The organism is Ciceribacter sp. RN22, assembly GCF_024054295.1.
GTDB classification, from domain to species: domain Bacteria; phylum Pseudomonadota; class Alphaproteobacteria; order Rhizobiales; family Rhizobiaceae; genus Allorhizobium; species Allorhizobium lividum.
Genome location: NZ_JAMXLD010000001.1, coordinates 234056 through 290368 on the forward strand (window position 1 = coordinate 234056; position 56313 = coordinate 290368).

At 62.4% G+C, this 56313-nt stretch carries 58 protein-coding genes (2 of these 58 only partly in view); 23 read left to right on the forward strand and 35 right to left on the reverse strand.

Annotation, left to right across the window (positions count from 1 at the left end; all coding sequences use genetic code 11):
* Positions 1-130, reverse strand: the 5' end (the start) of a protein-coding gene (locus tag NHF53_RS01140; protein WP_374590979.1) for an EamA family transporter. 809 nt of this gene lie to the left of the window's left edge; the window shows 130 of its 939 coding nt (coding positions 1-130); its start codon is at positions 128-130; the stop codon falls past the left edge of the window.
* A gap of 79 nt (positions 131-209) precedes the next feature.
* On the opposite strand from NHF53_RS01140, the gene NHF53_RS01145 reads away from it, so the two are divergent.
* Positions 210-932: a pyrimidine 5'-nucleotidase gene (locus NHF53_RS01145; RefSeq protein ID WP_114362377.1), complete on the forward strand. Its 723-nt coding sequence runs from the start codon at positions 210-212 to the stop codon at positions 930-932.
* 110 nt (positions 933-1042) lie between these two features.
* Positions 1043-1624, forward strand: coding sequence for an EF-hand domain-containing protein (locus NHF53_RS01150; protein ID WP_114362688.1), 582 nt, complete (start codon positions 1043-1045; stop codon positions 1622-1624).
* Between the two features lie 62 nt (positions 1625-1686).
* On the opposite strand, the gene NHF53_RS01155 is transcribed toward NHF53_RS01150, so the two are convergent.
* Positions 1687-2547 (reverse strand): LOG family protein, encoded by an 861-nt coding sequence (locus tag NHF53_RS01155; RefSeq protein ID WP_114362376.1) that lies wholly within the window; start codon positions 2545-2547, stop codon positions 1687-1689.
* A 153-nt stretch (positions 2548-2700) separates the two neighbouring features.
* On the opposite strand from NHF53_RS01155, the gene dapD reads away from it, so the two are divergent.
* The 4 genes from dapD to NHF53_RS01175 all read left to right on the forward strand — a co-directional run bounded on the left by dapD (position 2701) and on the right by NHF53_RS01175 (position 5828).
* Entirely contained in the window at positions 2701-3558 is an 858-nt protein-coding gene (dapD, locus tag NHF53_RS01160; protein ID WP_252832772.1) for a 2,3,4,5-tetrahydropyridine-2,6-dicarboxylate N-succinyltransferase, read from the forward strand.
* 1 nt (position 3559) lies between these two features.
* Positions 3560-3943, forward strand: a complete 384-nt coding sequence (locus NHF53_RS01165; protein WP_114362374.1) for a DUF805 domain-containing protein — start codon at positions 3560-3562, stop codon at positions 3941-3943.
* A gap of 108 nt (positions 3944-4051) precedes the next feature.
* A complete protein-coding gene (dapE, locus tag NHF53_RS01170; protein WP_252832773.1) occupies positions 4052-5245 on the forward strand; it encodes a succinyl-diaminopimelate desuccinylase in 1194 nt (397 codons plus the stop codon).
* Complete coding sequence (locus tag NHF53_RS01175) at positions 5232-5828, forward strand: hypothetical protein (protein WP_252832774.1); 597 nt, start codon at positions 5232-5234, stop codon at positions 5826-5828. Before dapE ends, NHF53_RS01175 begins: the two co-directional genes overlap by 14 nt.
* A 24-nt stretch (positions 5829-5852) precedes the next feature.
* Here the strand turns inward: NHF53_RS01175 and truA are convergent, their stop codons facing one another.
* The 4 genes from truA to NHF53_RS01195 form a co-directional block, all read right to left on the reverse strand.
* A complete protein-coding gene (gene truA / locus NHF53_RS01180) occupies positions 5853-6608 on the reverse strand; it encodes a tRNA pseudouridine(38-40) synthase TruA (RefSeq protein WP_252832775.1) in 756 nt (251 codons plus the stop codon).
* Complete coding sequence (gene fmt / locus NHF53_RS01185) at positions 6608-7543, reverse strand: methionyl-tRNA formyltransferase (RefSeq protein WP_252832776.1); 936 nt, start codon at positions 7541-7543, stop codon at positions 6608-6610. The genes truA and fmt overlap by 1 nt, the downstream gene beginning before the upstream one ends.
* A 67-nt stretch (positions 7544-7610) precedes the next feature.
* Positions 7611-8126, reverse strand: a complete 516-nt coding sequence (def, locus tag NHF53_RS01190) for a peptide deformylase (protein ID WP_252832777.1) — start codon at positions 8124-8126, stop codon at positions 7611-7613.
* A gap of 92 nt (positions 8127-8218) precedes the next feature.
* Positions 8219-9733 (reverse strand): globin-coupled sensor protein, encoded by a 1515-nt coding sequence (locus tag NHF53_RS01195; protein ID WP_252832778.1) that lies wholly within the window; start codon positions 9731-9733, stop codon positions 8219-8221.
* 258 nt (positions 9734-9991) lie between these two features.
* Between NHF53_RS01195 and rmuC the strand changes: the two genes are divergently transcribed.
* The 3 genes from rmuC to NHF53_RS01210 all read left to right on the forward strand — a co-directional run bounded on the left by rmuC (position 9992) and on the right by NHF53_RS01210 (position 14717).
* The gene (rmuC, locus tag NHF53_RS01200; RefSeq protein WP_252832779.1) at positions 9992-11218 is read left to right on the forward strand and encodes a DNA recombination protein RmuC; all 1227 of its coding nucleotides are present in this window, start codon (positions 9992-9994) and stop codon (positions 11216-11218) included.
* Positions 11219-11267: 49 nt separating this feature from the next.
* Positions 11268-12167, forward strand: a complete 900-nt coding sequence (locus NHF53_RS01205; protein ID WP_252832780.1) for a ribokinase — start codon at positions 11268-11270, stop codon at positions 12165-12167.
* A 237-nt stretch (positions 12168-12404) separates the two neighbouring features.
* Positions 12405-14717 (forward strand): methyl-accepting chemotaxis protein, encoded by a 2313-nt coding sequence (locus tag NHF53_RS01210; protein ID WP_252832781.1) that lies wholly within the window; start codon positions 12405-12407, stop codon positions 14715-14717.
* A 62-nt stretch (positions 14718-14779) separates the two neighbouring features.
* Here NHF53_RS01210 and NHF53_RS01215 read toward each other — a convergent pair whose 3' ends face one another.
* The gene (locus tag NHF53_RS01215; RefSeq protein ID WP_252832782.1) at positions 14780-15724 is read right to left on the reverse strand and encodes a nucleoside hydrolase; all 945 of its coding nucleotides are present in this window, start codon (positions 15722-15724) and stop codon (positions 14780-14782) included.
* Between the two features lie 160 nt (positions 15725-15884).
* Between NHF53_RS01215 and NHF53_RS01220 the strand changes: the two genes are divergently transcribed.
* Positions 15885-16310: an Hsp20 family protein gene (locus NHF53_RS01220; RefSeq protein WP_252832783.1), complete on the forward strand. Its 426-nt coding sequence runs from the start codon at positions 15885-15887 to the stop codon at positions 16308-16310.
* A gap of 48 nt (positions 16311-16358) precedes the next feature.
* A complete protein-coding gene (locus NHF53_RS01225) occupies positions 16359-16616 on the forward strand; it encodes a DUF1150 family protein (protein WP_112685651.1) in 258 nt (85 codons plus the stop codon).
* A gap of 3 nt (positions 16617-16619) precedes the next feature.
* On the opposite strand, the gene NHF53_RS01230 is transcribed toward NHF53_RS01225, so the two are convergent.
* From NHF53_RS01230 to mutS, 19 genes are all read right to left on the reverse strand, one after another.
* On the reverse strand, positions 16620-17321 hold the full coding sequence (locus tag NHF53_RS01230; RefSeq protein ID WP_252832784.1) for a tRNA (guanosine(46)-N(7))-methyltransferase TrmB: 702 nt from the start codon (positions 17319-17321) through the stop codon (positions 16620-16622).
* A gap of 8 nt (positions 17322-17329) precedes the next feature.
* Positions 17330-18568 (reverse strand): methionine adenosyltransferase, encoded by a 1239-nt coding sequence (gene metK / locus NHF53_RS01235; protein WP_252832785.1) that lies wholly within the window; start codon positions 18566-18568, stop codon positions 17330-17332.
* Positions 18569-18739: 171 nt separating this feature from the next.
* Positions 18740-19159: a helix-turn-helix domain-containing protein gene (locus NHF53_RS01240; RefSeq protein ID WP_112685657.1), complete on the reverse strand. Its 420-nt coding sequence runs from the start codon at positions 19157-19159 to the stop codon at positions 18740-18742.
* A gap of 150 nt (positions 19160-19309) precedes the next feature.
* Entirely contained in the window at positions 19310-20899 is a 1590-nt protein-coding gene (gene lnt / locus NHF53_RS01245; RefSeq protein ID WP_252832786.1) for an apolipoprotein N-acyltransferase, read from the reverse strand.
* A gap of 88 nt (positions 20900-20987) precedes the next feature.
* Positions 20988-22082, reverse strand: a complete 1095-nt coding sequence (locus tag NHF53_RS01250; protein WP_252832787.1) for a hemolysin family protein — start codon at positions 22080-22082, stop codon at positions 20988-20990.
* A 12-nt stretch (positions 22083-22094) separates the two neighbouring features.
* Positions 22095-22601, reverse strand: a complete 507-nt coding sequence (gene ybeY / locus NHF53_RS01255; protein ID WP_252834875.1) for an rRNA maturation RNase YbeY — start codon at positions 22599-22601, stop codon at positions 22095-22097.
* 88 nt (positions 22602-22689) lie between these two features.
* Positions 22690-23745, reverse strand: a complete 1056-nt coding sequence (locus NHF53_RS01260; RefSeq protein WP_114362358.1) for a PhoH family protein — start codon at positions 23743-23745, stop codon at positions 22690-22692.
* Between the two features lie 47 nt (positions 23746-23792).
* Positions 23793-25184: a tRNA (N6-isopentenyl adenosine(37)-C2)-methylthiotransferase MiaB gene (gene miaB, locus NHF53_RS01265; RefSeq protein WP_252832788.1), complete on the reverse strand. Its 1392-nt coding sequence runs from the start codon at positions 25182-25184 to the stop codon at positions 23793-23795.
* Between the two features lie 48 nt (positions 25185-25232).
* Positions 25233-26030 carry a 1-acyl-sn-glycerol-3-phosphate acyltransferase gene (locus tag NHF53_RS01270; protein ID WP_114362356.1) on the reverse strand — a complete coding sequence of 266 codons (798 nt, stop codon included), beginning with the start codon at positions 26028-26030 and terminating at the stop codon, positions 25233-25235.
* Between the two features lie 30 nt (positions 26031-26060).
* Positions 26061-26489 carry a Fur family transcriptional regulator gene (locus tag NHF53_RS01275; RefSeq protein ID WP_112685669.1) on the reverse strand — a complete coding sequence of 143 codons (429 nt, stop codon included), beginning with the start codon at positions 26487-26489 and terminating at the stop codon, positions 26061-26063.
* Positions 26490-26530: 41 nt separating this feature from the next.
* On the reverse strand, positions 26531-27028 hold the full coding sequence (locus tag NHF53_RS01280; RefSeq protein ID WP_252832789.1) for a GNAT family N-acetyltransferase: 498 nt from the start codon (positions 27026-27028) through the stop codon (positions 26531-26533).
* Positions 27029-27035: 7 nt separating this feature from the next.
* Positions 27036-27680, reverse strand: coding sequence for a tRNA (adenosine(37)-N6)-threonylcarbamoyltransferase complex dimerization subunit type 1 TsaB (gene tsaB, locus NHF53_RS01285; protein WP_252832790.1), 645 nt, complete (start codon positions 27678-27680; stop codon positions 27036-27038).
* Positions 27681-27706: 26 nt separating this feature from the next.
* Positions 27707-28270, reverse strand: coding sequence for a NifU family protein (locus tag NHF53_RS01290; protein WP_252832791.1), 564 nt, complete (start codon positions 28268-28270; stop codon positions 27707-27709).
* 115 nt (positions 28271-28385) lie between these two features.
* Positions 28386-28877 carry a universal stress protein gene (locus tag NHF53_RS01295; protein WP_114362686.1) on the reverse strand — a complete coding sequence of 164 codons (492 nt, stop codon included), beginning with the start codon at positions 28875-28877 and terminating at the stop codon, positions 28386-28388.
* A 77-nt stretch (positions 28878-28954) separates the two neighbouring features.
* Entirely contained in the window at positions 28955-30019 is a 1065-nt protein-coding gene (gene trpS / locus NHF53_RS01300; protein ID WP_252832792.1) for a tryptophan--tRNA ligase, read from the reverse strand.
* An 80-nt stretch (positions 30020-30099) separates the two neighbouring features.
* Entirely contained in the window at positions 30100-30507 is a 408-nt protein-coding gene (locus tag NHF53_RS01305) for a VOC family protein (protein ID WP_114362351.1), read from the reverse strand.
* Positions 30504-32114, reverse strand: coding sequence for a murein biosynthesis integral membrane protein MurJ (gene murJ / locus NHF53_RS01310; protein ID WP_252832793.1), 1611 nt, complete (start codon positions 32112-32114; stop codon positions 30504-30506). Before murJ ends, NHF53_RS01305 begins: the two co-directional genes overlap by 4 nt.
* A gap of 2 nt (positions 32115-32116) precedes the next feature.
* Positions 32117-34942: a [protein-PII] uridylyltransferase gene (locus NHF53_RS01315; protein ID WP_252832794.1), complete on the reverse strand. Its 2826-nt coding sequence runs from the start codon at positions 34940-34942 to the stop codon at positions 32117-32119.
* A 119-nt stretch (positions 34943-35061) separates the two neighbouring features.
* Positions 35062-37713: a DNA mismatch repair protein MutS gene (gene mutS, locus NHF53_RS01320; RefSeq protein WP_252834876.1), complete on the reverse strand. Its 2652-nt coding sequence runs from the start codon at positions 37711-37713 to the stop codon at positions 35062-35064.
* Positions 37714-37912: 199 nt separating this feature from the next.
* Here mutS and NHF53_RS01325 point away from each other — a divergent pair, with 199 nt between their 5' ends.
* Entirely contained in the window at positions 37913-40198 is a 2286-nt protein-coding gene (locus tag NHF53_RS01325) for an NADP-dependent malic enzyme (RefSeq protein ID WP_252832795.1), read from the forward strand.
* Here NHF53_RS01325 and NHF53_RS01330 read toward each other — a convergent pair.
* The 7 genes from NHF53_RS01330 to NHF53_RS01360 all read right to left on the reverse strand — a co-directional run bounded on the left by NHF53_RS01330 (position 40180) and on the right by NHF53_RS01360 (position 45830).
* Positions 40180-41139, reverse strand: coding sequence for a LysR substrate-binding domain-containing protein (locus NHF53_RS01330; protein ID WP_252832796.1), 960 nt, complete (start codon positions 41137-41139; stop codon positions 40180-40182). The two genes, NHF53_RS01325 and NHF53_RS01330, sit on opposite strands and share 19 nt — an antisense overlap.
* A 352-nt stretch (positions 41140-41491) precedes the next feature.
* Positions 41492-42367 (reverse strand): GNAT family N-acetyltransferase, encoded by an 876-nt coding sequence (locus NHF53_RS01335; protein ID WP_252832797.1) that lies wholly within the window; start codon positions 42365-42367, stop codon positions 41492-41494.
* A 152-nt stretch (positions 42368-42519) separates the two neighbouring features.
* A complete protein-coding gene (gene lspA, locus NHF53_RS01340) occupies positions 42520-43011 on the reverse strand; it encodes a signal peptidase II (RefSeq protein WP_114362344.1) in 492 nt (163 codons plus the stop codon).
* Positions 43008-43868 (reverse strand): RNA methyltransferase, encoded by an 861-nt coding sequence (locus NHF53_RS01345; RefSeq protein ID WP_252832798.1) that lies wholly within the window; start codon positions 43866-43868, stop codon positions 43008-43010. Before NHF53_RS01345 ends, lspA begins: the two co-directional genes overlap by 4 nt.
* Positions 43865-44908 carry a class I SAM-dependent methyltransferase gene (locus NHF53_RS01350; RefSeq protein ID WP_374590982.1) on the reverse strand — a complete coding sequence of 348 codons (1044 nt, stop codon included), beginning with the start codon at positions 44906-44908 and terminating at the stop codon, positions 43865-43867. Before NHF53_RS01350 ends, NHF53_RS01345 begins: the two co-directional genes overlap by 4 nt.
* Positions 44909-45098: 190 nt before the next feature.
* Positions 45099-45443, reverse strand: coding sequence for a DUF1049 domain-containing protein (locus NHF53_RS01355; RefSeq protein ID WP_252832800.1), 345 nt, complete (start codon positions 45441-45443; stop codon positions 45099-45101).
* Between the two features lie 84 nt (positions 45444-45527).
* Positions 45528-45830, reverse strand: coding sequence for an integration host factor subunit beta (locus tag NHF53_RS01360; RefSeq protein ID WP_112685701.1), 303 nt, complete (start codon positions 45828-45830; stop codon positions 45528-45530).
* Positions 45831-46095: 265 nt separating this feature from the next.
* Here NHF53_RS01360 and lptC point away from each other — a divergent pair, with 265 nt between their 5' ends.
* The 6 genes from lptC to ptsN all read left to right on the forward strand — a co-directional run bounded on the left by lptC (position 46096) and on the right by ptsN (position 51197).
* Positions 46096-46761 (forward strand): LPS export ABC transporter periplasmic protein LptC, encoded by a 666-nt coding sequence (gene lptC / locus NHF53_RS01365; protein ID WP_252832801.1) that lies wholly within the window; start codon positions 46096-46098, stop codon positions 46759-46761.
* Between the two features lie 14 nt (positions 46762-46775).
* On the forward strand, positions 46776-47330 hold the full coding sequence (locus NHF53_RS01370) for an LptA/OstA family protein (protein ID WP_114362340.1): 555 nt from the start codon (positions 46776-46778) through the stop codon (positions 47328-47330).
* A 16-nt stretch (positions 47331-47346) separates the two neighbouring features.
* Complete coding sequence (gene lptB / locus NHF53_RS01375) at positions 47347-48159, forward strand: LPS export ABC transporter ATP-binding protein (protein WP_374590985.1); 813 nt, start codon at positions 47347-47349, stop codon at positions 48157-48159.
* A gap of 151 nt (positions 48160-48310) precedes the next feature.
* Positions 48311-49858 (forward strand): RNA polymerase factor sigma-54, encoded by a 1548-nt coding sequence (rpoN, locus tag NHF53_RS01380; protein WP_252832802.1) that lies wholly within the window; start codon positions 48311-48313, stop codon positions 49856-49858.
* Between the two features lie 224 nt (positions 49859-50082).
* Positions 50083-50667 (forward strand): ribosome hibernation-promoting factor, HPF/YfiA family, encoded by a 585-nt coding sequence (hpf, locus tag NHF53_RS01385; RefSeq protein WP_252832803.1) that lies wholly within the window; start codon positions 50083-50085, stop codon positions 50665-50667.
* 68 nt (positions 50668-50735) lie between these two features.
* The gene (ptsN, locus tag NHF53_RS01390; RefSeq protein ID WP_114362337.1) at positions 50736-51197 is read left to right on the forward strand and encodes a PTS IIA-like nitrogen regulatory protein PtsN; all 462 of its coding nucleotides are present in this window, start codon (positions 50736-50738) and stop codon (positions 51195-51197) included.
* 70 nt (positions 51198-51267) lie between these two features.
* Here the strand turns inward: ptsN and grpE are convergent, their stop codons facing one another.
* Both grpE and hrcA read right to left on the reverse strand, forming a co-directional pair.
* On the reverse strand, positions 51268-51897 hold the full coding sequence (gene grpE, locus NHF53_RS01395) for a nucleotide exchange factor GrpE (protein WP_252832804.1): 630 nt from the start codon (positions 51895-51897) through the stop codon (positions 51268-51270).
* A gap of 117 nt (positions 51898-52014) precedes the next feature.
* Positions 52015-53097 carry a heat-inducible transcriptional repressor HrcA gene (gene hrcA / locus NHF53_RS01400; protein WP_112685715.1) on the reverse strand — a complete coding sequence of 361 codons (1083 nt, stop codon included), beginning with the start codon at positions 53095-53097 and terminating at the stop codon, positions 52015-52017.
* Positions 53098-53268: 171 nt separating this feature from the next.
* Here hrcA and rph point away from each other — a divergent pair, with 171 nt between their 5' ends.
* The 5 genes in view from rph to NHF53_RS01425 are tightly spaced (at most 28 nt apart) and all read left to right on the forward strand, a layout consistent with a single transcriptional unit that may run on beyond the window.
* Positions 53269-53985: a ribonuclease PH gene (gene rph / locus NHF53_RS01405; RefSeq protein WP_112685717.1), complete on the forward strand. Its 717-nt coding sequence runs from the start codon at positions 53269-53271 to the stop codon at positions 53983-53985.
* A gap of 28 nt (positions 53986-54013) precedes the next feature.
* On the forward strand, positions 54014-54430 hold the full coding sequence (locus NHF53_RS01410) for a VOC family protein (RefSeq protein WP_252832805.1): 417 nt from the start codon (positions 54014-54016) through the stop codon (positions 54428-54430).
* Between the two features lie 10 nt (positions 54431-54440).
* Positions 54441-55085, forward strand: coding sequence for an RdgB/HAM1 family non-canonical purine NTP pyrophosphatase (gene rdgB, locus NHF53_RS01415; protein ID WP_252832806.1), 645 nt, complete (start codon positions 54441-54443; stop codon positions 55083-55085).
* 7 nt (positions 55086-55092) lie between these two features.
* A complete protein-coding gene (gene hemW / locus NHF53_RS01420; protein ID WP_252832807.1) occupies positions 55093-56274 on the forward strand; it encodes a radical SAM family heme chaperone HemW in 1182 nt (393 codons plus the stop codon).
* A gap of 17 nt (positions 56275-56291) precedes the next feature.
* A protein-coding gene (locus NHF53_RS01425; RefSeq protein WP_252832808.1) for a bifunctional 2-polyprenyl-6-hydroxyphenol methylase/3-demethylubiquinol 3-O-methyltransferase UbiG crosses the window boundary here: on the forward strand, positions 56292-56313 show its 5' end (the start). 716 nt of this gene lie beyond the right edge of the window; 22 of the gene's 738 nt are visible here — the first part of the coding sequence; its start codon is at positions 56292-56294; the stop codon falls past the right edge of the window.

The following is a 56313-nucleotide window of genomic DNA, read 5'->3' on the forward strand; positions in this document are numbered from 1 at the left end:
AGGTTGCCCCGGTCGTACCCATTCGCCCCTTGAGGTGTTTCTGTAATGCGGAACGCACATTCTGAAGGAATGCGCTGGTGATTGTGACGGCGGCCCAGAATTCCATGGCGACCGCGTTAGCACGGGGCATGCAAGGTCGCCATATGCCCGGAAGGAAAAGCGGTACGCCGGCGTTTATTTTTGCGGCGATCCATGTCACAGCTAAACCCATGACCACACCCCCCACACATCCCGACATGGCCGATTTCGCGCATGTGCGCGACTGGGTCTTCGACCTCGACAACACCCTCTATCCGCACCATGTCAACCTGTTCGCGCAGATCGACCGCAACATGACGGCCTATGTGGCGGAACTACTGCAACTCGAACCGGACGCCGCAAGAGTGCTGCAGAAGCAGTACTATCGCGATCACGGCACGACGCTTGCGGGCCTGATGCTCCACCATGGGGTCGACCCGAATGACTTCCTCGAAAGAGCCCATGCGATCGACTATTCGGCGATCCTGCCAGACCCTGCGCTAGGGACCGCGATCAGGGCCCTTCCCGGCCGCAAGTTCATATTCACCAACGGAACGGTGAAACACGCGGAGGCAGCCGCTCGGGCGCTTGGAATTCTCGAAAATTTTGATGATATCTTCGATATCGTCGCTGCCGATTACGTCCCGAAGCCCGCCGGCAGCACCTACGACAAGTTCGCGACCCTCAACCGGGTCGATACCGGACGCGCAGCGATGTTCGAGGACCTGCCCCGCAATCTTGCGATTCCCCGCTCGCTCGGAATGAAGACCGTTCTCCTCGTTCCACGCAATCTCGGTACGACCGTGCTGGAAACGTGGGAGCTGGCGGAGAATGCCGACGAGCCGGACTGCATAGACTACGTGACTGACGATCTTGCCGGCTTCCTTCAGACGATAGTCGGCACAAGCGACTGATCTTCTACGCATATTACCAAAAGTTCATGCAGCCTTACCGAAGTTTAAGTGGGATGGCGCCGCAGGAAGCCGTAGCTTTCCTTCATCAGAAGACGCTGAAAGGAATGCTCATGAACAGGAAAACACTCACGCTCACCGCCCTCGCTGCCACGCTTGTCGTCGGCACATCGGCGGCGGCTTTCGCCCACGAGGAGATGGGCGGAGCACGCGGTCCGGAAGCCCGCTTCGTCCACATGCTGCAGCAGTTCGACGAAAACAAGGACGGCAAGATCTCCAAGGACGAAGCCAAGGCGGGCCAGGAGAGGCTGTTCGGAGAAATCGACACTGACAAGGACGGCGTCTTGACCCCCGGCGAACTTCGCGCCCACCGCGAAGCCATGCGCGCAAGCGCGCCTGCCGATGGGAAGGGTGCGGGCGCCGGCATGGGACCGCAGGACGGAACCGGTCGTCAGATGGGCATGATGGGCTGGAAAAAGCACCATGGCGACCGCGCCATGAACGAGGATGGGCAGCGGCAGGGCATGGGGCCTGGCGGACGTTTCGGCGGAATGCGCATGGCCGACGCCGACGAGAACGGCCAGATCAGCCGTGAAGAGGCGTCCGTGGCGGGCGACAAGCTCTTCACCCGGATGGACCGCAATGGCGACGGCGTACTCTCCGCCGACGACATGCCGAAGCGCGGCTCCTTCTGATCCAAAAGGCATCCGCCCGTTGGAAGAGCAAAGGCCCGCGGCATTGCCGCGGGCCTTTCGCGTCAATGTTCGTAGTGATCGGCAATGACCTTCCAGGCCTGCTCCGCCGTTTCCACGAAATTCAGCAATTCGACGTCCTCGGGGGCGATCGTGCCGAATTCCGCGAGCGCGTCGAAATCGATGATCCTTCGCCAGAAAGCCTCGCCGAACAGGATGAGGGGAATCGGCGCCATGCGTTTGGTCTGGATCAGGGTTACCGCCTCGAAGAACTCGTCCATCGTCCCGAAACCGCCCGGGAAGATGGCGATCGCCTTGGCGCGCATCAGGAAGTGCATCTTCCGGATCGCGAAATAGTGAAAGTTGAAGCTGAGTTCCGGCGTGACGAAGGCGTTCGGTGCCTGCTCGTGCGGCAGGACGATGTTGAGGCCGATCGAGGGAGCACCGGCCTCTGCCGCTCCGCGATTGCCCGCCTCCATGACGCCGGGGCCTCCGCCCGTCATCACGACATATTCCTGATGGCCGTGTTGTGCCGAGTATTCCGCGCAGAGGCCGGCGAACTTGCGCGCCTCCTCGTAGAACACGGAAGCCGCCTCGAGATTGGCACGCTGTGTCTCGTTGCGCGCAGCCCACGCACTGGCCCCGGGGGCCGGGATGCGAGCTCCGCCGAACATGACGATCGTCGACTTGATCCCGCGCTCAGCCAATATCATCTCGACCTTCAACAGCTCGAGTTGCAGGCGAACGGGCCGGAGTTCGTCACGGCAGAGGAAATCGTCGTCGATATAGGCGAGACGGTAGGATGGGGATTCCGACTGCGGCGTCCGCGGTACGCCGGCGGCCACCTTGCGGTCGGTCGTGCTGTCTTTCAGAGGATCCCAGATTCCACCGCTACGCTGTCTCGGACCATTCTCTAGCTTCGCCATTTTCACTGCCTTTCTCTGCCGGAAACGACCGCGGAGGTCGCGGGCGGCTGTTTTCAACCCCCGGCGAATGCGCTACAGCAGAACGCCAGTTTCCGATCGCGAATCCGGAAATTTCCGGGGTAAACGATAGACAACGAAGTTTAAGGAATTCAGATGACCGCCATGGATATCAGCCAGCTCGAGAGCATCGTTGAAGCCGCCTTCGAAAACCGTGACACTGTAAACACGTCGACGCGCGGCGAAGTTCGCGACGCAGTGGAGACCGCTCTCAATCTGCTCGACAGCGGCAAGCTGCGTGTCGCATCACGCGGCGAAGATGGCGCCTGGACCGTTCATCAGTGGCTCAAGAAGGCTGTTCTCCTCTCCTTCCGCCTGAACCCCATGGAGATCGTCGCAGGCGGTCCCGGCGACGCGGTCTGGTGGGACAAGGTACCGTCGAAGTTCGCCGGCTGGAGCGCCAACGAGTTCGAACGTTCCGGCTTCCGCGCCGTTCCCGGCTCGATCGTCCGGCGCGGCTCGTTCATCGGCAAGAACGTCGTGCTGATGCCGTCCTTCGTCAATCTCGGCGCCTATGTCGACGAGGGCACGATGGTCGACGGCTGGGCCACGGTCGGCTCCTGCGCCCAGATCGGCAAGAACGTTCACCTGTCCGGCGGCGTCGGCATCGGCGGCGTGCTCGAGCCGCTGCAGGCCGGGCCGACCATCATCGAGGACGATTGCTTCATCGGCGCGCGCTCGGAAGTCGTGGAAGGCTGCATCATCCGCGAGGGCTCGGTGCTCGGCATGGGCGTCTACATCGGCAAGTCGACCCGCATCGTCAACCGCATGACCGGCGAGATCAGCTACGGCGAAGTGCCGCCCTATTCGGTGGTGGTGGCCGGCTCGATGCCGACCTCGGGCACGATGGGCAACGGCGCGGCCGCGCCCAATCTCTATTGCGCGGTGATCGTCAAGACCGTCGACGCCAAGACCCGGTCGAAGACCGGCATCAACGAGCTTCTCAGGGACTGACGTGCAGGACACTGTTCGCACGCCAGGCATCGGATGGCTGTTCTTCAGTCCGTCCGGTCGTGCCGGGCGGCAGGTCTTCGTCCTTTCCTGGCTGTTCTGGATGATGGCCAACGGCTATACGACCTCCAAGCTGGTTCTGCATCAGGACGACGAAAGCGTTTTGCCGTTCTGGAGCATCCTCTTCTTCGGAGTATTTCTGACCTCGGTGGTGTCCGGGCTCATGCTGAGCGTCAAGCGTCTGCACGATATGGGTTTCACCGGCGTGCTGGCCGTTGCTCTCTTCGTGCCGGTGGTGTCGATCGTGCTGCTGCTCTGGATGTGCGTCTGGCCTTCCGAAGAGGGCCCGAACGCCTATGGTCCGACGACCGACCGGCCCCAGAAATGACACATCTGCCATCATGGTGACAGCTGGGGGACGATCGGCTACACCTTGCGAACTCCTCCTGCGGCATGCCGCCGCCCAGACCGGTTTCCATCCTCGACATTCAGAACCATGACCGCCACAAATCCCGTTGAAAACCTGCAGGCTCTCATCCGTTGTCCATCTGTCACGCCTGCCGAAGGCGGTGCGCTGACTGCGCTTCAAGCCATGCTGGAGCCGATGGGCTTTGTCGTCTCGCGCGTGACGGCGTCCGAAGAAAATACTCCCGACATAGAGAACCTCTACGCGCGGGTGGGCACGAGCGGCCCACATCTGATGTTCGCCGGCCATACCGACGTGGTGCCGATTGGTGACGAGGCGGCCTGGAGCCATCCGCCGTTTGCGGCCGAGATCGCCGACGGCGTACTTTACGGCCGCGGTGCGGTCGACATGAAGGGCGGGATCGCCTGCTTCGTTGCGGCGCTCGCCCGCAGCATAGAAGAGAAAGGCGCGCCCAAGGGCTCGATCTCCCTGCTGATCACCGGTGACGAAGAGGGTCCGGCGATCAACGGAACGATCAAGCTTCTCAAATGGGCCGCCGAAAAGGGTGAGCACTGGGATGCCTGCCTCGTCGGCGAGCCGACCAACCCGGACCAGCTCGGAGACATGATCAAGATCGGTCGTCGCGGGTCACTGTCCGGCACGATCACCGTCCACGGAGTGCAGGGGCATGCCGCCTATCCGCACCTCGCCGACAACCCCGTTCGCGGCATCATCCGTCTCGCCGAAGCGTTGATGAACCCGCCCTTCGACCACGGCACGGATAATTTCCAGCCGTCAAACCTCGAAGTGACGACGATCGACGTCGGCAATCCGGCGACCAACGTCATTCCGGCGAAGGCCACGGCACGCTTCAACATACGTTTCAACGACGTCTGGACGGCCGAGACGCTGCAGGCAGAAATCATCCGACGCCTCAATGCCGCCGCCGCAGATACGACGCTGAGGCCTGCGCGCCAGCCGCTGAAGTACGACATCGTCTGGTCGGAACGTCCGAGCCACGTCTTCCTCACCCGCAACGAGGCCCTCATCTCTTCGCTTTCGGATGCCGTCGAGCAGGTGACAGGACAGACGCCGCAGCTTTCAACGACCGGCGGCACCTCGGATGCCCGTTACATCAAGGATTACTGCCCGGTCGTGGAATTTGGCCTGGTCGGTCAAACCATGCACATGGTGGATGAGAGGGTGGCCGTCGAAGATCTCGAGACACTCACGCGGATCTACCAGACCTTCATCGAGCAATGGTTTGCGAATGCCGACGCTTAGGGAAGTCAAGCTCTACCTGACCGGCCTCTGGCTGCTCTTCCAGCGTGACACGAAAGGCTTCAGTTTTCTCGACCTCACGGATCGCGGCGCCCTGCGCTCCTTCTGGGCCATGGCCTGGGCCGCACCGGCCATTCTCGTTTCCTGGCTCTGGTGGCGGGCTGCCTATCTCGCCGTCATGCCGCTCGGCACGGAGACGGGACCGATCTTCTTCTTTCGCCTCGCGCTCGTCGAGGTGGCCAACTGGCTGGTGCCGGTCGTCCTCGCCGGCCTGCTTGCCTGGGCATTGGGGATCGGCCCGCGGTTTGCCGCAGTCGTCACGGTCACCAACTGGCTCGCGCTTCCCGTCTCCTACGCCTATGCCGCCTTGATCGTGCTGATGGTGCTGCTGCCCGCCCTCAAGGGTCTTCTGACGATCCTCTGGCTGGTGCTGTTGCTGACGCTCGTCTTCGCGCTTTTCCGCATCCTGCGCACGGTGCTCGGCGACCATACGTTGACGGTCGCGACGATGACCATGGTCCTCCTGGTTCCGACGATGCTGTTGTCCGAAGTGCTGGAACGCTATCTCGGGGTTTTCCCCGGATAGACGACATGCGCGACCCGACCGGCCTCAAAGGCCGTCGGGGTAGTCGACCTTCAGGAAGTAGAGCCCTTCCGGCGGTGCCACAGGGCCGCAGGCGGCACGGTCCCGCGCCTCGAGTGCCGCCCGCACATCGGCCACCGACATCTTGCCTTCTCCGGCAAGCTTCAGCGTTCCGGCGAAGGAACGGATCTGATTGTGAAGGAAGCTCTGGGCCGAGGCGCGGATCTCGATCAGGTCGCCGGCACGCGTCACATCGAGTCGGTCCAAGGTGCGCATCGGGCTCGTCGCCTGGCAATGCGCGGACCGAAAGGTGGTGAAGTCGTGATGGCCGACAAGTTGCTGTGCGGCCTCGTGCATTCGCTCGTGGTCGAGCGGCTTCGGTACCCACCACGCCCGCTTCAGTTCCACCGCCAGCGGCGCCGGGCGGCTGATGATACGGTAAAGATAATGCCGCCGGACGGCAGAGAAGCGAGCGTCAAAGCTCTCATCCGCCTCCAGTACGTCAAGGACCGCGACGCGTTCACCAGCCAGACCGAGATGAGCATTGAGAGCGTTGCGCAGCTTGTAGGGTGCCCAGGGGCGCGAGAGGTCCGCATGGATGACCTGGCCGAGCGCGTGGACACCGGAATCGGTTCGGCCGGCGCCGCGGATCGACACCGTCTCGCCGGTCAGAGAGAGGATGGCGTTCTCCAGCGCCTGCTGGACGGAATGCCCGTTCTCCTGCCGCTGCCAGCCGACATAGTGGGTGCCATCGTATTCGACGGTCATGCGAAAGCGCGGCATCAGATGAGAACCGCGCCGCGCGGGATCGGGGTGCCGCGCAGGAATTCGGTCGCGGCAAGCGGTTTGCCGCCGGCACGTTGCAGCCGCGTGAGCCGCACCGCACCCCTGCCACAGGCGACTGTCAGGTATTCGTCAAGCACTTCGCCGGGCCTACCCTGCCCTTCGGCGAGAGTCGAGCCGAGCACCTTCACCCGTTCCGGCTTGCCGTTGATCTCCACCTCGAACCAGGCGCCCGGGAACGGTGCCAGTCCACGAACATGGTTGTGCACGTCGTGGGCGTCGCGGGCAAAGTTGATACGTGTTTCGCCCTTGTCGATCTTTGCCGCGTAGAGCACGCCTTCGGAGGCTTGCGGCGTGAGCGGCAGATCGCCGGCCTCGAGTTTCGCCATCGCTTCGACCAAGGCTTCCGCGCCGATCCGGCTCAGCCGGTCGTGCAGCTCACCCGCCGTCATGTCGTGCGCGATCTCGACCTTGCGCGTCAGCACGACGGGGCCGGTATCAAGGCCCTTGTCCATCTTCATGACCATCATGCCGCTTTCGCGATCGCCGGCCATGATCGCCCGCTGGATCGGAGCCGCACCGCGCCAGCGCGGCAGAAGCGACGCATGGCCGTTGTAGGCCCCGAGCCTCGTGCCGCCGAGAACCTCTTCCGGCAGCAAAAGACCGTAGGCGACCACGACTGCAACGTCAGCATCGAGCGCGCGAAAAGCCACCCGCTCCGCCGGCTCCTTGAAGTTTACCGGCGTAAACACCGGGACGCCGAGCTTTTCAGCCGCCTGGTGCACCGGTGATTTTTGCAGATCCAGACCCCGCCGGCCGCCGGGACGTGGCGGTTGGGTATAGACGGCGACGATCTCGTGGCCGGCTTCGGCAAGGGCGTCAAGCGTCGGAACGGAAAACTCCGGCGTCCCCATGAAGATGATGCGAAGTGCCATGGTTGTTCTCGCCTCCGGCTCCCGAACGGGCTCGATTCGGGCCCTGCCGCTGCTCCGGGAGTCGGCGCTAGATCGCCTTGCCCCTGGCCGCCTTGGTGAACTTCTTGATGACCATTTCGCGCTTCAGCCGCGAGATATGGTCGATGAACAGGACGCCGTTCAGGTGATCGATCTCATGCTGCAGGCAGGTCGCGAGCAGGCCTTCGGCTTCCGTCGTCTGTTCCTTGCCGTCCCGGTTGATGGATCGCACAGTCACCTTGGCCGGGCGCTCCACCTCCGCGTAGTAGTCCGGTATCGACAGGCACCCTTCCTCATAGGTCGAGCGCTCGTCGGAGGACGTCAGGATCTCGGGATTGATGAAGACGAGCGGCTGCTTCTCTTCGTCCTCGCGGGAGACATCGATGACCAACAGGCGTCGCGCCACGCCAACCTGGACGGCGGCGAGCCCGATGCCCGGCGCGTCGTACATGGTTTCGAGCATGTCATCGGCAAGCTTGAGGATATCGGAATCCACCCGTTCGACGGGCTTGGAAACCTGACGGAGCAGGGGATCGGGGAGAATAATGAGGGGCTTTATCGTCATGGGCCTCCCATAACGCATCTGCCTCGCCGATGGAATCGAAAAACGCGAGGAAATATCCCTCGCGTTCGTTCGGTTTGTGCCGAAGCAGGATGTCAGGCAGCGAGGCCGCGCGCCTGCCCACGTGGCGTGGAGGACGGCAGGCGGACCTCGCCGCCGTCCGTGTTGATACGGCCCAGCAGATCGACGAGCCCCGCGACCTCGTTGCGCAGCCGGCGCGTCTCGGCGGACGTCTGTTCGACCATCGTCGAGTTTTCCTGCGTCAGGCCATCCATGCTGCGGGTCGCCTGGTTGATTCCGCTCAACCCCGAAGCCTGATCCTTGGCGGCAATCGCGATCTCGCCGACGAAGGTATTGATCGCATCGATGCGCCCGATGATGTCAGCCAGAGCCGTACCGGTGTTGGAGACGAGCCCGACGCCTTCGTTCACCTGCTGCGAACTCTGGGAGATCAGCCGCTTGATTTCCTTGGCCGCGTCGGCGCTGCGCTGCGCCAGCTGGCGAACTTCCTGCGCAACGACTGCGAAGCCCTTTCCGGCATCGCCTGCACGGGCCGCTTCGACGCCGGCGTTGAGCGCCAAGAGATTCGTCTGGAAGGCGATTTCATCGATGACCCCGATGATCTTCGAGATTTCGGCCGAAGACTTCTCGATCTCCGCCATGGCCGACACCGCCTGATTCACCACCTCGCCGGAGGTGCGGGCCTGTTGCTGCGTCTCCTTCACGACGGACGCGGCCCGTTCCGCGTTGGAAGCCGTCTGGCTGACGCTCACGGAGAGCTGCTGCAGGGCGGTCGAGCTTTCCTGGACACCGGCAGCTTGCTTGGAGGTGCGCAGCGCCAGTTCGTCCGAGGTGCGGGCAATTGTTTCCGTTCCGGCGAGAATTTCCTCCGAAGAGCGGCGAATGAGCTGGAAGGATTCGTTGAGGCGTGCCACGGCCTCGTTGTAGTCCGTCGCCATCTGTTTGAAATCGTCCGGCAGGTCGTCGGACATACGGGCCTTGAAGTCGCCGTGTGCCAAGGCCTCAAGGCCGCGGCGCAAATGCTGCATGGCGATCTGCTGATTGGCCTCGGACCGCTCGCGCTCCTCCTGAAGCTGCAGGCGCTTCTCTTCGAGCGCGTCGAGATACACGGAGATCGAATAATCCATGTCCAGCATGGAGGCCTTGACGAGTGCGCTCAGCTTGTCGGCAAGAGCCGCCGCATGATGCTTGCCGAAGGGGAACGGCCAGTGCTTTTTCAGCACGCCTGCGACCAGTTCGCTGACGAGCATCGAGTAGCCACCGATATACCATCGCGGCTCGAGGCCGACCCGGGCATGGGCCTTCCCGATCGCGGTAACGCCCTTGACGTATTCCTGCGTAAAGGTTCCGTTCGAAACGCGGTCCCAGTGACCGACCTGCGCCTTCTTCGCGGCCGCCATGTGGGTCTCGTCGCGGAAGAACCGGGCAAGATGCGGGGTCGACGCAACCTTGGCGTAGAATTTGTCGAGCGCGCCGCCCAGAATCTCGGAGAGAGTTGGCCGCAGCGAATGAAGCGTGCGACAGGTCTTCTCGTCGAGTTCGATGAAATCGAGGCGCTGCCTCAGGCTGTCGTCACCACTCTCCTGCATGTTGCCTCGCAATAATCTCCGGCGCGCGATCAGGCGCTTTCCGATCGGGTGAAATGAATCTAGCGAAGACTTTGCGCAAAACCCTAAACGGAGGATGAATGACCGAAGCAAAATGTCATCAACAGCATACCTGATGGTGCGTCGTGCAACGCTCTTCGTCCACGGCCTGCAGAAGCTCGTCGGGCGATTGCCCGTGATCAGACCTCCGTTCCCGTCTTGATCTGTCATCGACAACCGAATCTGTCTAGATTGGACAATATGAACGCTGCTCCTTCTTTCTCCGGCACGCCGGTCTTCATCATCGGCGACTTTGTCGTTTCTTTCCCCCTGTTCGTGCTGAGCCTCGGGGTGTTCGTGCTCGCCGCACTGGTAGCCTGGGTGATCGCCGCGATGAGGAGCAGCCGGATGCGGCTCCGCATGGAGATGGAGGCCTCCCAGCGAGAGGCGACTGCCGAGGCCCGTATGGCGGAGCTTCTGCGTGCCCAGGCGGAAATGCAGGGACGGCTCGCAGCCATGGCCGACGTCTTCGGCACCAAACAGTCGGAGTTCAATCAGGCCATCAATCAGCGGCTCGACGGCATGTCGCACAGGATCGGCGCGACGATCAGCGAGCAGACGAAGAGCACGCACGAGAACCTGCGCCGGCTGCAGGAGCGCCTTGCGGTCATCGACGCTGCCCAGAACAACATCCAGTCGCTCGCAAAGGATGTCGTCGGCCTCCAGGCCATCCTTTCGAACAAGCAGACGCGCGGTGCCTTCGGACAGTCTCGGATGGAGACGATCGTTGCGGACGGGCTGCCGATTGGTGCCTATGCCTTCCAGTCGACGCTTTCCACAGGCTCGCGACCGGACTGCACGATCCGCATGCCGAACGACTCCCCGCCGCTGGTTGTCGACGCGAAATTTCCACTGGAGGCCTGGAACGCCATCCGCGACGCGGAAACGGCGGAGGCGAAGAAGATTGCAAGCCAGCAGTTCCGTCGGGACATGGAGGTGCATCTGCGGGACATCGCCGAGAAATACCTCATTCCCGGCGAGACCCAGGACATGGCCTTCCTTTTCGTTCCGTCGGAATCGATCTTCGCGGAGATCCACGAGAACTTCGAGGGCATTGTTCAGAAAGCGCACCGCATGCGTGTGGTGATCGTCTCGCCCTCACTGCTGATGCTCTCGATACAGGTGATCCAGGCAGTCCTGAAGGATCAGCGCATGCGGGAGCAGGCGCACCTCATCCAGGGGGAGGTCATCCACCTGATGGAGGACCTCGCACGCCTCGATGATCGAACGCGCAAACTGCAGAGCCATTTCCTGGCCGCCCAGAAAGACGTCGACATGATCCTCACGTCGGCCGACAAGCTGACCAAACGGGGAGCTAAGATCGAGGCTCTGGAATTTCAGTCCGGCAACGGCGAGGAAGGCGGTGCGGCACGCACGGTCGAGAGCAAGACAGGCCTGCTCAAGCTTCGGGTCGTTGACGAAGACTGACCCGCGGGCCAAACTCGCCTTCAAGACTTCCAAAGGACGGAAACACTCGATGATCACCGTATTCGGTTCCATCAATATGGATCTCATTGCCACGACGACACGGCTCCCGAAGCCCGGAGAAACCGTCGCCGGCAAGGATTTCTCGACGGCCGCAGGTGGCAAGGGCGCAAACCAGGCACTTGCCGCGACACGCGCCGGCGCACGTGTTCGCATGGTGGGCGCGGTCGGCAGCGACGCATTCGCCGCTCCGGCACTGGAGCTCCTCGATCGGGCAGGAACCGATCTTTCCTCGGTCAGCAAGACCTCAGCTCCGACGGGCACCGCGCTCATTCTGGTCGGCGGCGACGGAGAAAACATGATTGCGGTGGTACCCGGCGCGAACGGCACGCTCGGCGAGGCGGACGCGCGGGCCGCGATCGATGCCATGGCGCAGACCGACATCCTGATGCTTCAGCTCGAAATTCCGGCCGGGGCCGTGGAGGAGGCCCTGTCACGCGCGCGGGACCGGGAGATCACCACGATCATCAATATCGCCCCGTTGACTGCCGAGGCGGCGCGCCTCGGCCGGATGGCAAACATCGTAATCGCCAACGAAACGGAATTCGAGCGTCTCGCCGCGAGGGATGGCATGGGAGCGGACGAACGCGAGAAGGCGCTGCTGCGGCTACATGAGGAAACGGGGCAGACCCTCGTCGTTACGCTCGGCGCCGACGGCGTCATTGCGGTGCATCAAGGCGAACTGGTCCAGGTTAGCGGACTCAAGATCGTGCCTGTCGACACGGTCGGTGCCGGCGACACCTTCTGCGGCTACTTTGCAGCGGGACTGGATCAGGGTCTCTCCTTCAAGGACGCTCTCCGCCGGGCCGCGGTCGCGGGCTCACTTGCCTGCCTGAAGTCGGGCGCACAGCCTTCGATTCCGCTGTCGGACGAGGTTGCCACCAGGCTCTGACGCCCATCCCCGATCTGTTCCTGTCCGTGCTGGTGACGACACCGGCGCGCGTTGTCGTTCGAGGTCAGAAAAAACCGGCCGTTCATTCAATATGCATTAAACTTTCTATTCTTATTCTCGGACCGCTTTCTCCGGCGCCGCCGCTGCACGGAGTGAAACACCGCTCCATGAAGGAGCATTCCCTCCGTATGACCAATTCAACGCGCCGGGCCTCCGGCGTGCGGGTTCGAGGCCGTCATGTTGAAACTGATTTCCAAGTCCATCGCCTTCAAGCTGCAGCTCGTCACCGGCGTCGCCATCGCGCTGGTGCTCGCCCTTTCCAACCTGGTTCTTATTTCCCAGACCCGCGATCGCGTCCAGGCGCTGACGATGGAGCAGGCCGACAGCCAGGCGAGCGCAATCGCCAATGAGGTCGCCGGCGATATCGGCGAGCTCGCCAGCGCCGCTCGCTCGATGGCGGGCGTGCTCGGCCGCGGGCATGAAGCGCAGTCGTTCGATCGCAAGGGTGCCATCAATCTTCTGAAAGCCAACGTCGAACAAAATGCCTTCGCCTTCGGCAGCTGGTTCTGCGAAGTCGCGCAGGCATTCGACGGCCGCAAGGAGGACACCGTCAAGAATCTCGAACTCGCCGGAAACGACAATGGCGTCTTCACGCCCTACTGGTCGAAGACGCAGGACGGCGGCGTACAGTTTTCCACCTTCAACAACGACTATACGCAGGAGTGGTTTGCCCTCGCCGCAAAGAGCGGCAAGGGCGCCATCACCGCCCCGTATCTGGCAGAAGGAACCGAGGTCCCCACGACCATGAGTTCGATCGCCTATCCGGTGGTCTCCGGCGGCAAGATGATCGGCGTCACGGGCGTCGATATCTCGCTCGGTTCTCTCTCCGAAAAACTACAGGCGCTCAAGCCGTTCGAGACCGGCCGGGTCATGCTCGTCGGGCATACCGGGCAGTGGCTCGTGGCTCCGTCGGCCGATCTGTTGATGAAGCCCTATGACGGCGAAGGAGCGGACAAGCTCAAGGCGGCACTATCCTCAGGCAAGCCCGAGACGCTGCTCAACGTCTCTGCCGCTGGGGCAGAACCTTTCGATCGCCTGATCTATCCCTTCGCCGTGCCGGGCGTAAACACCACCTGGGCGGTCATCGTCGACATTCCCGAAAGCGCAATCAGCGCGCCGGTCGAGGCACAAACCGTCATGATGATCATCGGCGGCCTTGTCGTGCTCTGCGCGGTCATGGCTGCACTCTATCTTGCCGCACGCGCCTATGTTCAGAAGCCGTTGCACGCCATCGTCGCAGACGTCGATCGTCTCGGTGCCGGCAACTACGAGACGGCGGTCGAGGGACAGAACCGTACCGACGAGCTGGGACTTGTGGCCAAGGCTCTCGAAGGCTTCCGCCATCGTCTTTCCGAAGGGCGGACACTCGAGGGTGAAGCAGCGCGGCAGCGCCGGGCAGCAGAGGACGAGCGCAACCGTTCCGAAGCGGAACGCGAGGAAAGCGCCTCCCTCCAGCAGAAGGTGGTCACCATGCTCGGCACCGGACTATCGGAACTTTCGAACGGCAATCTCGGCTATCGCATCCAGGCCGATTTCCCTGGCGAATACGCCGCGCTGAAGGCCGACTTCAACGCCGCCGTCGCCAGCCTCGAAAACGCGATCAACGCCGTCAACGTGAGCGTCGGAGCGATCAACAACGGCAGTACCGAGATCAGCGACAGCGCGGATAACCTCTCGCGGCGCACCGAACAGCAGGCGGCGAGCCTCGAGGAGACGGCTGCCGCGCTCAACCAGCTCACCGAGCAGGTGAACTCCAGCGCGGACAATGCAGCAATCGCGGCACGCACGGTGCAGCTTGCCTGCCAGGATGCCGAGCGCTCCGGCGAGGTCGTCCAGCGGGCGGTCACGTCCATGCACGGCATCGAGCAGTCGTCCGGAGAAATCTCCCGCATTATCGGGGTCATTGACGAAATCGCCTTCCAGACCAATCTGCTGGCGCTCAACGCGGGCGTCGAGGCCGCGCGCGCCGGGGAAGCCGGCAAGGGCTTCGCCGTCGTGGCACAGGAGGTGCGGGAACTCGCCCAGCGCTCCGCCAACGCGGCAAAGGAAATCAAGGCCCTGATCACGGCCTCGGGCGCCCAGGTCAAGGATGGCGTGGCCCTTGTGGGTGAAGCCGGCGACACGCTGCACAAGATTGCCGAACAGGTCATGCAGATCAATACGATCATCGCCGAGATCTCCGCATCGGCGACGGAGCAGGCCTCGGGTCTCAAGGAAATCAATACCGCCGTCCACCAGATGGACCAGGTCACGCAACAGAATGCGGCCATGGTCGAGGAAACCACAGCGGCGAGCATGACATTGAAGACCGAGGCGCAGAACCTGAGATCACTGGTGACGCGTTTCCGCACCTCCGGCGCCGCACGGGAGACGATAGCACCGCCCGCGTATCCGGCAGTCGCAACGCGCGAACCCGCCCGTGTCGCCAGACCGGCGGTCCGCGGTGGCGCGGCAGCTGTTGCCGTCCAGGAGAGCTGGGAAGAATTTTAAGCCGCGACGCAACGGTACTACAAACCATAAGGCCGCGGGCTTTGTCCGCGGCCTTTTCGCTTTCAGAGTCGCGCAAGCCGCTCGGTCAAGAGGTCGAAGAAGCCGTCTGAATCCACGTGACGCATGACCCTGGCGTTCGGCGTGCGCCCGGAGACACGCCACCAATCGACGACGGTCATGCCCATCGTGAGTTCGGAGGTCGTCTCGATCTCGACGTTGCAGTTGCGCCCCGTAAATAGTTCCGGCTTCAGCAGATACGCGATTACCGTTGGGTCATGCAGCGGCCCGCCGTCCGAACCATATTTCTCGACATCGAAGCGCTCGAAGAATTCGAGCCAGTCCACCATGGCCTTGGCCGGACGGGTGCCGATTGCGGCGATTCGCGCGACCCTCGCCTTCGTCGTCATGAGCTGGTGGGTCACGTCGAGCGGCATCATCACGATCGGGATACCCGAGCGGAAGACGATGTCGGCGGCCTGAGGATCGACGAAGATGTTGAACTCTGCGGCGGGCGTGATGTTGCCTCCTTCGGAGAAGCCGCCGCCCATCATCACGAGTTCGCGGACACGCGGCGCAATATCCGGCGCCTTGCGCAACGCCATGCCGATATTGGTCAGCGGTCCGAGCGTACAGAGCGTAACGGTTCCCTCCTCCTCGCGACGCAGTGTTTCGATGATGAAATCAACCGCGTGCTGCGGGCGAACGGCCATTGTCGGTTCGTCGAGCACGGCTCCGTCGAGACCGGTCTTGCCATGAACATGCTCGGCGGTCACCAGCGGCCGCTCGAGCGGCCTGTCGGCCCCCTCGTAGACGCCGATGTCGGAGCGTCCCGCCAATTCGCAAACGATGCGGGCATTGCGGCTCGTCAGCCTGAGGGGCACATTGCCGGCGACCGCACATATCCCGAGTACCTCGATCTCATCGGGGCTGCCGAACGCCAGCATGAGCGCAGCGGCGTCATCCTGACCCGGATCCGTATCGATGATGATTTTTCTGCGCGCGGTCATTCGTCGGTCACCTCTGCTCGTTATCGCACCGGGTGATGGGCGCGCAGGCAAGCCTTGTCAAGCTCACGCATGCTTGCAGTCGATGGGACCTCACCCCATATGGGGAGCGTCGGCCCAGACGTGTGACTGCCGGTGGCCGACGACGAGACGAGGACGACGAATGAGCCGTATGAAACCACTCGCGCCCCCCTTGCTGTTGGGCTTCGAGTCGAACAACTCGGTTGTCACGCAGATCGCCCGCGCAAACGACGGCTACCCACCCTACGATATCGAGCGATTGCGCGAGACGGGCGGTGCCCCGGAGCGACTGCGAATCACGCTTGCGGTAGCCGGTTTCTCCGAAAGCGAGCTCGACGTTTCACTGCAGGCGAACAGGCTGATCGTGCGAGGCAAGCAGACCGAGCGGGCGGATGGCGATTTCCTCTTTCGAGGCATCGCGGCGCGGCAGTTTCAACGCGTCTTCCTGCTGGCCGAGGGCATGGAAGTCCTTGGCGCGACACTGAAAAATGGACTTCTGTCGATCGATCTCGTGCGGCCGGAGCCGGCACAAATGGTGAAGAAAATTAACATTTCGACGGCACAATAGGGTCAACGGCCTGATGAGCCGTTGCTCCCTTATCGGTGGAGGATCGGAATGTTACTGAGAGAAGCAAACGCCCGACTGACGCAATCCGAACTGGCGCATCTTGGCACAGGCGAAGTCGGCTACATCCGGAAAATGCGATTCGACGAGATTTCGCGCTGCTTTCCCGAGGCTCCTGAGGTCGATCCGAGGCTCGATCTCTGGGCGTTGTTCGGTGCCGACGGCACCCCCATTCTGCTCACCGACAATCGGTCCAGCACCTTCTACAAGGCCGCAGAGGACGAGCTTCAGACCGTCAGCCTGCACTGACGGTCAAACCTTGCGGAAGGTGAGATAGGCGGAACCTCGGCCCTCACGCCGGGCTTTTGCTTCGTAGCGCGTACCCGGCCATCCGGCAAACGGCGTCTTCCAGTCAGCTGCATTTCTCGCAATCCACTCGAAGCCGCCATGGTCGCGGCAGTGGACAAGCGTCCAATTGACATAGGTGTCGATGTCCGAGGCGAAGCAGAAGAGCCCGCCCGGTTTCAGCACACGATGAAAGCGCGCCAGATTGGCTTGCGATACGAACCGACGCTTCCAGTGTTTTTTCTTCGGCCATGGATCCGGATAGAGAAGATCGATCTGATCGAGACATGCATCCGGCAACCAGTCGAGAAGAGCGGTCGCGTCGTCGTCATAGAGACGAATGTTGCGAAGCCCCCTGGCCTCGACCTCGGCCAGCAGCTTCGCCATCGAATTGACGAAAGGCTCGACGCCGATGAAGCCGGTGGATGAGGTTTCTGTCGCCCGGTGTATGAGGTGCTCACCACCGCCGAAGCCGATTTCCAGACGCAGCTTGTCGACCGGGACGGGAAAAAGCTCTTCAAGTTTCTCGGGCGATGGCGTCGAAAGATCGACCCGCAGTGCCGGCAGCAGGCTGCTCATCCGCTCGAGCTGTTGCTCCCGAAGGGGTTTTCCCTTTCGGCGACCGAAGAATGCTTCGGTCGCCCGGCTGCGGCGTTCGGAGGAGGTCATCGGCAGTATCAGGCTTTCACGGCATCCTTGAGCGGCTTGACCAGGTCGAGGCGCTCCCAGGAGAAGGAGCCGTCACGACCCGGCTTGCGCCCGAAGTGACCGTAAGCGGCCGTCTTGGCGTAGATCGGCTTGTTGAGGTCGAGGTGACGGCGGATGCCCGATGGCGAAAGATCCATGACCTTGCGGATTGCCGCCTCGACCTGCTCTTCGCTGACCGTGCCGGTACCATGCAGGTCGACATAGATCGACAGCGGCTGGGCGATGCCGATCGCGTAGGAAAGCTGGATCGTGCAACGGTCCGCAAGGCCGGCGGCTACGACGTTCTTTGCGAGATAGCGCGCGGCGTAGGCCGCTGAGCGGTCGACCTTTGTCGTGTCCTTGCCGGAGAAGGCGCCGCCACCGTGAGGGGCAGCTCCGCCGTAGGTGTCGACGATGATCTTGCGGCCGGTGAGGCCTGCATCCCCGTCCGGGCCGCCGATAACGAACTTGCCGGTCGGGTTTACGTACCAGTTGCAGTCGTCGGCGATCTTGAGGTCGCCTACCGCTTCACGGACATACGGTTCCACGACGGAGCGGACCTTGGCGGAGTCCCAGCTCTCGTCCAGGTGCTGGGTCGACAACACGATGGAGACGATCTCGGACGGTTTGCCGTCGACATACCGTACCGTGACCTGGCTCTTGGCGTCGGGGCCGAGCTTGGCCGCCTCGCCTTCGCCCTTCTTGCGGGCGGCGGCGAGCAGTTGCAGGATGCGGTGGGAGTAATAGATGGGCGCCGGCATGAGGTCCGGGGTCTCGCGGCAGGCATAGCCGAACATGATGCCCTGGTCGCCCGCACCTTCGCTGTTTGCATGGTCGGCTGCCTTGTCGACGCCCTGCGCGATGTGAGCAGACTGGAAATGCAGCAGGACGTCAATCTTCACGGTCTTCCAGTGGAAGCCGTCCTGTTCATAGCCGATGTCACGGATCGCCTTGCGAGCCGCCGACTTGAACTTGGAGGGATTGATGACCTCGTTGCCGTTCTTGTCCTTCTTCATGAGGCTCGGCGGAAGCCGAACCTCGCCGGCGATCACGACACGATTGGTCGTCGCAAGGGTTTCACAGGCGATGCGCACGCCCCAAGGGTCGACGCCGGTCTTTGCCGCTTCCCTGTAAACCAGATCGACGATTTCGTCGGAAATCCGATCGCAAACCTTGTCCGGATGACCTTCGGAAACGGATTCGCTCGTGAAAAGATAATTAGCGCGCATGCGGGATTCCCCTCAAAGAACAAGCCGCATTCTTGTTATTCAGTTCACGGCCGAAAGACAAGCGCACAACGACATAAATATATCTTTATGTGGTCGCCCGGGCACTTCGCGAGACACGAAAAAAGGCGACCCCGAAGGGCCGCCTCCCATCGCCCCCAAAGACGAAGGAAATCACTCGCCGTCTGCTTCGGCGGCCAGAGCCTTGACGAGATCGACGATCTTGCGGCGGACCTTCGGGTCGGCAATCTTCACGAAAGCACGATTGAGCTGCAGGCCTTCCGACGAAGACAGAAAATCCACGACGTAGTTGGAGCTCGACGCTTCGGCCATGCCGGCGGCAACATTTCCCTGTTCGCCCGGCGCATCCTCGAAAAAGAAGGAAACCGGCACGTTCAGGATGCTCGAAATGTTCTGAAGGCGGCTGGCACCAACGCGGTTGGTACCCTTCTCGTACTTCTGGATCTGCTGGAAGGTGATGCCGAGGCTCTCGCCCAGCTTTTCCTGACTCATCCCAAGCATGGTTCTGCGAAGACGAATCCGGCTTCCGACGTGAATGTCTATCGGGTTCGGCTTCTTCTTATTCTCGATCATGATGTGATCCTGACAAAAGTTGGCAAAGGACCGACAACCCGGTTTGCTTGCAGGGAACCATAACGAGGCGTTGTAAGGCCAACAGACGGAACTCGAAGCATACGTACAGATTGGTGGTTTCTTCCACTATGCATTTTTAGGGGTTTTTGGTCAATTCTTCCCGAAAATAAAACCCATGCGTGAAAAGACCGCACCTATGACGACAACTGCCCATATCGCCCAGAAGTTGCGCTCTCGGAAGTTGTTTCCTAATTTAGGGCCTGAATCAATATTTACGGTTGCATCCTCAACGCCATGCGCGTCGAGCGAAAGACCGGAAAAAGTCCGTCCGCGCTCGTCGATCACGGCCGAAATTCCGTTGTTTGCGCTGCGGATCAAAGGCAATCCGTTCTCGACGGCCCGCACACGCGCCTGCAGAAAGTGCTGGTATGGGCCGGGCGTGCGACCGAACCAGGCATCGTTGGTAATGTTGAGAATGGCTCCCGCGTCCGCCCAGTCGCCCGTCATCTCCGCGGGGAAGATCACCTCGTAGCAGATCAACGGGTAGAGCTTTACGCCGCCGGGCAGCGTAAGCATCGTGCGATCGGCGGCCGCGGAGAACCCGCCCGGCAGACTGATCAGGTTGTCGAAACCGATCCGCCTCAGAACATCCTCGAATGGCACGTACTCGCCGAATGGCGTCAGGTGAACCTTGTCAGAGGCGGCGACAATCTGCCCCTTGTCGTCGATCACGTAGATCGAATTGTAATAGCGCGGCGGACGGCCGGCCCCTTGCGTCTCCGATCGGACCGTACCCGTGACGAGAACCTGCCCCTCCTGCAGCATGTCGGCGATGCTTGTGAGAGCATCCGGGTTTTCGGTCAGGATGAAGGGAATCGAGGTCTCGGGCCAAACGATGACATCGGGACGCTTACCACCCTCTGCGACGGGCAGGACCGAGAGCTCCAGATGCGTCTTGAAGATCGCCTCGCGATCGCCGTTTGCAAGCTTCTTCGCCTGATCGATCGCGGGCTGGACGAGCCGGACCGTCAGTTGCTTGCTATCGCCCGCCTCCGGCATAGACAACCGATAGGCTCCGTAGCCGAGATGGAGCAGGAACAGGCCCGCGGCGATCGCAAGGCCTGGCACCGCCCCCCGTCGCGTGCCGAGCAAGGCAGGCGCCGAAAAGACGAGAACGGCGAGCGTCGTCACACCGAAAAGGCCGAGAACGTGCACGGATTGCATCATCAACGGGATCGGCATTGCACCATAGCCGATCGCATTCCACGGAAAGCCGGTCGCGACGAAACTGCGCAGCCATTCGGCAAGTCCGAAGCCCGCCGCAAGCGCCAGAATCCGCCCGAAATCGTCGGACCAGAGGAGCCGGGCGACGAGCGCTGCGAAGCCGTAGAAGACGGCAAGGACCGCGGGCAACCCGATAACCGCGAGCGGCAGTGCCCAGGCGAACTCATCCGCTTCCAGGAGCAGGGCGTGGCCAAGCCACCAGAGGCCGGCGACAAAATAGCCGAAGCCGAAAAGCCAACCGATAAGGAAGGCGGATCGCAAGCCGAAAGACGTGCCGTTCTCTGGATGGCTCGCCGTCCCGTCCAGAAGCCAGACGAGCAGGGTAAATGCGATGAAGAGAGCCGCGACGAATCCGTACGGCGGCAGGGCAAGTGCCCCGATCGCGCCTGCGAGCACCGCCAGCGCGATCCTCGTCATTCCCCAGAACAGCATGATTCTGCCTGCCAGCCGCTCCATGCGCTTTCCTTCCCCTGTCGCGAATCAACCCGCGGCAGTCTCCCAAAATTCGGTGGGTTTGTCGCGCGAAGGGCGGGAAAGGCAGCCTTCAGTGGGTTGGATCGGGTACGACCGGTGAGACTGTCGCTTCGGATCCGACGGGCGACACTGCTTGAACGGCCGGCGCGGCATCGCCACGGGCAACCGGAGACTGGTGCTGCGCTCGTTTCCGCGTGACGCGCACCCGCTTGATGCGACGTGGATCGGCATCCAGGATGTGGAACGTGAAGCCGGCAAGCACTTCGACGGCTTCGCCCCGGCTGGGGATGCGCCCGAGCGCATAAAAGATAAGACCGCCGAGGGTGTCGACATCTTCGCTCTGTTCGCGGACATCGAAGTCCGAACCGATGACGCCTGCGATCTCTTCGAGTTCGACCCGGGCATCGGCGACGAAGACATCCTCGGAGAGACGGACAACCTTCGCGTCGTGCTCGTCGTCATGCTCGTCTTCGATGTCGCCGACCACCATCTCGAGGATGTCCTCATGCGAGACGAGACCGTCGGTACCGCCGTATTCGTCGATGACGAGCGCCATCTGCGTGCGCGCCGCCCGCATCCGGTTCAGAAGGTCGGAGGCAAGCATGGAGGGTGGCACGAAGAGGACCGGCCGGACGATTGCCGCGTCGGCCACGGTTTTCGAAAGGTCGACGGAGCCAAGATCGAGCGCGGCTGCGCCGGCGCCATTCTTGGCCTGCTTGGTCAGATAGGAAAGAAGATCGCGGATGTGGACCATTCCCCGGGGATCATCGAGGGTCTCATGGTAGACCGGCATGCGCGAACGACCGGATTCCTCGAAGATCGTCATCAGTTCGCCGAGACTGGTGCTCTGGTCGACCGCTTCTATGTCAACGCGAGGGATCATCACGTCTTCCACACGCACCTCGCGGAAACGCAGGATGTTGTGAAGCATCGCCCGTTCTTCAGGGGAGAAGGCCTCATTTGCACCGGAATCCGCCAGAAGCGCATCGGTCAGGTCTTCCCGCAGATTGGTGGCATGAAGGGGCCGGAGAATGCGGGCCGCGCGCGCCCAGAAAGACGTCGGCGCCCTGCCCGTACTCTCAGGCTTTATAGGACTCCCGCCCTCATCTGAAGCGCCGTCTCCCTCTGCGGTGTCGACGGTTGTTCTTGCTGTAAAATCGCTCATCATTCCATACTGTCAGATCGGGTCTTGCCCCGCATAGGGATCAGATAGGCCAAGTGAGGCCAAAATGCGAGTCTCAAGCCCTTCCATTATCTCTGCTTCGCTCGCATCCATGTGATCGTAGCCGAACAGATGCAGAAAGCCGTGCATGAGGAGATGGGTGAGGTGCTCCTCGAAGGTCTTCGAGAGTTCATCCGCCTCACGCTCCACCGTCTGTCTGGCGATCACAATATCCCCAAGCATCGGTCCGGGCATCCCCCCAGGAGTGAGGGGAAACGCGGGAAAGGAAAGGACATTGGTTGGCTTGTCCTGATTTCGCCACTCCGCATTGATCTCGCGGATTGCCGCATCGTCGGTGAAGACCAGCGACACTTCGGGAACCATGTCCGGGAAAGGCTGTCCCTCGTGGCCGGCGAGATAGTCAGCCGCTGCCCCGAGAACTCTCTCGCAGAGAGCCTGCAACGCAGGCTCCGGCGGCCAACCATCATCCTCGATGGAAATTTGTATGTCGAGTTCCTGCATCTTCTTCCAGTCGCGCTCGCGTCGTCTTTCCGAAGCTCGCTTGAACATGCCGGCCGCAACGCCGTCGCGAGCTTCAAGGATCGCCAGACTAGCGGTCGGTTTGCTCACTTTCGTCCTGGACTGCATACTGCGCGTCATAGGCCTGCACGATCCGGCCCACCAGCGGATGCCGGACGACGTCGACGTCCTTGAAGCGAATAACCGAGATTCCCTCAACGCTCCGCAGGATCTGCAGGGCCTCGACGAGACCCGACTTCACGCCGCGCGGCAGGTCGACCTGGCTCGGATCGCCCGTGACAATCATCCGGGCATTCTCGCCGAGACGCGTCAGGAACATCTTCATCTGCATCGAGGTGGTATTCTGGGCCTCATCGAGAATGACGGCCGCATTCGACAGCGTGCGACCACGCATGAAGGCGAGCGGGGCGATCTCGATGACGCCAGCGGTGATCGCCCGCTCGACCTTGTCGCCGGGGATCATATCGTAGAGCGCATCGTAGAGCGGCCGCAAATACGGGTCCACTTTTTCCTTCATGTCGCCGGGCAGGAAGCCCAACCGCTCTCCGGCCTCGACGGCCGGGCGCGAGAGAATGATACGGTCGACGAGACCGCGCTCCAGCAGTTGCGCCGCGTGGGCGACGGCAAGATAGGTCTTGCCGGTGCCGGCCGGGCCGACGCCGAAAACGAGTTCCGACCGCTCAAGCGCCCGCATGTAGGCGTCCTGCGTGGGGGTGCGCGCGGCGATCGTCTTCTTGCGCGTGGCGATCTGCGACATGGTGAGCTTCGCCTTGCGCTCGAGGGTAGGCAGCGTCAGCTGGTCGTCGGTGGCGACCGCCATCCGGATCGCGCCCTCGACATCGGAGCTCTCGACGCTTCCACCACTCTGAAGCCGGGCATAGAGGAAATCCAGGGCACGCCGCGCCTGGTTCGTCGCCTGCAAGTCGCCGGAAATCGCGACGGTATTGCCGCGGGCCCTGGCATCGATGTGCAGCCGCTCCTCGAGAAGCTTTAGGTTCTGATCAAATTGCCCGAAGAGTTCGCTGGCGAAGCGGTTGTTCTCGAACGTCAAGATGAAATGATTGGCGTCGGTCGCAGCAGCCCGTGAGTGGCGCGAGGGTGAAGAAACCAATTCCTGTTCGTTCAAGCGGGTCAGACTCCCATGAGGATGAGTATCAAGCCCTCACTCTAACTCTATGCCACCTCGGCAAACAAGCTGTTTGGGCCGGTTCCGGTGATTCGTACCTTGATAGTGTCACCGATCTCCACGTCTTTTGCATCAACATTCACCGATTGCAGCCAGGGCGACCTGCCGATGAGCTGTCCGGGGAGCCGCCCCGGCTTTTCAAGCAGAAGGTCGATCGTCTTGCCGACACAGGATCTGGCGAATGCATGCTGCTGGCTGAGCAGCAGTTCCTGCAGCCGCGCGAGCCGTTCGGCCTTTACTTCGTCCGGCACGTGGTCCGGCATGTCGGCTCCCGGCGTGCCCGGTCGCGACGAGTATTTGAAGGAGAACGCCTGAGCATATCCGACTGTCTCCACGAGCCGCAGGGTCGCCTGGAAATCCTCCTCCGTCTCGCCCGGAAAGCCGACGATGAAATCCCCAGAAAGAGCGATGTCCGGACGCGCGGCGCGGATACGCTCGACGAGCGCGATGTAATCGGCAGCCTTGTGACGCCGGTTCATCGCCTTCAGGATCCGGTCCGACCCGGACTGAACCGGCAGGTGCAGATACGGCATCAGCATGTCGAGGTCGCGATGCGCCTCGATCAGGCGGTCATCCATGTCGCGCGGATGGCTGGTCGTGTAGCGCAGGCGCTTCAGCCCGGAGATCTCGGAAAGGCGATAGAGCAAGTCGCCGAGCCCCAATTGCTCACCCGCTTCTCCCTCCGCGTGCCAGGCATTGACGTTCTGCCCGAGCAAGGTGAGCTCCCGCACGCCGGCCGAAACGAGCTTTTCGGCCTCGCGCACAATCTGTTCCATCGGGCGAGATATCTCGGACCCGCGCGTATAGGGTACGACACAGAAGGTACAGAATTTGTCGCAACCCTCCTGAACCGTCAGGAAGGCGGTGACGTTGCGCTTGGTGGACGCCGTCTTCGACTGGTCCGGCAGGTGCTCGAACTTGTCTTCGACCGCGTATTCCGTGTCAACAACCGACTGCCCGGAGCGGGCGCGCTTCAATGCCTCGGGAAGGCGATGATAGGTCTGCGGCCCAATCACGACATCGACGGACGGCGCGCGCCGGATGATCTCCTCACCTTCGGCCTGCGCGACGCAGCCGGTGACGCCGATCATGAACTCCCGACCTTCGGCCTGCCTCTCGTTCTTCATGTCGCGCAGACGACCGAGCGCCGAATAGACCTTTTCAGCGGCCTTCTCGCGGATGTGGCAGGTGTTGAGGAGAACGAGATCGGCCTCCTGCATGTCGTCGGTCGCCACGTAGCCTTCGCCGGCCAGCGCCTCGGACATACGGCCGGAGTCATAGACGTTCATCTGGCACCCGTAGGTCTTGATGAACACCTTCCGGGATGGGCCGGGCTGACCGAGTTCTGTTTCCGGTGATACTGCGCTGTTCTGGTTCATGGCCGCTATCTAGTGGCTTTCGGTGCCTGTTTAAACCCTAAAATGCGCTCAGGCGGGATGTCGGCCGCGCAGGTGGTCGAGCAGCATCGTTCGGATACGACCCTCCATAAGCGCGCTCAGTTGCTTGCGCTTGTCGCCCTCGCGAAATTCCGCCGTTTCGCCGAAGCTCACGTCGACGTCGAGCGCGCCCGCCTTGAGCACACCGATCAGATGCGGCAGCAGCCGAACGTCACCCGGCCATCCTGCGAGCGGACGATGGTAACGCCCCATCGGCAGACCATAGACGCGGGTATAGGCGATCGCGACCGGCTGCACATGAACAACACCCTGCGGAGCGAGCGGTAGGGCCGCCGCGGCAGCACCGAACAGCGAACTCTTCATCTCGAGAAGCCGGTTTCCATCGGACGTGGTGCCTTCGGGAAAAAGCACAACAATTTCGCCGTCGGCCATTCGCTCGGCGATCTCGTTGACCTGGTCACCGGTACGCCGCTTTTCCTCCCGCACGACGAAGATGCTCTTCTGTAGCCGAGCGAGCAGGCCGAAGACCGGCCACGTCTTCACCTCGTTCTTGGCGATGAAGACGACGTCGGCAACAGCACCGAGTACGAGTATATCCTTCCAGGAGGCGTGGTTCGCAGCGATCAGCAAGGGCCTGCGGTTGTCGAGGCGACCGTGGACGTGAATGCGGATGCCGAGCATCCGACAGGCGATGCGATGCCAAAGACGTGGAAGCCGGCGACGGAGCCGCCAGTCGAAAGCGAGGCCTGCCAGTTGGACCGGCGCCAGCAGGAGAGTCGAGGCCGCGATCACGAAGAGGAGGAACCCGATCCGTAACGAGGTGATCAAAACCGCTTCTCCGGAAGCCGGGTCATGGCGTCAGCCGTCGTCCTTCTTGAGGGGGACGCCATAGAGCTCGAGGCGATGATCGACGAGACGGAAACCGTATTCGCGGGCGATCCGTTCCTGGAGCGCTTCGATCTCGGGAGAATGAAACTCGATCACCTTGCCGGTTTTCAGGTCGATCAGGTGGTCGTGATGTTCTTCCGGAACCGTCTCGTAGCGGGAGCGGCCGTCACGGAAATCATGCCGCGCGATGATGCCCGCGTCCTCGAACAGCTTGACGGTACGATAGACCGTCGAGATCGATATGCGAGAGTCCACCGCGGACGAACGCCGGTAAAGCTCCTCGACGTCCGGATGATCGTCAGACTCCTCGAGAATCCGGGCGATGACGCGCCGCTGTTCGGTCATGCGCATGCCGCGCTCGACACAGAGATCTTGAAGCGATTTGACGGGTTCGCTCATGGCAGCATGCAAGTCCGGCGTTCAAAGGTAAAGCAAGGCAACTATCGGAGATCACGCCGCATGACAAGCGCGGAGGACCGGCGACCTTGCTCATCGGTGTAATAGGCCGGCCGTTCGCCAGCCTTCTGAAAGCCAAGCTTGTTGTAGAGCCCGAGTGCGGCGGCGTTGCCGTCGTCCACCTCCAGGAACATCGCCTCGCCTCCGCGGGCACGGGCCTCGCGGATCGCCGCCTGCATCAGGCGCCAGCCAAGGCCGTTGCGACCAAGCTTCTCGTTGACGGCGATCGTCAGGATTTCCGCCTCCCCCGCAGTCTCGCGCGCCAGAACGAAACCGGCGAGCGGAGGCTTGAAGATAAGCGTATTCGTCTGCCACGTCACGAAGCCGAACGTGTGCGGCTGCAGAAGCAGGCTCAGGAACTCTCCATCCCCCCAGGGGCGTGCAAAACGCTGGCCATGGAGAACCGAAACGGCGGCACAATGCTCGCGCGTCATCTCGATGATTTCGAATTCGGGCTTGCGGGTAAAATAGGCTTCGCGCATTACGTCGTCACACTCGTGCAATTGCAAATCCGGCCTGAGGCTTGGCATCCGGCCCACGGAGATAAAGCGGCTTCGGCTTTCCCGCCGGATCGCTCGCCGCCCCCAGTCTGGCAATGATCGCGATCGGGAAGTGGTCCGGCTGCGTCTCGACGGCTTCGCCCGCAAGCAACGGAGCAGCAGAGCCCGTCACATGGGCGCCGAGCCTCCGGACGAGATCTTGCACGTCTCCGATGCTCCCGAGCATCGGCTCGGTCACCGCGTTGCCGTTGGCGAAGGCCTGAGCATAGACTTCGCCACGCTTGGCATCGACCGCCGCGACAACGGGGGAGCTGTCCGTCTCCACGGCCGCAAGCACCGCAAGCGTCGACACACCCACGACGGGGATTCCGAGCGCAAGCGCCAGTCCCCGCGCGGCGGCGACACCGACTCTGATACCGGTAAAGGATCCGGGGCCGACAGTGACGACAAGACGCTCGACCGCTTCCAGAGGAAGGCCAGCCGCAGCAAGCGCCGCGTCGATCTTTTCCATGAGTTTTTCGGCGTGCCCACGACCGATCGTTTCAGTCGCCGCACCGAGCACGGCCGCCTTGTCGCTATCGTAGACGGCGGCCGAGCAGTCCACGCCCGCCGTGTCGATTGCAAGAACGATCATGCATCACCCCCCAAGACCGTGCGGCGTCAGACCGCTTCGACTTCCTGAACTTCGGGGATGAAGTGCCTCAGAAGGTTCTGAACGCCGTGCTTCAGAGTCGCGGTCGAGGACGGGCATCCCGAGCAGGCGCCCTTCATGTTCAGGTACACCTTGCCGTTCTTGAAGCCGCGGAAGGTGATGTCGCCTCCATCCTGGGCAACGGCCGGACGAACCCGCGTCTCCAAGAGTTCCTTGATCGTCGCGACAATGGTCTCGTCGCCGGCGTCGAAGAACTCTTCGCCGTCCGCATCGTTGGCAGACGCAGCGGACGCCGCCATCACCTTCGCACCGCTCATGAAGTGCTCCATGATCGTGCCGAGGATCGCCGGCTTGAGATGCTGCCATTCCGGACCGTCCTTGGTGACGGTGATGAAGTCGTAACCGAAAAAGACGCCGGTCACGCCCGGGATATCGAAGAGACGGACAGCGAGCGGCGAAGCGCTCGCACCCTCGGCATCCCGAAATTCGGCCGTTCCCGTTTCCATGACGACCTTGCCCGGAAGGAACTTCAGGGTCGCCGGGTTCGGCGTGGCTTCGGTCTGGATGAACATTGCTTCCTCCTAACGGCCACAGGCCGCCGTCGAGTTTTAGAATTCTTCAAAAGGAAATAGGGCCAATCGGCTTCCGCTTCAAGCACGAATGGCATCGCCGCAACTTATCCCTGGTTCAGCAGAGGGCGTCGATTTCCTCGTTGGTCAGAGAATCCGGGAGCACGGTCACCGGAATCGGAAAGGCCGCACCGCGCCCGGCGATCATGGAAACCAGAGGCCCCGGCCCTTCCTTTGTCGAACCGGCGGCCAGAACGAGAATCGCGATGTCCCGGTCCTCCTCGATCACCGCATTGATCTGAGCAGCAGGACCTCCCTCACGGATGACGATCTCCGGCTCCGTCCCGATGGTCTCCCGGACCGTCTGGGCGGCCTTGGCCATCGTCGCTTCGGCCTCCTCGCGCGCCTCCGCCCGCATGATCTCCTCGACGCCGAGCCACTGCTGGAAGTCGCCCTCGGGAATGATGTAGAGCAGGACGAGACCGCCGTTCGAGTTTTTCGCGCGCCGTCCGGCATAGTGGAGTGCCCGGTAGCATTCCGGCGTATTGTCGATGACCGCCAGAAACTTTCGCCGGTGTCCCTCAAGGCGTGACAGGCGCGTCGAAACCATGTGCATCCCCCGCCGCCGGACTGCGTTGATCCGCCCACAGACAGGTTCCGGCCGCCCTGCCCGGCTCGTTCGCGACCTTACTGCACGAAGCCGATGATGTCGCGGACTTCCTTCATGGTCTTTTCGGCCCGGGCGCCGGCGCGAGCGCCGCCGTCACGCAGGACGCTGTCGATGTAGCCGGGATCGCCCATGAGGCGACGCATTTCCCCGTTGACAGGTGCGAGCACCTCGACGGCAAGATCGACGAGAGCCGGCTTGAAGACCGAGAACTGCTGTCCGCCGAAGTCCTTCAGGACGTCCGCCTTCGAGCGGTCGGAAAGTGCCGCGAAGATGCCGACGAGATTGTCGGCTTCGGGACGACCCTTCAGCCCTTCGACCTCGCTCGGCAATGCGTCCGGGTCCGTCTTGGCCTTGCGGATCTTCTTCGAGATGGTTTCGGCGTCATCCAGCAGATTGATGCGCGAGAGATCGGAGGGATCCGACTTCGACATCTTCTTGGTGCCGTCCTTGAGGCTCATGACGCGCGGCGCCGGCCCCTCGATCATCGGCTCGACCATCGGGAAATAGGCGTGAACCGGCTCGTCTCCCACGACGATGTCGGTCCCGAGGCCAGCCGCGCGGATCTTCGGCATGAAGTCCATGTTGAACTTCATGGCGATGTCGCGCGTCAGCTCGAGGTGCTGCTTCTGGTCGTCACCGACCGGGACATGGGTCGCGCGGTAGACGAGGATGTCGGCGGCCATCAGGCTCGGATAGGCAAGCAGGCCGAGCGAGGCATTCTCGCGGTCCTTGCCTGCCTTATCCTTGAACTGCGTCATGCGGTTCATCCAGCCGATGCGCGCGACACAGTTGAAGATCCAGGCGAGTTCGGCGTGCTGGGGAACCTGCGACTGGTTGAAGACGATGTGCTGCTTGGGATCGATGCCAGCCGCGATGAAGGCCGCCGTGATCGAGCGGATCTGACCCGGCAGGTCATCATGGACGAGTTGGGCCGTGATCGCATGCAGGTCGACGACGCAGTAGATGCAATCGTGACTTTCCTGGAGTGCCACGAACTTGCGGATCGCGCCCAGATAGTTGCCGAGATGAAGATTGCCGGTCGGCTGAACCCCGGAGAAAACCAGATGCTTGAATTCGCCCATAATCGTCCTCACAGGCTTGTGGAGGGCCCGGCCTCGCTATTGAAACTCGCTCGCGCTTATGCACGCGGCCCGAACGACAATCAAGGGGCGGGTTCGATCAGGTCCCAGCGATTTCCGTAGAGGTCCGCGAAGACGGCGACTGTCCCATAGACCTCGCGTCGAGGCTCTTCGAGGAACTGGACGCCATTTGCAAGAAAGGTCGCGTGGTCATGTGCGAAGTCGTCGGTCTCCAGGAAGAACGCGACCCGGCCGCCCGTCTGGTTTCCAATCGCCTGCATCTGTGCTTCGCCGTCTGCCCGGGCGAGCAGCAGGGCGGCACCGGCCGCTCCTTTCGGCGCGACGACGAGCCAGCGCTTGTCCCCCTCCAAACTGCTGTCGGCAAGGCACTCGAAGCCGAGGACATCGCAGTAGAAGGCTTTGGCGCGGTCGTAGTCATCGACCACCAGTGCGACCGTAGCGAGGCGACGCCGGGGCGCTGAACGGGTCATTGCTCGCCATCCGAAGGCAGGCTTTCGGACGATTGGGCGGAACTCCGGGCGCCGCGCTGGAGATTGCGTCGTATCATGCCGAGATCGGCCCCACCGATGGCAAAGGCGAGGCCGAAATAGACGACCATGGCGATGACGATCAGCGCACCGAGCGCCGCGACCTGCGTCAAAAGCTGTGTTTCGGGCTGCAGCCAGCCGCTCCAGCGGTCGGAGAGATAGACGAGCACACCGGCCATGACCGCGGAGGCGACGACGAGCCGCGCTGCCCTTTTCGCGAGTGCCCAGTCCCAGACGAGATCGCCGCGGCGAAGAAGCGTCGAGAATAGCAGGCAGGTATTGACCCAGCCTGCGGCGGCTTCGGCCGTCGCTATCCCGCGCTCGGCGATGAAGGGGAAAAGCGAGATGGCGAGCGCGGAATTGATGACGACCGAAACCCCGGTGAACCGCATCGGTGTGCGCGTATCCTCCCGTGCATAGAAGCCCGGCTGCAGGGCCTTGATCAGGACGAAGCCCGGAAGCCCGAGGCCGTAGATCGCGAGGATCGAGGCGACGACTGCCGTGTTCTGTTCGGTGAAGGCGCCGCGCTCGTAGAGCACGCGGATGATTTCGTCGGAGAGAACCCAGAGCGCGGCCGCCGCAGGAAAGGTGAGGAACAGCACGAATTCGATCGACCGGTTCTGGATATAGGTCGCCTCCTTCATGTAGCCGGCCTTCAGTGCCCTGGCGAGTTCCGGAAGCAGGACGACCCCGACCGCCACGCCGACGACGCCGAGCGGAAGCTGATAGATGCGGTCGGCATACTGGAGGGCGGCGATAGCGCCTTCCTTCCCGGAGGCGATCGCCTGGCCGATGATCTGGTTGATCTGGGTGATACCACCTGTCACCGCCGCCGGGATGGCGAGCACCAGAAGCCGCTTCACGTTGGGCGTGAAGCGCGGAAACCTCAACCCGATGGAAATTCCGGCATGGCGCACGCCGCCATAGACGACCGCCAGCTGCAAGACACCGGCGGCGAGCACCGACCAGGAGAGATACCATGCGGTCAGGGCAGGCTCCGCGCCGGTGTAAAGCGCGTAGAACAACGCGCCGATCATGACGACGTTGAGAAAGATCGGAGCAACCGCCGCCGCGAAGAAGTGATGCAGCGAATTCAACATCCCGCTCATCATCGCCGTCAGCGACATCGACATGAGATAGGGAAACATCACCGCAGCAAGCCTGACGGTAATCGACAGCTTCTCCGGGTCGTCGGCGAAACCCGGCGCGATGATCCACGAGACGAGGAGCGGCATGGCGAGTTCCATACCGATCGTCAGGATCATCAGGACGGTGAACAGAACCCCGAAGACCTCCTCAGAGAAACGCTTGGCGCCATCCACCCCGTTCGCCTCGATCTCCTTGGCAAAGAGCGGCACGAAGGCGGCATTGAAGGCCCCTTCGGCAAAAAGCCGGCGAAAAAGGTTCGGGAAGCGGAACGCCGCATAGAAGACATCGGCCATCGGTCCCGTACCGAGAGCCGCGGCCATCAGTGTCTCGCGTGCGAAGCCAAAGAGGCGGCTGCCCAGTGTCGCGCCGCCGACGGTGGCAAACTTCTTGACGAGCCCCATGCTCAGGCCTTGACCTTCTTCTGCGCGACCGGACTCTTCTGCAGCTGTGGCGCGATGATGCCGGACGGCATATTGTCGCGGAATTCATCGGCCTGGCCCGCCATCACCGTCTTCAGGCGCGCGATGACACTCGCCTGGCGGTTCTCGTTGGTGACCTTCTGTCCTATGAGGTCAGTGACGTAGAAGGTATCGATCACCTTTTCCCCGAAGGTGGTGATGCGGGCGGACTGTATGTCGAGCGACAGGTCGGAGAACACCGCCGTCACCTCGGCGAGCAAACCGATGCGGTCGAGGCACTCGACCTCAATGACGGTGAACTTGTTCGACAGCGTGTTCGAGATCGTCACGTGTGGCTGCACGGGGAAGGTCTTGTTCCCTTTCTTGCCCTTGCTACGGGTGGCGATCACTTCCGGCAGCCGCTTGCGGCCGGAGAGAACGTCCTCGATCATCTTGCTGATCGTCGCACCTCTCCGCATTTCGTCCTCGTCGATCGGGAACTCACGGTTGACCAGAATGGTGTCCAAAGCGCGACCGTCTGAGGTCGTATAGATCTGGGCATCGGCGATGTTCGCGCCCGCCGCGGCACACGCTCCGGCAATAACCGACAGGAGGCGCGGGTGGTCGGGAGCGAGCACCGTGATCTCGGTGATCGCATGGAAGGAATGGGTCCGGACCATGGTCGCAAGCCCCTTGCCTGTGCTATCCGCCTCACGAATGAAGTGGGCGTGCCGCACCTGATCCTCCAGCGGCACGGTGAGCAGATACGGCTCGTAGTGCAGCTTTGTGTACATCGCGCGATCTTTGTCGCTCCAGTCGCCGAGCGCCTTGCTGAGCTGCTCGGCGGCATATTTGGCGCGATCCTTGCGCGATACTTCCGAAAACCCGCCGGACAGCAGCAATTCGGTCTCGTAGTAAAGTGTTCGCAGCAACTGGCCCTTCCAGCCGTTCCACACACCTGGACCAACCGCACGAATATCGCAAACCGTCAGGATCAGGAGCATTTTGAGCCGGTCGAGTGACTGCACCTTCTCGGCGAAATCGCTGATCGTCTTGCGGTCATGCATGTCACGGGTCTGCGCAACCATCGACATGGTGAGGTGTTCATCGATGAGCCAGGCAACGAGTTCCGTCTGCTTCGGGCTGAGGCCGAGGCGCGGGCACAGCTTGCGCGCGACCCGTGCACCGGCGACGGAATGATCCTCTTGTCGCCCCTTGGCAATGTCGTGAAGGAGAACCGCGACGTAAAGCGAGTCCCGATCCTCAACACCGGGCATGAGGGTCGCGGCGAGCGGATGGATATCCTCGGCCTTCCCCTGGTCGATCTCCGACAGAACCTCTATGGTACGGATCAGGTGCTCATCGACCGTGTAATGATGATACATGTTGAACTGCATCATCGAGACAATCTTGCCGAATTCCGGAATGAAGCGGCCGAGAACGCCGGACTCGTTCATCCGGCGCAGGATCTGCCCCGGCTGACGCCGCGAGGTGAGCATTGACAGGAAAAGCCGGTTTGCCTCCTCGTTTTCGCGGAAGTCGTTGTCGATCAGCGACAGCGAGCGGGTGACGATCTTCAACGCATCAGGATGGAACTCGAGCCCGTTGATATCCGCCACGTGAAAGAAGCGCATGATCGAGATCGGGTCACGTTTGAAGACGTCCTTGTCGGCGAGCGCGATGCGGCCCCTGTCCTCGATGAACTCGATGGTACCGGGAATCTTGCGTGGACGGTTGGCGAAGCGGCCGAGCATCGCCGTCAATACGGGCGCGGCCTTCGCCTGCTGCTCCTCGAGCGTCGCGCAGAAGATGCGGGTCAGGTCGCCGACATCCTTGGCGACGAGGAAGTAGTGCTTCATGAAGCGCTCGACGGCCGAAAGGCCTGGCCGCGGCTGGTAACCGAGGCTGCGGGCGATCTCCGGCTGCAGGTCGAAGGAGAGGCGCTCCTCCGGCTTGCCGGTCAGGAAGTGCATGTGACAGCGCACCGCCCAGAGAAAGTCGTCGGCCTTCTGGAAAAGCCGCAATTCCTGCTTCGAAAGAACACCGAGTTTGACGAGTTCACCGGCGTCGCGAACATGGTATTTGTACTTGGCGATCCAGAAGAGCGTCTGCAGGTCGCGCAGACCTCCCTTGCCTTCCTTGACGTTCGGCTCGACGAGATAGCGGCTGTCCCCCGACTTTCGGTGCCGCTCGTCGCGTTCGGCGAGCTTGGCAGCGATGAATTCCGGAGCCGTGTCGCGGGTCACGTCGTGATCGAAACGCTGGTGCAGTTCCCCTACCAGCTCTTCCCAGCCGCAGACGAAGCGTGTCTCGAGGATCGCGGTGCGGATCGTCATGTCCGTCTTCGACAGGCGGATGCATTCCTCGATCGTGCGGGTCGCATGTCCGACCTTGAAGCCCATGTCCCACAGGAGATAGAGCACGAACTCGACGGCGCTGTGCATGTCGGGGGTGAACTTCGCCGGTAGCACGAAGAGCAGGTCGATATCCGATCCCGGCGCCAGGGTGCCGCGACCGTACCCGCCGACGGCCGAGACCGCGATCTTTGCCGCGTCGCGGTAGATCTGGGTTGCGGCACAGTCGAAGATGATGGCGATGATCCGGTCCTGCAGCCAGGAGAGCCGCTGCGCGCAGCGGAGACCGCTACCATCGGCAAAGAGCTGCGCCTTCACCTTCTCGCGCCCTTGAGCGCTTGCGGCGCGCAGGATCGGCAGAAGGGCCGAACGCGTCTCCAGCAGCTTGCCGCCATTGGCGCGAACTGCATTTCCGCATTCTTCCGCGAGAGCGGCGATATCGAGGATTTCGCTGAGATCGAGATCGGACATGGTCATGGCAGTGCGTCAGGCTTTCCCCGGCAGGTCCGCCGCAAGGCTTTCCGGCAATAGATGGCGAGCTGGGTGCAACAGCGCTATAGCGCTTTTCCGGCACCCTTCACAGGCAATTCTAACGATCAAGACTTGCCAAGTTGTTTCCTGAGTTCGTAGAGCGCCTCAAGAGCTGCGCGCGGCGTCATGTCGTCAAGATCCAGCGCACGGAGCGCCTCCTCAACTTTCGAGGCGCCCACCTTTGCCGCCGTCTCGCGTCGTACCGCCACCTGGAAAAGCGGCAGATCGTCGATCAACTGGCTCGCCGGATTCTTGCGATCGGCATCCTCGAGGCGTGTGAGAACGTCGCGGGCGCGCGCCACCACCGAGGCCGGCAGTCCCGCAAGCCGTGCGACCTGAATGCCGTAGGAGCGATCGGCAGCTCCGGGACCTACCTCATGCAGGAAGATCACGTCGCCATCCCATTCCTTGACGCGCATGGTGACGTTGGAGAGCCTGTCGAGCTTTTCCGAGAGCGCCGTCAGTTCGTGGAAATGGGTGGCGAACAGCGCCCGGCAACGGTTGACCTCATGCAGATGCTCGACCGCCGCCCAGGCGATCGAAAGCCCGTCGAAGGTTGCCGTGCCACGCCCGATCTCATCGAGAATGACGAGCGAGCGATCTCCCGCCTGGTTGAGGATCGCCGCCGTCTCGACCATTTCGACCATGAATGTCGAGCGCCCGCGAGCAAGGTCATCCGAGGCTCCGACGCGAGAGAAGAGACGGTCGACGACGCCGATATGGGCCGAACCCGCCGGCACGAACGAACCCATTTGCGCCATGATGGCGATCAGCGCGTTCTGGCGCAGGAACGTCGACTTGCCCCCCATGTTGGGGCCGGTAAGCAGCCAGATTGCGCCGTTGCTTCCACTGCCGCTCGGAGATAGATCGCAGTTGTTGGCGATGAACGGGCTGAGCGCCTGCCGTCTCAATGCCTGCTCGACCACCGGATGGCGGCCTGCGGTGATCGCGAACATCCGACTGTCGTCGACGATCGGGCGGCAGTAGCCCTGCTCTTCGGCGAGTGCTGCAAGCCCCGCCGCCACGTCGAGCACTGCAAGCGCTCGCGCCGCAGCCTTGATCGGTTCGGCGGCGGCAACAACCTCCGCAGTCATGCGATCGAAGACCTGCAGTTCGATTTCCAGGGCCTGACCGGCGGCATTGGCGATCCGGCTTTCGAGGTCGGCGAGTTCGGTCGTGGTGAACCGCATGGCGCTCGCCATCGTCTGTCGATGAATGAAGCGCGCCCGTGCCGCGTCGCTGTCGGTCATCGCGCCGGCATTGCCGGCGGAGACCTCGATGAAGTAGCCAAGCACATTGTTGTGCTTGATCTTCAGCGACCTGATCCCAGTTTCCTCGGCATATTGCAGCTGCAATCCGGCGATCACCCGGCGCGACTGGTCGCGCAGGGCCCGTACCTCGTCGAGTTCAGTGACCGCCCCCTCGCGCAGGAAACCGCCATCGCGCTTCAACAGCGGCAGGTCGTCGGCGAGCATTGCCGCAAGCAAGTCTTCGAGAGAAGCCGGCAGAAGAACGAGATCCTCATAGGCTCCTTCGATCTCCGCCGGCAGGTCCTGTTTCGAAAGGAGGCCTGCGACGTCACGAGCAACCGCAAGTCCATGACGGATCGCGCCCAGATCACGCGGACCACCGCGCTCGAGCGCCAGGCGGGAAAGTGCGCGCGGCATGTCCGGCACGCGCTTCAGAGCATCGCGCAGGCGGTCAGCGAGAGTCGCCTCCGCGAGCAGGAATGCAATGGAATCCTGCCGCTCGGCGATCTCCTGCGGATCGGTGAGGGGCGACATCAACCGCTCGGCGAGCAGACGAGCGCCACCGCCGGTGACGGTCCGGTCGATCGCCTTCAGCAGCGAACCATTGCGATCACCGGAAAGCGTTTTCACGAGTTCCAAGTTGGCGCGCGTCGCAGGATCGATGAAGAGCGTCGACGCGGCACTCTGGCGCTCCGGCAATCCGAGTGGCGGCCGCTCCGCTATCTGCGTCTTCTCGACATAGGCGACGGCTGCGGACGCCGCCGCCAGCTCGGCACGCGTGAAGGAGCCGAAGCCGTCGAGCGTGCCGACGCCGAAGAAGCGTGCCAGCCGGTTTTCGGCGGTTGCGCTGTCGAAGAGCACTGCCGGCTGCGGCACGGCCACCCGGCCGAGCACGTCGAAAACCGGCTTCAGCTCGGGATCGAAAAAGATGCCGTCGGGGACGATCAGTTCGCGCGGCTCGATCCGGAGGATGTCGGCAAGCAATCGCCCCTCCTCCGTCTCGGCAAGCCGGAAGACGCCGGTCGATATATCGATCCAGGCCAGAGCCATTTGCGGCGAGGCGCCGCCGCGTATGCGCGAAAGCGCCATCAGGTAGTTCGACTCGGACGGCGAGAGCAGCTTCTCTTCGGTCAGCGTGCCCGGTGTGACGAGCCGGACGACGTCGCGGCGGACGACTGACTTCGATCCCCGCTTCTTCGCTTCGGCCGGATCCTCGACCTGTTCACAGACGGCGACCCGGAAGCCGAGAGAGATCAGTTTCTGCAGATAGTCGTCAGCGGCATGCACCGGCACGCCGCACATGGGGATTTCCTGCCCCATGTGCTGACCGCGCTTTGTCAGGGTGATTCCGAGTGCCCGCGAGGCATCTACCGCATCTTCGAAGAAGAGTTCGTAGAAATCGCCCATGCGGTAGAAAAGCAGTGAATCCGGGTTGTTGGCCTTGATCTCGATATACTGTTCCATCATCGGCGTCGCCGATGCACGGCTCTCCTCCGAGACAAGCTCGGCAGCATTCAGGACCTCGGTCGAGGGGGCTCTGTTGATTGTCACGGGCAAACGGTTTTCTTCGAAAAAGAGACGTGCAACAGTAACGGCCTCCGCTCTGCAAAGACAATAACAAAGGTCGGCTGGGACAACGGCCGCCCACAGCTAGGTTCGAGGGAACATGCCCGCATCAGACAAGGCCGACCGCATCAGGACATCCGTCACCGAACAGGAAGCGCTCGATTTCCATGCCCAGGGCCGACCGGGCAAGCTCGAAATCGCGCCGACCAAGCCGATGGCGACGCAGCGCGATCTCTCCCTTGCCTATTCGCCCGGTGTCGCCGTTCCGGTCAAGGCGATTGCCGCCGACCCTGCGACTGCCTACGACTATACGACCCGCGGCAATATGGTGGCCGTCATCACCAACGGCACGGCGATCCTCGGCCTCGGCAATCTCGGGGCGCTTGCTTCCAAGCCGGTCATGGAAGGCAAATCCGTCCTCTTCAAGCGATTCGCCGATGTCGATTCCATCGACCTCGAAGTTGACACCGAAAACGTCGACGAATTCATCAACTGCGTGCGCTATCTCGGGCCATCCTTCGGCGGCATCAACCTCGAGGACATCAAGGCGCCGGACTGCTTCATCATCGAGCAGCGCCTGCGCGAGCTCATGGACATCCCCGTCTTCCACGACGACCAGCACGGCACGGCGATCATCGCCGCCGCGGGCCTGATCAATGCGCTCGAACTCACCGGGCGCAACTTCAAGAACACACGGCTCGTCTGCAACGGAGCCGGTGCGGCGGCGATCGCCTGCATCGAGCTCATCAAGGCCATGGGCTTCAATCCGGAAAACATCACCCTCTGCGACACAAAGGGCGTGATCTACCAGGGCCGGACGGAAGGCATGAACCAGTGGAAATCGGCCCATGCGGTGAAGACCGACCGCCGCACACTCGCCGAAGCGATGGAAGGCGCCGACGTCGTGCTGGGGCTCTCCCAGAAGGGTGCGTTTACCGCCGACATGATCCGCTCGATGGCCGGCAATCCGATCATCTTCGCGATGGCCAACCCGGATCCGGAAATCACTCCGGAAGAAGTCGCCGATATCCGCAATGACGCGATCATGGCGACAGGACGTTCGGATTACCCGAACCAGGTCAACAACGTGCTCGGCTTTCCCTACATTTTCCGAGGCGCGCTCGACGTCCGTGCTTCCTCGATCAACGACGCCATGAAGATCGCCGCCGTCCGATCGCTTGCCGAGCTGGCACGGGAGGATGTCCCCGACGACGTGGCGGCCGCCTATCAGGGGACGCGGCCGCGCTTCGGCGCCGAGTACATCATTCCGGTGCCGTTCGATCCGCGATTGATCTCGGCCATACCGGTCGCCGTCGCCAAAGCTGCGATGGAGACAGGCGTCGCGCGCAAGCCAATCACCGATCTCGACGCCTATGCGCGAGAGCTCTCGGCGCGGCGCGACCCGATCGCCGCGACGACGCAGCACCTCTACGAGCGGGTGCGCAACCATCCGAAGCGCGTCGTTTTTGCCGAAGGCGAGGAAGAACAGGTGATGCGTGCCGCAATCGCCTTCGCCAACCAGGGGCTCGGCACGGCGATCCTCGTCGGTCGCGACGACCCGCTCAAGGCCACCGCCGCGCGCGCGGGAATTGACCTTGATCGTCCGGGCATCGAAGTCGTCAATGCGCGGCTTTCGACCCGTGTCGAGGCTTACACCGAATATCTCTACTCGCGGCTGCAGCGCAAAGGCTACCTGCTGCGCGACTGCCAGCGCCTCATCAACACGGACCGCAATCATTTCTCCGCCTGCATGGTAGCGCTCGGCGACGCCGATGCCATGGTAACCGGCACCACCCGCAATTATTCAACGGCGCTCGAGGATGTCCGTCGCTGTATCGACCCGCAGCCTGGCCACCGCGTGATCGGCGTGTCGCTCGCGCTGACCCGCGGACGGACGGTTCTGGTTGCCGATACCGCCGTTCACGACATGCCGACGGCCGAGGAGCTCGCCGACATTGCCGAGGAGGCCGCCGGCTTCGCCCGCAGCTTCGGCTACGAGCCCCGAGTGGCGCTGCTTGCCTATTCCACCTTCGGACATCCGACCGGCGAACGTTCCGAACGGCTGCGAGAAGCGGTGAAGATCCTGGACACGCGCCGGGTCGACTTCGAGTATGACGGCGAGATGGGGGCAGATGTGGCGCTCAATGCCCACCGGATGGAACAGTATCCCTTCTGCCGGCTCTCCGGCACGGCGAATGTGCTGGTGATGCCGGCCATCCACTCCGCATCGATCTCGACGAAGATGCTGCAGGAACTCGGCGGCTCTACCGTGATGGGTCCGATCCTGGTCGGCCTCGGGAAATCGGTGCAGATCGCTTCGATGGGCGCCAAGGACACCGACATCGTCAACATGGCGGCGATCGCGGCCTACAACGCCGGTGCCTGACCCGGTGCGACCGGCATGCGCGACCGGATCGACCGTTCAAAAGTCGATTCGAGCGCTTGCATGTCGGCCGCCAGCTCCTCCCGAAGCCAGGTCTTGAAGGCTTCGACAGCCGGGTTGCGCCGCGAAGTTTGGGCGGTCACGAAATAGTGGCCGTCGCCGGTCGGCGCCCACGGCCCGAAGGGGATCACGAGCTGACCCGTCTGCACGGCGTGGGAGGCAAGCGTCTGCCAGGCGAGCATCACTCCCTGTCCGGCGATCGTCGCGTCCAGACAGAGCGATGCCTCGTTGAAGACGTGCCGCGTGGCGAGCGTACGGCCACTGAGGCCGGCCGGCTCCAACCATACATCCCAGCCGAACAATGCGTGCCCGTCGATGACGGCCGGTAATTTCAAGATGTCGGCGGGCTCTTCGAGGTCACGGGCGAGGACCGGCGAGCACACCGGAAAGACGCGTTGCGCCAGAATAAGCTCGGAGCGCACGCCCGGCCAGCGACCCTTGCCAACCCGGATGCAGAGGTCAATGTCGGACGTCGAAGGATCGACGAGCCGGGTCGTTGCGTCCATCCGCAGATTTATTTCCGGATGACGCGCAGAGAACCCGCCGAGGCGGTGCACAAGCCAGCGCGCTGCAAAAACGGGAGCAACCGAGATCGTCAGCAGCTTGTCGTCGTGCCTTCGTGCTGCCGCGACGGCGCCCGACAGCACGCTGAAGGCTTCGGTGAGCCGCGGCAGGATGTCGGCCGCGGCCTTGGTCGGGACGAGGCCCTTCGGCGTGCGCTCGAAGAGCTGTCGTCCGAGTTGCCCTTCGGCCTTGATGACCTGCTGGCTGACCGCGCCGATGGAGACGCCCAGTTCACTCGCCGCGCCTTGCAGGGAGCCGAGGCGTCCCACCGCTTCAAGCGCCCTCAGGCCGTTCAGATGGACGAGATTCAAGTCTCTCATATAGTTTTTCTATATCAGAGGATGCCAAATCTCAATTGAAGACTCTCTCGATGAGGAGCAGAGTCTTTGCACGAACAGACCAGAATTCCAGCGTCGACCGCCTTACATGGCGATATCGAACCACAAGGCAGTGAATTCCGGAGACGATCCATGTTCAAGTTTTTCTGGAGAAGGAGCGCGTCGCTGCGCTCCGACGAGAACCCTTATCCGCAGGACCCGCTAAGCCATCCCGCAATAGCGTCGATGAGCCCGCGGCAAATCGCGGACCTGCCTTTCGACCCGTACGCCTTCGACAATGCCGAACCGACATCGGGCACCCCCGTGCCGGACGGTTTGGACACTCCTCGAGGCGTCAGCTCGCAAAACGACCCGCGTCGCTTCCGTAATAGTTGAGATAGCGGTCAGAGATCCGCGAGACCGGCAAGACGATCAGTACGTCGGTCGTGTTGAAGGCGTGGTCGACGACGGCGCCGGCGCCGAACATGGCACCGAGCCGCAGGTAGCCCTTGATCAGCGGCGGCATCGAAGAGACCGCCTTGCGGGCATTGATCGCCTCGGCGGGCATAAGGTCCATCTGACGATAGAGTTCCGGCCGCGCTTCGACGGCCCATTCACCGTCGGCGACCGCATTGTTGTGCAGGAAGGAGAGCGCCAGCGCATGCTCTTCCGGGAAGACGCCCGGGAAGGAGGCGCAGCCAATCATGGCATCCCCGCGATGGCGCAAGGCATAGGCCCAGGCCCCCTGCCAAAGCAGTTCCATGGTGCGCTTGTTGCGATACTCCGGCAGCACGCAGGAACGGCCGAGTTCGATGAAGCGCTTGCCGGGATGATTGGCAATCAGCCGGTCAATCGAAAACTCTGACGCCGAATAGAAGCCGCCATGGGCTTCGGCAACCTCCTGCCGCAGCAGCCGGTAGGTGCCGACGATCTGTTCTTCCGGGTCACCTTCGATCGAGCGATCAACCACGACCAGATGATCGCAAAGGGCATCCCAGCCATCGATGTCGCGCTTGCGCCGGGCTCCTTCCGGAGCGACCTGCGCACGCATCTCCTCGACAAAGACCTTGTAGCGGATGGATTGCGCCGCATCGATCTCGGCGTCGCTGCGCGTGAGGCGCGTTTCGAGCGTCCCGATCCTGCCGAGCAGATCATTCGGTGCCGCAGCGGCGACGTTGACCGCATTCGCGCCGTCGGCCGCGTTCGTGACGTCGAGGAGTTCAGTGTTCATGGCGAGTCGTCCGGAACCGCTTCGTTTCAGGGTCATAAACCACGACTATGCGACAGGAAGGTGACACGGGTCTGTCACGGGCGCCACGCTAGCATCTTTGACCGGCCGTCGCAATTCAGCAAAATCGACGTCGCACGTGATCGATGTGACGTCTATCCCTTCCGCGCCCGCGTTACCATGAACTCGTCAAGGATGATGAAGGCCGCGCCGACGGTGATCAGACTGTCGGCGAGATTGAAGACGGCAAATGACCACGTCTGGGTATAGAACAGAACGTAGTCGATCACGTGCCCGTAGACGAAACGGTCGATGATGTTGCCGATCGCCCCGGCAATGATCATGACAAAACCCAGATGGGCGAAGTGGTGGGCGGGACTCGTGCGCCTCCAGAGCCAGAACACGAATGCGACGATCGCGATCCGCAGTCCGACGATGAACCAGCCGTGAGCGTCGGACAGCATGGAGAAGGCGACGCCGAGATTGTGGGTTCGGTAAAGCGCCAACATCGGCACGACCGGCACCGGCTGCTGCAAGGGCAGCGATATCTCCACCAGATACTTGATCGCCTGGTCGAGCACGAGGGCGAACACGATGAAACAGATCGCCGGGAGCGGACGCGCAAAGATCGCCGGATGCTTCGTCATCTCGCCTCGCCAAGCGTCAGAAGATGGCGGCGTGCCTCGAACAACATTACACCGGTCGCGACGGCAAGATTGAGCGAATCGGCTCGACCTGCCTGGGGAATGCGCGCCAGCGCATCGGCTTCGCGAGCCAGTTCGTCCGGAAGCCCGGATTGCTCGTTGCCCATCAGAATGACGACCGGTTTGCGCTTGTAGTCGATCGTGCGGTAGTCGACTGCGCCGGCAAGATGGGTCGCGACAATCTGCCCTCCGCACTTGGCCTTCCAGCGGACGAACTCCTCGACCGAAGTCTTGACCAGCGGCATCGCAAACAGCGAGCCCATGGTGGCCCGCACGGTTTCCAGCGAGAAGGGATCGGTGCAGTCGCCGATCAGGATGACACCGGAAGCACCGGCCGCATCGGCCGTGCGGATGATGGTTCCGAGATTGCCGGGATCGCGCACGCGGTCGAGCGCGACCCAGGTCTCGTCCCTGCCGAGCTGCACGTCCTTCAGCGCCCTGAACCGTTGCTCGAAGACGCCCGCGACCATCTGCGGGTTGTCGCGACGCGTGATCGCCGACATCACCTTCTCGCTGACCTCCAGCACCAATCCGCCGGCTGCTACGGTGCGCGCGGCAACCTTCTCGACCAGCGGCTTGCCGCGACCGGCCTTGGAATAGACGAGAATCTTGATGGTCCAGCCGAGATCGAGCGCGTCGATGACGAGCTTCAGACCCTCGGCCATGAAGCTCTTCGTCTCGTCGCGTGCCTTCTTAAGGGAAAGTGCCTTGATATCCTTGACGATCGGGTTCGAAAGGCTCGTCACTTCCTTGACTTGGCCGACGCGGCGCGGGCCCTGTTCGCGAAGGTCGTCGTTCATTTCGGCACCCATCGGCTGAAAAGGGAGGTTGAAAGCGCCCGGCCGGGCGTCTTGCCGTCGAGTCCGGCCTCACGGATCACCAGTTCGCCGGATTCCACCAGTCCACCCCTGCCGCGCATCGTCTCGCGCATGAGCTCGTGGATCGAATAGAAGCTTGCGCGGATCGAGTAGGCGGTCAGTACCAGTCCGAGCGCCTTCGGAGCCAGGATTTCCCGGCAAATGTCGAGCATGGCCGGCAGATGATCGAAGAGCTGCCAGACCTCGCCGTTGGGGCCTCGGCCGAATTTCGGCGGATCAGTGAGGATGATGTCGTAGCGACTGCCGCGGCGCTCTTCGCGCTGGATGAACTTCATCGCGTCATCGCAAATCCAGCGAATCGGCGCCTTTTCCAGACGGCTCAACGCCTGGTTCTCGCGCGCCCAGCCGATCGCCTTCTTCGAGGCGTCGACGTGGGTGACCTCCGCCCCGGCTGCGGCCGCGACAAGCGAAGCGACGCCGGTGTAGCCGAAAAGATTCAGGACCTTCAGCGGCCGCCCATGACCTTCGATCTGCTCCTTCATCCAGCTCCAGTGCGCGATCTGCTCAGGGAAGACCCCGACGTGGCGGAAGGCGGTGAAGCGGCCGAGAAAATCGACGCCGAGGAGCGAGAGTGGCCAGGTCTCCCCGAGGGCCTCGCGCGTAAAACGCCAGCGCCCCATGCCATCCTCGTCGGTGTCGCCCGTGAAGATCGCATCCGCCCTGTCCCAGACGTGGGCCGGCAGCGCCTTTGGCCACAGCGCCTGTGCCTCTGGTCTGATGATACGATAAGGGCCGTATTGCTCCAGCTTCGCGCCGTCGCCGCTGTCGATCAGATGGAAGTCCCCGGCCCCCATGCTCTCGAGGATGAGCGGAACGTGCTCGGCCGGGCGCTCACCGTCCCGGATCTGCAGCACGCGGGCAGGCTCGTCTGCCTGCGCCGGTGAATTCTCGGACACGACTTTCGCGGCTGGTCGACGGACGACGTCACGGCTCTTGCCGGAGCCGGCCCTCGTGACTGCCACGGCGGGAGGTTTCCCGCCTCTCGGTCCCTTGCCGCCCGGTCCCGCCGGCTTGCCGCGGGCCGGCCGGCGCTCTTTGTTCTTCACGCCTTGGTCCTGTCTTTTCGATCGTCCAGTGATCGCGAGCCCATAGCATCACAGCGACGCACGCGAAAGCGCTTTCGGTCCGTGAGGGTTTTTCGACGGCGCAAACTTATTTGGACTGCAACTGCGGCAGATCACGACCCGCGATCTGCTCCGCTCGCGCTTTGTGTTTTTCAGCCTCCACCTGCCATTGCTGGGCGGAGCGCGATTCCGTGCGGGCGCGCTTGCGATACTTGCGTTGAGAAAACCATACGACCGCGCCGCCGATCGCAATTCCGAGCATGACGGCCAGGAACAGGAAGACGAAGAAAGGCGCGGAGAGCGAGAGGACAGCGTCCTCCGGACGAAAGGGATTAAGCGCGAGCGTCACGCTCTGGCGATTGGCGACGGACAACACCACGAGAACGATGCCGAGCGGAATAAGCACTACCAGATTTACGATCTTCTTTACCATCGCTCACTCTCCTCGGCAGACGTATTCGCAGACCAACCGGTTGCCGTGCCGCATGCGCTCGGCCACTCGGCCGGGCCGCGCCGTTCAGTCCCCGTCTTGGTCGCCCATTCCCGGATTCAAGCGTTCGCGCAATTCCTTGCCGGTCTTGAAGAACGGCACCCACTTCTCCTCGACGAAAACCGACTCACCGGTTCGTGGATTTCGTCCCGACCGCGAGGGGCGATTCTTGACCGAGAAGGCGCCGAAGCCGCGAAGCTCGACGCGGTTACCAGCGGCCAGCGCATCGGTGATCTCGTCCAGGACGGCATTGACGATGTTCTCGACGTCACGGTGATAAAGATGCGGATTTCGCGCCGCGACGATCTGCACCAGTTCCGACTTGATCACGCTCGCCCCCTGAGATTGTGGTTTCCAGCAATAGGGGGCCAAGGTGCCAAACTAAAAAAGCAGCGTCAAGAAACAACTTAGCCGGAACTCCGCAGCGCGACATCAAGGGTGACAACCTTACCCTCGGGCGAGGCGGACTTGTATTCGCGGCAACAATTTCCATATTGGCATGCGATATTATTAATGCAATGTGTCGTGTCGGTTGCGGCAGGCTGCGGGCGGGGCCATTCCCGCGCGATATTTAATTCTGGGGCAGGCCTGAATCATGCTGAACAGGGTAGACGAAAGTGCGGCAACTGCCGGCCTTCAGCCGGCCGCGCGCGCCTACCAAAGGGCGGTGGCGCATTCGGCACGCGTGCGCCGACTGAAGGTTCTGCTTCCCGTCGCCGCAGTCGTCGTCTCGCTCGCCTTCATCGCAGTATCGGTCGTTCGAGCCTACCTTCCCGAAAACGTGAAGATCGAATCCGCGCGAATCGAGAACGGCAAGGTCGTGATGGAGAAGCCCGCAATCTCCGGCCGCAATTCCGACGGCATCAGCTATTCCATGCGCGCCGAACGCGCCCTTCAGGACATCAAGAATCCGAATATCATCTCGCTCGAAACAATCGCGGCGGCGGTTCCGATCGACGACAAGACCATCGCCCGCGTCATCGCCGAAAGCGGAGTCTTCGACCGCTCCACCGATCGGCTCGACATGACGGCCCCTTTCACGATCAAGCTCAGCACTGGTATCGAGGCCGCCTTTCAGTCGGCGCATCTCGACATCAAGGGCGGCAGCATGGAAACCAAGGATCCCGTCGCCATAACGGCAAAGGAAGCCTCGATTGTTGCGCAGTCGCTCAAGATGACAGATAAGGGGCGAGTGATCACCTTCGCGGGAAAGGTTCGGGTCCACATCGAACCTTCCGCCATCCGTAAATCGGACAACTGAGAGCCGGTCCAGTCATGAAAGACAAACGTCAGAATTCAGTTTTGGTGGCTGGGCTGCTGATCGCCTTCGGCATGTCCACTGTAGGGTCGGCGCCGGCTTGGGCGCAGGCAACGAAAAGCAATCTCGACGGCCTGAAGCTGTCAAACGACAAGCCGATCCAGATCGAGAGCGACGAGCTGCAAATCCGCGAACAGGAGAAGGTTGCGCTCTTCAACGGCAATGTGAAGGTCGTGCAGGGCACGACCGTCCTGCAGTCGGGCAATATGACGGTTCATTATCGCGGTGACAGCGCCTCGGTGACCAGCGGCAATGCCGACATCCAGAAGATCGACGTCACCAACAAGGTCTTCCTATCGTCTGGAACCCAGCAGGCCACCGCCGAAAGCGGCTATTTCGACATGGACCGACAAGTGTTCGTGCTCGAGGGTGACCGGGTGGTTCTGTCGGAAGGCCAGAACGTCTTCGTCGGCTGCAAGCTGACGGTCCAGATGAACACCGGCGAAGCGAAACTCGACAGTTGCGGCGGCCGGGTGCAGATCCAGCTCGATCCGAAATCCCAGAAGAAATAACCGGATCGGTCGGCACGTGAAGATTCCTTTCGCCTCAGCACTGTCCGGCGCGCTTCGGACGCGGCAGCCGAGCCCCGACGAAACGCGTCTCGACAAGACCCGTTACCAGGGAACGCTGATCGCCCATGGCCTGACGAAGAGCTATAACACCCGTCGCGTGGTCAACGGGGTGTCGCTGGTCGTGCGCCGGGGGGAAGCCGTGGGGCTGCTCGGCCCCAACGGCGCCGGCAAGACGACCTGCTTCTACATGATTACCGGGCTGGTGCCCGTCGATGCCGGCACGATCGCCATCGACGGCAACGAGGTGACGGCCATGCCGATGTACCGGCGCGCGCGCCTCGGTGTCGGCTACCTTCCGCAGGAAGCATCAATCTTCAGAGGGCTGAGTGTCGAGGACAACATCCGGGCAGTCCTCGAGGTCCATGAGCCGAACCGCGACAAGCGGGAAGCCAAGCTCGACGAACTTCTCTACGAATTCCACATAGAGAAGCTGCGCAAATCCGCCGCCGTCGCACTGTCCGGCGGCGAGCGGCGGCGCCTGGAAATCGCCCGCGCCCTTGCGACAGACCCGACATTCATGCTGCTCGACGAGCCCTTCGCCGGCGTCGATCCGATCTCCGTGTCGGACATTCAGAACCTCGTACGCCACCTGACGGCGCGCGGCATCGGCGTACTGATCACCGACCACAACGTGCGCGAGACGCTCGGCCTCATCGATCGGGCCTACATCATCCATGCCGGCGAAGTGCTGACTCACGGCCGCGCCAACGACATCGTCAACAATCCCGATGTGCGGCGGCTTTATCTCGGCGACAAGTTCAGTCTCTGAGCAGCGCCGCTGCCGAGAACGATTCCCCGGCCATGCCGCTTGACCAAACCCGATAAAAAAGCAATTTTTGGGCCAGTTGGAGTTTTCCGTTGCAGCCGAGGGTGCGAGCGGGTGAATTTCGCGGGAGCGACAGGGGAGTTTCGCGTCCATCATGGCTTTGTCGGCTAATCTATATCTGCGCCAGAGCCAATCCCTGGTCATGACTCCGCAGCTGATGCAGTCCATCCAGCTGCTCCAGATGACTCACGTCGAACTCGTACAATTCATCGCCCAGGAAGTCGAAAAGAACCCACTTCTCGACTTCGCTCCGGAGGATAACGACGGCGGTTCTGAGCCCATGCGTGGCGAAGAGGCAGTCGCATCGTCCGAAACGGCAATCGCGGAAGAATCGAGCGGTCCTGCGAGCGACTGGTACGAGAACGGCAAGGGACAGTCGCTCAACGAAAGTCTGGACACCAATTTCGACACGGCACTCGCCGACGAAGGCGTTGGAGCGCGTGCCGACGCGCCGGAGCTTCTGGGACAATGGAAATCGATGCCGGGCGCCGGCACAGACTTCGGCGAAGGCTACGATCTCGACGATTTCGTCGCCGGGCAGGTGACCTTGCGGGATCACCTGAGCCAACAAATTCCGTTCGCATTTCCGGATTCGGCCGATCGCATGGTGGCGCTGACCCTCATGGACCAGCTCGATGAAGCTGGCTATCTGCGCGCCGATCTCGGGGAGGTTGCGGAACGCTTCGGCGGAACGCCCGAACGGGTGGAGCACGTGATCGGCGTTTTGCAGACTCTCGATCCTCCCGGCATCTTTGCCCGTTCATTGAGCGAGTGCCTCGCAATTCAGCTCAGGCAGCGTGACCGTTTGGACCCCGCGATGGCGACGCTGGTCGACAATCTCGAGCTCCTCGCCAAGCGAGACTTCGCGACCCTCAAGAAGCTCTGCGGCGTCGACGAGGAAGACTTGATCGACATGCTCTCCGAAATCCGCGGACTGAACCCGAAGCCGGCGAGCGGATTCGAGACGAGCGCGAGCGAACCGGTGGTTCCCGACATCATCGTCCGTCCAGCCAGCGACGGGGGCTGGGCTGTGGAGCTCAATCCTGACGTCCTTCCGCGGGTACTGGTCAACCAGAGCTACTATGCCAAGGTGTCCAAATGCCGCGATGCGAAGGACGGCGACCAGGCCTTCCTTGCCGAATGCCTGCAGAACGCCAACTGGCTCACCCGCAGCCTCGACCAGCGCGCCAGAACCATCCTGAAGGTCGCGAGCGAGATCATTCGTCAGCAGGACGCCTTTCTGCGCCATGGCGTTGACCACCTTCGCCCACTGAACCTGCGCACGGTCGCGGATGCGATCAAGATGCATGAATCCACGGTCAGTCGCGTCACTTCCAACAAGTACATGCTGACTCCGCGCGGCCTCTTCGAGTTGAAGTACTTCTTCACCGTTTCCATAGCTTCGGCCGAGGGTGGCGACAGCCATTCAGCGGAAGCGGTACGGCACAGAATCCGCACGTTGATCACACAGGAAAACCCGGAGGCGGTCCTTTCGGACGACGACATCGTCAGCGCACTGAAGGACAGCGGCATCGACCTTGCGCGGCGCACCGTCGCCAAGTACCGGGAGGCGATGAACATTCCCTCGTCGGTACAACGGCGACGCGAGAAACGCGCACTGGCGAAGGTGTCTACAAGCTGAGTGCGCCGTCTGCCAATTGTTAAGAATCGGTTAGCGGGCCGTTGACTCTCGCGCAAAGCTTGTCTAGAAGCCCGCCCCGATTGGCAAAGGAGACGACCCCGAGTTATCCCCAACCTCCGTCCAGCGACAGCCCGAGCAGGCGACATTGCAGCGTGAAGAGCTTGGATGCAGACGGCGGTTGACGTAAACTGGTACCCGCAAATCACAATAAGAAGGGAAACTCCATGAGTGTGCGCGTATCCGGCAAACATATGGAAATCGGCGATGCCTTCCGGCAACGGATTGAAGAACGGATCAGGGAGACGGTAACCAAATATTTCGACGGCGGGTATTCCGGCCAGATCACGGTAACGAAATCCGCGGCGGCAGCCGCACCTTTCGTCGCCGACTGCCTGCTCCACCTCGACTCCGGCGTCAACCTGCACGCCACCGGTTCCGCAAATGACCCGCTGATTTCCTTCGACATTGCCACCGACCGCATCGACAAGCGGCTGCGCCGCTACAAGCGGAAGCTCAAGGATCGCCATCCGAACAACGGCGCCGGTGCGCCCGTCGAGGTCGCCTACACGGTGATGGATGCCGTATCCGACGAGCATGAGGAAGTTCCCGAGGATTACGCGCCCACGATCGTTGCCGAGAGCACAAAGCAACTGCGGACCATGTCGGTTGCGAGTGCAGTCATGGCCCTGGACATGACAGACGAACCCGTGCTGTTGTTCCGCAACCCCGGCAGCGAACAGATCAACATCGTCTACCGTCGCAACGACGGGAATATCGGATGGATCGACTCCGCCAACGTCAAAGGCTGAGCCTAACCGGAAACGGCGGCTCACGCCGTTTCCTTCCCCTTTGATTCGGCGGCATGAAGGATTTTGAAATGGCCTTGGCAGATTTGCTGCAACAAGATGCAGTTGTCCCCGCCCTCAGGGTAAACTCCAAGAAGCAGCTGCTTCAGGAACTCGCCGCAAAAGCCTCAAAACTCACGAACATCCCCGAACGGGAAATCTTCGACGTCATTCTGCAGCGGGAGCGCCTCGGCTCCACCGGAGTCGGCAACGGTATCGCCATTCCGCATGGAAAGCTGAACAGCATCAAGAGCATCACCGGCGTTTTCGCCCGGCTCGAGACGCCCGTCGACTTCGAGGCGCTCGATGACCAGCCGGTGGACCTCGTCTTCCTGTTGCTGGCGCCGGAAGGCGCAGGTGCCGACCATCTGAAAGCCCTGTCCAGGATCGCACGCGTTCTGCGTGACCAGGATCTCGTCGCGAAGCTCCGGGCGACCGAATCCGCCTCGGCGATCTATGCCTTCCTGAACGAAGAACAGGCCAACGCCGCCTGATACCGTCTCAAAAGAAAGGGCGTCAGGTTTTCACCGACGCCCCGCCTTTCCAGTAAAGACCGGAGCAGAATCAGGCTTCCTTCCCTGCAGCCGATGCGGCATTGGCCTCCGGCTGGGCTTCGGCCTTCTGGCCGCCCTTCGCGACACCGACCATCGCCGGGCGCAGAACGCGATCGCCGATTGTAAAGCCCGCCTGCACCACCTGGACGACAGTGTTGTTCGGGACATCGGGATTGGGAATCTCGAACATGGCCTGGTGGAAGTTCGGGTCGAACTTCTGGCCCTGCGGCTCGATCTTGCGGACACCATGCCGTTCAAGCGTCGAAAGCATGCCGCGTTCTGTCATCTCCACACCTTCGATGAGCGCAGAGAGACCGGCGTCGGCGGACGCGCGCGCCTCTTCCGTGACGGCATCGAGAGCGCGGCGCAGGTTGTCAGAGACGGCCAGCATGTCGCGGGCGAAGCCGGTTACCGCATATGCCTTGGCATCCTTCACATCGCGCTCGGTACGGCGACGCAGGTTGTCCATCTCGGCGGCAAGCCGAAGGAAACGATCACGCAGTTCGGCATTCTCGGCTTTCAGTGCCTCCAGGGGATCTACTTCCGCCTTCGGCGCTTCGGCTTCCCCGTTCTGCTGCTCGTCGATCTGGTTTTCAGCGACAGTGGCGTCAGGTCCGTTTTTCTTGGTTTCGTCGGTCATGACGTTCTCCGATTGAATCTCGTTTGGAATTCGTGCCCGATATCAGGGTTTGAGGGCAAAAAATCAAGGCTCCGGTGCGATATCGCCGCGGGAACAGCAATCGACCCACCGACAAGCCTAACGCTTGGACCGTGAAAGGCGCGCCATGAGCTGCGCGGTGTAGTCGACCATGGGAACGATGCGGGAATAGTTGAGCCGCGTCGGGCCGATGACGCCGACAGCGCCTACGATCCGCTCGTCGCTGTCCCTGTACGGCGCGACGATCAGCGACGACCCGGAAAGCGAGAACAGCTTGTTCTCCGACCCGATGAAGATCCGGACCCCGGGGCCGCTTTCTGCGAGATTGAGGATTTCGATCAGGCTTTCCTTGCGCTCCAGATCGTCGAAAAGGAGACGCAGCCGGTCGATATCCTCGGCGCCCGCCACCCCTTCGAGCAGATTGGCGCGACCTCGAACAATGAGCCGTGTCGGCTTCTCCACCTCTGCCCCACCGGACCACACGGCGAGACCACGCTCGACCAGGTCCTGCGACAGCGCGTCGAGCTCACCGGCGACCTGCTCCCTCAGCTTGACGAGCTGGCCTCGCAGTTCAGGTAGTGTCTGCCCGGCGAGGTTCGCATTGATGAAGTTGGCCGCCTCTGTCAGTTGCGATGCCGTCACGCCTGCGGGCAGGTCGATGATGCGGTTTTCGATCTGGTTGTGTTCGCCGACCAGCACCGCCAATGCCTTCGTGGGCTCCAGCCGGATGAACTCCACGTGCTTCAGGATCTGGTCGCTCTTGGCGGCGATCACCAGCCCCGCCCCGCGGGACAAACCCGAAAGCATGCGGCTCGCGTCGGTGAGCAAGTTTTCCAGCGGCTGATCGGCATCGTGCGGACGAATCTGCCGCTCGATGCTTTTGCGTTCGCTCTCCGACAGATTGCCGACCTGCATGAAGGCATCGACGAAGAAACGCAGCCCCTGCTGCGTCGGCATCCGGCCGGCGCTGATATGCGGTGCGTATATGAGCCCGAGATCCTCGAGGTCGCTCATGACATTGCGCACGGAGGCGGGGGAAAGAGACATCGGCAGGAGGCGCGAAAGGTTGCGCGAACCGAGCGGCTCTCCCGAGTCGAGATAGCTTTCGACGATGCGCCGGAAAATCTCACGCGAACGGTCGTCCAGCGCGGAAGATATCTCTTTGACCGGAGTATTCGCCATGACCGTTACGATGCAAACCCTGTTCGAACAATGCCCTAGGCGAATATAGTCACTTGCAGTCCGATCACAAACGGGAAAATCCCTGTTCCGCCCGCGGTGAAACGCCGGTTTTTCTTTGCAAATCGCAGCGCTCGACCGTAGAAGGCCATAGAAAGTTTCAAGGAGAAGCCAATGCGGCCGTCAGGCAGAAAAACCGACCAGATGCGCAAGATCTCGTTCGAGCGCAATTTCTCGAAGCATGCGGAAGGTTCCTGTCTCGTGAAGTTCGGGGACACCCATGTGCTCTGCACGGCGAGCCTCGAGGACAAGACGCCGCCGTGGCTGCGTAACAGCGGCAAGGGTTGGGTCACCGCCGAATACGGCATGCTGCCACGAGCCACCGGAGAGCGCATGAAGCGGGAAGCGGCAGCCGGCAAGCAGGGCGGACGAACCCAGGAAATCCAGCGCTTGATCGGCCGTTCGCTGCGCGCCGTCGTTGATCTGGAAGCCCTCGGCGAACGCCAGATCACCATCGACTGCGATGTTATCCAGGCGGACGGCGGCACCCGCACCGCCTCCATCACAGGTGGCTGGATCGCGCTGCACGACTGCCTGAAATGGATGGAAGCACGCAACATGGTCAAGGTCGACAGAGTGCTCAAGGATCATGTCGCCGCGATCTCGTGCGGCGTCTTCGCAACCCAGCCGGTCATCGATCTCGACTATCTCGAAGACTCGGCCGCGGAAACCGACGCCAATTTCGTCATGACCGGAAGCGGCGCGATCGTCGAAATCCAGGGAACGGCGGAAGGCACCCCCTTCACCGAGGACGAGTTCCTGACGCTGATGCGCCTTGCGCGCAACGGCATCGGCGAGCTGGTGACCTTGCAGAAGCAGGCGATCCTCTGATTGCCGCCGCAAGGCACGGGAGCAGATAATGTCGACCGAGCTCGAAGGCATTCTGGAAACGGTGCTCTACGTCTCCGACCTCGAGGCGGCCGAGGATTTCTACGGCCGCGTGCTCGGGCTGGACGTCGTGATCCGGCACGAAGGCCGGCACGTGTTCTTTCGCTGCGGCGCCGGCATCCTGCTGATCTTCGATCCTTCGGCGACCGCGCATCCTGCGCCGGCCGATGCTCTTCCCGTACCGCCGCACGGCGCGACCGGTCCGGGGCATGCCTGCTTCCGGGTCTCGCGTGAGAAGATGGATGCCGTCGTTGCCCGGCTCCGGGCGGGCGGCGTCGCGATCGAGGCCGACTTCCACTGGCCGAACGGTGCCCGGTCGATCTATTTCCGCGATCCGGCCGGCAACAGCCTGGAATGTGCAGAGCCTCGTCTCTGGAATCTCGAATAGGACCTGCCGCATGCGCAAACTCGAAACCAAGACCATCGTCGTTGCCAGCCACAACGCCGGCAAGATCGCCGAGATTGCCGATCTCATCGGGCCACTCGGATTCTCCGCAAAATCGGCGGCCGATCTGAAGTTCGAAGAGCCGGAGGAGACCGGGACCACCTTCGAGGAAAACGCCGCCATCAAGGCGCTTGCCTCGGCGAAGGCCTCCGGTATGCCGGCTCTTTCCGACGATTCCGGGCTGGTGATCGACGCCCTCGATGGCGCGCCCGGCGTCTATACCGCGAACTGGGCCGAACGCGAGGACGGCAGCCGTGATTTCGCCATGGCGATGGAAAAGGTCGAAAAGGCCCTGCAGGACCGCGGCGCGACCGCACCGGACGAGCGCACGGCACGCTTCGTCAGCGTGCTCTGCCTCGCCTGGCCCGACGGCCACACCGAGACGTTCCGCGGCGAGGTCGAAGGGACCGTCGTCTGGCCCCCGCGCGGCACTTCCGGTTTCGGCTATGATCCGGTCTTCCAGCCGGTCGGGCACGAGAGAACTTTCGGCGAGATGACGGCACAGGAAAAACACGGCTGGAAGCCCGGACAGGCGACCGCATTGTCGCATCGCGCCCGCGCATTCAAGCTCTTCGTCGAAACCTGCCTGGAGGCCTGACACCGGTATGTCGGACGCCGCACCGTTCCTTCTTCCCGACACGGGCGAACCCGGCTTCGGCGTCTATGTCCACTGGCCGTTCTGCGCGGCAAAGTGCCCGTACTGCGACTTCAACAGCCATGTACGCCACCAGCCCGTGGACCAGCCGCGCTTCGTCGCGGCCTTCCTGCGGGAAATGGAAACCATGCGGCGCCTCAGCGGCCCGAAGACCGTCACCAGCATCTTCCTCGGCGGCGGAACGCCATCCCTCATGGAGCCGGCGACCGTCTCAGCAATCCTCGAGGGGATAGCTCGGCACTGGCATGTGCCGGACGGCATCGAAATCACCATGGAGGCCAATCCTTCGAGCGTGGAGGCGACCCGGTTCCGCGGCTACCGGTCGGCGGGCGTTAACCGCGTCTCTCTCGGCGTCCAGGCGCTCAACGACCAGGATCTGAGATTTCTCGGCCGGTTGCACGACGTGGCGGACTCGCTGAAAGCGATCACGCTCGCCCGCGAGATCTTCCCGAGGATGTCCTTCGACCTGATCTATGCGCGTCCCGGCCAGACCGTCGAAACCTGGGAACCGGAGCTGCGGCAGGCGATTTCCTATGCCGTCGACCATCTGTCGCTCTATCAGTTGACGATCGAGGAAGGCACACCCTTCTTTGGCCTGCACAAGGCCGGAAAGCTGGTGGTGCCGGATGGCGACCTGTCCGCAGATCTCTACGAGGCGACACAGGAGATCACCGCCAGCGCCGGCCTGCCGGCCTATGAAGTCTCAAACCATGCACGGCCGGGTGCCGAAAGCCGCCACAACCTCACCTACTGGCGCTACGGCGATTACGCGGGGATCGGTCCCGGCGCCCATGGCCGCCTGTCGCGGGGACGGGAGAAGCTTGCCACCGCGACCGAACGCAACCCCGAAGGCTGGCTCGCCGCCGTCGAGCGCGACGGCCACGGCATGGTGGACCAGGAGGTCCTCGGTACCGACGAGCAGGCCGACGAACTGCTGCTGATGGGCCTCCGCCTGAGGGAAGGCGTCGATCTCGCCCGCTGGCAGCAGCTCTCCGGCCGCGACCCGGACCCGGCGCGCGAGCAGACTTTACTGGAACACGGGTTTATCGAGCGGCTGGGCAATTCCAGACTGCGTTGCACGCCGAAGGGGATGCTGATCCTCGACGCCGTCGTCGCCGATCTCGCCTGTTAGAAAAAGGGAGAACGCCATTGCCCGTCGACGACGCCTTTG

Coding starts and splice junctions, on each gene's coding strand:
- NHF53_RS01145 (WP_114362377.1), top strand. CDS start 210: ATGACCACACCCCCCACACATCCCGACATGGCCGATTTCGCGCATGTG.
- NHF53_RS01150 (WP_114362688.1), top strand. CDS start 1,043: ATGAACAGGAAAACACTCACGCTCACCGCCCTCGCTGCCACGCTTGTC.
- NHF53_RS01155 (WP_114362376.1), bottom strand. CDS start 2,547: ATGGCGAAGCTAGAGAATGGTCCGAGACAGCGTAGCGGTGGAATCTGG.
- dapD (WP_252832772.1), top strand. CDS start 2,701: ATGACCGCCATGGATATCAGCCAGCTCGAGAGCATCGTTGAAGCCGCC.
- dapE (WP_252832773.1), top strand. CDS start 4,052: ATGACCGCCACAAATCCCGTTGAAAACCTGCAGGCTCTCATCCGTTGT.
- NHF53_RS01175 (WP_252832774.1), top strand. CDS start 5,232: ATGCCGACGCTTAGGGAAGTCAAGCTCTACCTGACCGGCCTCTGGCTG.
- truA (WP_252832775.1), bottom strand. CDS start 6,608: ATGCCGCGCTTTCGCATGACCGTCGAATACGATGGCACCCACTATGTC.
- fmt (WP_252832776.1), bottom strand. CDS start 7,543: ATGGCACTTCGCATCATCTTCATGGGGACGCCGGAGTTTTCCGTTCCG.
- def (WP_252832777.1), bottom strand. CDS start 8,126: ATGACGATAAAGCCCCTCATTATTCTCCCCGATCCCCTGCTCCGTCAG.
- NHF53_RS01195 (WP_252832778.1), bottom strand. CDS start 9,733: ATGCAGGAGAGTGGTGACGACAGCCTGAGGCAGCGCCTCGATTTCATC.
- rmuC (WP_252832779.1), top strand. CDS start 9,992: ATGAACGCTGCTCCTTCTTTCTCCGGCACGCCGGTCTTCATCATCGGC.
- NHF53_RS01205 (WP_252832780.1), top strand. CDS start 11,268: ATGATCACCGTATTCGGTTCCATCAATATGGATCTCATTGCCACGACG.
- NHF53_RS01210 (WP_252832781.1), top strand. CDS start 12,405: ATGTTGAAACTGATTTCCAAGTCCATCGCCTTCAAGCTGCAGCTCGTC.
- NHF53_RS01215 (WP_252832782.1), bottom strand. CDS start 15,724: ATGACCGCGCGCAGAAAAATCATCATCGATACGGATCCGGGTCAGGAT.
- NHF53_RS01220 (WP_252832783.1), top strand. CDS start 15,885: ATGAGCCGTATGAAACCACTCGCGCCCCCCTTGCTGTTGGGCTTCGAG.
- NHF53_RS01225 (WP_112685651.1), top strand. CDS start 16,359: ATGTTACTGAGAGAAGCAAACGCCCGACTGACGCAATCCGAACTGGCG.
- NHF53_RS01230 (WP_252832784.1), bottom strand. CDS start 17,321: ATGACCTCCTCCGAACGCCGCAGCCGGGCGACCGAAGCATTCTTCGGT.
- metK (WP_252832785.1), bottom strand. CDS start 18,568: ATGCGCGCTAATTATCTTTTCACGAGCGAATCCGTTTCCGAAGGTCAT.
- NHF53_RS01240 (WP_112685657.1), bottom strand. CDS start 19,159: ATGATCGAGAATAAGAAGAAGCCGAACCCGATAGACATTCACGTCGGA.
- lnt (WP_252832786.1), bottom strand. CDS start 20,899: ATGGAGCGGCTGGCAGGCAGAATCATGCTGTTCTGGGGAATGACGAGG.
- NHF53_RS01250 (WP_252832787.1), bottom strand. CDS start 22,082: ATGAGCGATTTTACAGCAAGAACAACCGTCGACACCGCAGAGGGAGAC.
- ybeY (WP_252834875.1), bottom strand. CDS start 22,601: ATGCAGGAACTCGACATACAAATTTCCATCGAGGATGATGGTTGGCCG.
- miaB (WP_252832788.1), bottom strand. CDS start 25,184: ATGAACCAGAACAGCGCAGTATCACCGGAAACAGAACTCGGTCAGCCC.
- NHF53_RS01275 (WP_112685669.1), bottom strand. CDS start 26,489: ATGAGCGAACCCGTCAAATCGCTTCAAGATCTCTGTGTCGAGCGCGGC.
- NHF53_RS01280 (WP_252832789.1), bottom strand. CDS start 27,028: ATGCGCGAAGCCTATTTTACCCGCAAGCCCGAATTCGAAATCATCGAG.
- tsaB (WP_252832790.1), bottom strand. CDS start 27,680: ATGATCGTTCTTGCAATCGACACGGCGGGCGTGGACTGCTCGGCCGCC.
- NHF53_RS01290 (WP_252832791.1), bottom strand. CDS start 28,270: ATGTTCATCCAGACCGAAGCCACGCCGAACCCGGCGACCCTGAAGTTC.
- NHF53_RS01295 (WP_114362686.1), bottom strand. CDS start 28,877: ATGGTTTCGACGCGCCTGTCACGCCTTGAGGGACACCGGCGAAAGTTT.
- trpS (WP_252832792.1), bottom strand. CDS start 30,019: ATGGGCGAATTCAAGCATCTGGTTTTCTCCGGGGTTCAGCCGACCGGC.
- NHF53_RS01305 (WP_114362351.1), bottom strand. CDS start 30,507: ATGACCCGTTCAGCGCCCCGGCGTCGCCTCGCTACGGTCGCACTGGTG.
- murJ (WP_252832793.1), bottom strand. CDS start 32,114: ATGGGGCTCGTCAAGAAGTTTGCCACCGTCGGCGGCGCGACACTGGGC.
- NHF53_RS01315 (WP_252832794.1), bottom strand. CDS start 34,942: ATGACCATGTCCGATCTCGATCTCAGCGAAATCCTCGATATCGCCGCT.
- mutS (WP_252834876.1), bottom strand. CDS start 37,713: ATGATGGAACAGTATATCGAGATCAAGGCCAACAACCCGGATTCACTG.
- NHF53_RS01325 (WP_252832795.1), top strand. CDS start 37,913: ATGCCCGCATCAGACAAGGCCGACCGCATCAGGACATCCGTCACCGAA.
- NHF53_RS01330 (WP_252832796.1), bottom strand. CDS start 41,139: ATGAGAGACTTGAATCTCGTCCATCTGAACGGCCTGAGGGCGCTTGAA.
- NHF53_RS01335 (WP_252832797.1), bottom strand. CDS start 42,367: ATGAACACTGAACTCCTCGACGTCACGAACGCGGCCGACGGCGCGAAT.
- lspA (WP_114362344.1), bottom strand. CDS start 43,011: ATGACGAAGCATCCGGCGATCTTTGCGCGTCCGCTCCCGGCGATCTGT.
- NHF53_RS01345 (WP_252832798.1), bottom strand. CDS start 43,868: ATGAACGACGACCTTCGCGAACAGGGCCCGCGCCGCGTCGGCCAAGTC.
- NHF53_RS01355 (WP_252832800.1), bottom strand. CDS start 45,443: ATGGTAAAGAAGATCGTAAATCTGGTAGTGCTTATTCCGCTCGGCATC.
- lptC (WP_252832801.1), top strand. CDS start 46,096: ATGCTGAACAGGGTAGACGAAAGTGCGGCAACTGCCGGCCTTCAGCCG.
- NHF53_RS01370 (WP_114362340.1), top strand. CDS start 46,776: ATGAAAGACAAACGTCAGAATTCAGTTTTGGTGGCTGGGCTGCTGATC.
- rpoN (WP_252832802.1), top strand. CDS start 48,311: ATGGCTTTGTCGGCTAATCTATATCTGCGCCAGAGCCAATCCCTGGTC.
- hpf (WP_252832803.1), top strand. CDS start 50,083: ATGAGTGTGCGCGTATCCGGCAAACATATGGAAATCGGCGATGCCTTC.
- ptsN (WP_114362337.1), top strand. CDS start 50,736: ATGGCCTTGGCAGATTTGCTGCAACAAGATGCAGTTGTCCCCGCCCTC.
- grpE (WP_252832804.1), bottom strand. CDS start 51,897: ATGACCGACGAAACCAAGAAAAACGGACCTGACGCCACTGTCGCTGAA.
- hrcA (WP_112685715.1), bottom strand. CDS start 53,097: ATGGCGAATACTCCGGTCAAAGAGATATCTTCCGCGCTGGACGACCGT.
- rph (WP_112685717.1), top strand. CDS start 53,269: ATGCGGCCGTCAGGCAGAAAAACCGACCAGATGCGCAAGATCTCGTTC.
- NHF53_RS01410 (WP_252832805.1), top strand. CDS start 54,014: ATGTCGACCGAGCTCGAAGGCATTCTGGAAACGGTGCTCTACGTCTCC.
- rdgB (WP_252832806.1), top strand. CDS start 54,441: ATGCGCAAACTCGAAACCAAGACCATCGTCGTTGCCAGCCACAACGCC.
- hemW (WP_252832807.1), top strand. CDS start 55,093: ATGTCGGACGCCGCACCGTTCCTTCTTCCCGACACGGGCGAACCCGGC.